A 53,945-nucleotide genomic window follows, 5' to 3' on the forward strand; every position below is an offset into this window, starting at 1 on the left:
TCTAAAATTACTTCTTGCCCTGAAAAATCTGAAAAAAGATCTTTTTTCTTGAGCTCTTCAAAAACCTGTTGGCAGATATCAGGATTCCCAGAAGCAAATGATTTTTCCAACAATAAATGTAGAACAGGTAAAGAAAAACTAGATAACTCTCTAGAAATATCATCACTCGAGTTGATCTTAACTAATGTTTTATAGTAAGCGATATCAGTGCAAGGGTTTGCAGGAAGAGCACAATAAAAGTCTTTTAATTCTTGTTCTGATTTTTGTTCTCGAAGTAAATTAATTGCAGCTGCATTTAAAAAGTCTTGAAAATCTTTATCTTGGGAAGAGTTTTCTGAGTAAGCTTTCTTTATTGTTTGTTTTTCTTCATCTGACAATTCAAAATAAGTTACTGCTTTTAAACATGCGATAGCTATTTTTGTTGTAGAGTTGAGATTACCCAGCATACCTAAAGTTCTTAACATAGCTTCTGCTTGATCTTTATTTCCCTCACCAAGCTTTTGAACAATATCTAACAATACAGGCTTAACAAGCTCTAAAGAAACTTCACTTTGGATTATGGTGGTGTACTTATCCCTCATTACTTTATCACCATATACGGCATCACCACTTCCTGTAGCTGATACACTTGTAGTAATATCGTTTGCAACGTTATCTTGTGTTCTTGTCATATATTGTCTCTGTTAAGTATTTATATTTGTCTTAGATAATCATGTTATCCGACGATTTTGTCCCCCATAACTTTATCGCCGTAGACGGCATCCCCACTACCGAAAGTTTGAACAACTACTTGAGGTGAATTTGCTTGGTTTAGCTGGTTCAATAAAGCTTTCATCTGGGAAGATGACTCAAGCTTTTGTATTACTTCATCTTGAGATTCACATTGGTTAATGTCTATTTTTGTTAATTCTTGACTTAGCGCTAACTCAATCGTTTCATCAATATTCGTTACTTTACTCACTGTTTCTCTTATGTTCTCAACCGTTGGAGTGGCTTTGAACTTGATAAAATCCCAAAGTAATCCACCTAGTATTGCACTGGTAATAAATTCCATAATAAATCCTTAAAAATATGTATATAAGCATACTAAATATGGGCTAAGTCGCTAATTTTCAAGCATACAAATTATATTAAATATAAATTAATATAATACTTGGTGTGTTTTTGTATTTTCGGGCCGAGTTGATATGTTGTGGCCAAGTGATTCAGCCTATTAATTTAGATTCAAATTGATCATTTTCCCTAAGGCGCTTTGTGCCCCAAAGCGAGATAGATTAGCAGCGTCCCTTTAAATTTCACAGCGGGCTAAATCTGCTGCGAAATCTCCCGTATATTTACGGCCTAGCTTTTCAAGTTCATCGATGCTCAGAATAATTGATTTAGGCTCTATACACCTGTCGCTGTTATGTTGATTCGATGTAGATGTCGATGTGGCTTCTAAATTTTGTTGTACCTTACAAAACTGCCCTAGTGAAAAATTGACCGCTCGTAAGTGATCACGAAAAACAGTAGCACTGCTATTGGTGTAGCAGTTAACAATGGATTCAATATCAGGGTTATCACTATTGTCGCTAAGTACATTGATTGTCTTGACCATAGAAGATTCACCATTTGAAAAGCCACCTAACTCACCTATCGATTGATAAATGACGTGCTGTGCGCTTGTGCTCTCGGCTTCATTCTTATCTTCTGAGAGAAAATAAACGCCCAAAACAAGCACAACGATAAAAGAGCCAAAAATAAGCACTGCACTGCCAAAAACTTTCATGGTTTTAATGTTTCTCAAGATATATTTACCTCTCTAATATGTGACTCTGGATTTTATGATATCGCTATTTAACTTCCTCTTTTTTACTCACATATACAAGCTTCTTTACCTAGAAAGCAGCAACCCGTGTGGTTAAAATTTAATAGCCGTTATGATGGTACTGCTATAGTGATTTGGGTCACGACTATAGAGGGAATCTACTTGTTTTATAAGATACTTTGTAGGCCGTTCCGACTTAAAAATCTACCTTGTAAACGCCCCAAAGTGGCGCAGTCATTCAGTCCTCCCATTTAAATAATAATGACCGATATTTACTAAGGCTAACAGGCCCTTTTACGCCTTAGAGAAGTAACCTATTTAGAAAATACTGCCCGTGTCACTTGTGCTAAAGGCAAACTGAGTGTCAATTTTGTACTAGTATTCTAGTAAGTAATTATCATTTACTTAGGTGCCTTTGTAATGAAACTATCGATTAAAAAAATGTTAATGTTATGTTTTGTTTTGCTTGGACTCAGTATCCCGCAAATTAGTTTGTCTCATCCTTTCGACAAAATTAAATGTTTAACGGAAAACTACCCTCCCTATAATTTTTTTCAAGATGGTCGCCTGCAGGGTATTGCAGTAGATTTATTAGATGTGATGCTGAAAAAAATCAAAGCAGATACCGATGTTCAGGAAATTGAAGTGATGCCCTGGGCCAGAGCGTATCATGATGTTTTATATAATTCAGATACCTGCATTTTCTCCACCACTCGCACTGAAAAACGGGAAAAACTGTTTAAATGGGTTGGACCTATTGCCTCGACAACCATTGCATTAATTGCAAAAAAGAACAGCAATATTTATATCAACTCTGCTCGAGACCTTTCTAACTATCGCATCGGTGTTGTAAGAGAAGACATTGGAGAACAACTTCTTCTCGCCGCGGGTATGCAGTTAAAAGACCTTAAGCGCCTTGGCGGAGTGCATGCCACCAGACGTTCAATCAACAAGCTCAATTTTGATAGGATAGATGCCTGGGCCTACGAGAAAAATGTCGCTTTATGGGAAATCAAAAAGAATGGTTTTAACAGTGATGACTATTTGGTGGTATATAAACTGTTTGACGGTAATCTCTACTATGCCTTTAATATTGAAACACCGGACGAACTGATTTTAGAACTGCAGACCGCATTCGACGAAATCAAAGAGGAGGGAATCCATCAAAAAATAATGGATAAGTACTTAAGATAAACGTTGTGCCTCTAAGTGAACGGGTAAACTAGAATCTTATGCTACATTTCTCATCGCAAAAAAAAAGAGCCATTGGCTCTTTTTTAGTTTTTACTGACAGCTAGCCTTCGGCTATTAACCAATATGCGTTAAACCGCCCATGTAGTGTTGTAACACAGTTGGAATTTCAATACGGCCATCTTCAAGCTGGTAGTTTTCAAGCACTGCCACTAATGTACGACCTACTGCTAAACCAGAGCCATTTAATGTATGGATAAGTTCAGGCTTCTTTTTACCTTCAGGACGAAAACGTGCTTGTAAACGGCGCGCTTGGAAATCACCGACGTTAGAACAAGACGAGATTTCACGGTACGTTTCTTGTGCGGGTACCCATACTTCTAAATCGTATGTTTTAGTTGCACTAAAGCCCATGTCACCGGTACATAAAACCACTTTACGGTAAGGTAGTTCTAGATTTTTTAATACTTGCTCTGCATGTTTTGTGATTTCTTCTAATGCTTCAAAGCTTTTTTCTGGATGAACAAACTGTACTAATTCAACTTTATCAAACTGATGCTGACGGATAAGACCACGTGTATCACGGCCGTAAGAGCCCGCTTCACTACGGAAACAAGGTGTGTGTGAAGTGATTTTAATCGGTAAATCAGCTTCATCATAAATCACATCACGACTCATGTTAGTCAATGGTACTTCAGCTGATGGAATCAGTGATAGACCTTGGCCTTCTTCTGTTGCAGGTTTAGTGTTGAACAAGTCATCACCAAATTTAGGCAACTGTGTTGTGCCGTACAAGCTTTCAGAGTTAACCAATAATGGTACGTACATCTCAGTGTAACCGTGTTCATTAGTATGTAGGTTCAACATGTATTGCGCTAATGAGCGGTGTAATTTTGCAATTTGTCCCTGCATCACAATAAAACGAGAGCCACTGATTTTAACTGCAGATTTAAAGTCTAATCCGCCCAGTGCTTCGCCTAAATCAACGTGATCTTTTACGTCAAAGTTAAATGTCTTTTTAGTACCCCACGTTGAAATTTCAACGTTTTCACTTTCATCTTTACCCAGTGGCGCAGATTCATGTGGCAAGTTTGGAATGGTGTAAGCAATTTCTTGAATTTGCGCTGCCAGTGCAGTGAACTCTTCTTTCGCAGCATCTAATTGAGCTGCAAATTCGTTCATTTGTGCGCGTAGTGGAGCAATATCTTCACCACGTTTTGCAGCCATGCCAATCTCTTTTGAGCGGCTATTACGCTCAGCTTGTAGGGATTCTGTTTGAATTTGTAATGATTTACGTTTCTCTTCAAGGGAGCTGACTAATTCAACATCCAGTTTGAAACCACGGTTCGCTAATAACTCAGCTGTTTTTTCAATATCATTACGTAAAAACTTTGCATCTAACATTTTATTTCCCTAACTCTTTAAAACTAATAGTGTGCCCATGTAGGCAGCCAAAATACAAACAACATTTAACGCGATAGTTATCGCTTTTAACAGTTCCCCCTGCTGTCATAACAACAGGTTATCCATCGAAAATGTTGAAAATGTGGTTAATGCTCCTAAACACCCAACGCCAATTAATGGCCACCAAGGTGATGAGGAAGTTGTTGCTTGTTGCATTCACTGAAAAATAGCAACCATAATCAGCAAGCCCAACATATTAAAGGCAAGTGTAACAAATGGAAAACCTTTTCCAAAGAAGCTTCTTGCGTATTGAGCAATTAAATAAGCTAAATTTAAGCAATTGTTTAGGATCAATATTAAGGGCGTTATAAAAACACAAACAATCATTAATATTGAAATACAACATCTTGATGCTTATAATGTTTTTGTGATCTATACCCATGCCACCTCAAAATGCTTTGTCAGGCACAAGCTCGATAACCAGAGCAAGGCACAATATGAGGTAACCTATCGAACGGTAGGATTAAAAAAGACGTTAATCCATTATTGTTATTCACTTTTCGATTGTTGTAACGCTGGGCTGCCATGGTTGAATAATAATCGAGCTTGCGCCCCGTAGGGCAATGAAAATTGTACCCATCTACGTTGTTATAAAATATCGACTTAGAATGACTAGGCTTCAATTTTATGCCTAGTATCTCGGTACAATTTTTCTTGCTGACTTTGCATCTTGAAGTAGCATGGGTATATATCACGGGTGATGGAGTTCCACCTTTAACCGCTCATTTTTTATGTGAGATGATGACCCCTGCTAGATAGGATAGCCCCGCACAGATTCTTAATCTCTTTTCATATCTGTACCTATCCTTACCCGTTAATTAATTTTTAGGTATAAGCAATTATGTCTCACCCATTAAAACTCAATCCAAAACATTTTTTACACATGTGCCGCTGGATAATCATCATTCTTCCTGTTGCAAGCTTGATTGGCGCATTAAATGCCTTCTTTTTATGGCTACTCTCTGAAGCGACCTCAACGCGTGAAGCAAACACATGGTTACTTTATCTTCTGCCTTTTGCAGGTTTACTCATTGTTTATCTATACGAAAAACTGGGTAAAAATTCAGCCGGTGGTAATAACCTGATTATGGATGAAATCCATGAACCGGGCGCAGGCATCCCTAAAAGAATGGGCCCGCTTGTGCTGATTACCACGGTGATCACGCATTTATTTGGTGGCTCAGCAGGTCGTGAAGGCACCGCTGTTCAAATCGGTGGCGCGACATCTCATTTCTTTGCCGGATTATTTAAATTATCCCCTTCCGATACACGCTTATTATTAATTTCTGGTGTGGCGGCAGGCTTTGGCGCCATCTTTGGTACGCCTTTAACCGGCGCTATTTTTGCATTGGAAGTGCTCGCGATTGGCCGTATTAAGTACGATGCTATACTGCCCGCTCTTTTTGCTGCCATTATTGCCGATACAGTGGCTACCGCGTTGGGTGCACACCATACTCATTTCCGAATTGATTTCTTAGAAACATTCCAAATACTGGATAACATTGTAAAAATTGACCCTTATTTATTATTGAAAGTGCTGGTTGCGGGTATTGGTTTTGGTCTTGCGGGTTATTTATTTGGTGAATTAACTCACTCATTAAAAGACTTCTTTAAAGTCACTTTAAAAAGCCCCTACTTGACCGTGTTTGTCGGCGGTATTCTTATCATTCTATTAACAAAATTAATTGGTAATTATGACTATACCGGCTTAGGTGTGTATTCGAGCCGTGAAGGGGGTGTGAGTATTGTCTCTGCTTTTCACGAGGGTGGTGCTGAATGGTATAGCTGGTTATTTAAGTTAGGTCTTACTGCGTTAACCTTGTCCGTTGGATTTAAAGGCGGTGAAGTCACACCTTTGTTTTTCATTGGCGCCACATTAGGAAACACACTCGCTTGGGTGTTAGGTGCGCCACCTGAACTCTTTGCTGCACTGGGTCTTATCGCTGTTTTTGCAGCAGCAACCAATACCCCTCTTGCCTGTACCATAATGGGCGTTGAGCTCTTTGGTTCAGAGTATTTACTCTATTTTGCCGTTGTTTGTTATACCGCTTATTTCTTTAGTGGCCATACGGGAATTTACTCATCGCAGCGTATTGCAGTACCTAAACTATTTGATAGCAAAGGCGAAATTCCTTTTGAGGGAAAAATAGGGGAACTCAGAGAAACACACTCGAGTCTATTTGCGTGCTTGATTAAGAAGATCAAAAAATAGGAAAGCTTGCAAAAGGAATTTTCTAGCGCGTTATTTGGAAGTGGGATTTTAATCCTGCAGGGTTTGTGGTGTTAGCAACCTATGGCAAGCCTAAAGGCTCACTTCCAAGGATATGTAATTGTAGGAAGCCGGACTTCAGTCCTGCAGGGTTTAGGCGTTAGCAACAGCTGATAACGAACAAAACCCTAGAAGATCGTAAACAATAAGAATTAATAACGCTTATTGGGACTTTGTGAATCAAGTTCACGAAGGTAGTCTAACTTAGCGCGTATTTGCTTCTCATAGCCTCTGTCAGAAGGCTGATAAAAGGTTTCATCTTGCAATTCAACCGGTAAATACACTTCACCAGCGGCAAACGCCCCTTCTTCATCATGCGCATAACGATAACCTTCATTATGACCGAGATCTTTCATTAACTGTGTCGGTGCATTACGCAGGTGCAATGGCACATCAAAGTCTGGGTAATCATTCACTAGTTGTTTTGCTTTTGCAAAGGCGACATATACGGCATTACTTTTTGGTGCACTGGCACAATAAACAATGGCTTGTGCGATAGCGCGCTCACCTTCGTAGGGGCCAACACGGCTAAAACAATCCCAGGCATTAATGGCAATTTGCATTGCACGCGGGTCGGCATTACCAATGTCTTCAGAGGCGATCGCTAATAAACGTCTTGCGACATAAAGTGGATCACAACCCCCTGCTAACATACGCGCAAACCAATACAAAGCGGCATCAACATTTGAGCCACGTATCGATTTATGAAAAGCGGATATTAAGTCGTAAAATAAGTCGCCTTTATTATCAAAGCTCACCCCTTCACGGCCCGCTATTTCCATCAGTAGTTCTAACGTGACTAAGCCTTCGATGGCCATGTCGTTCAACAATTCAAGATAGTTAAGCGCTTTACGTGCATCGCCTTGTACTAAAATCGCTAATTTTTGTTTTACTTCATTTTCAAAACGAATATTACTTGCGGCTAACCCATCACTCGCCTCACAGGCTTGGTCTATAACCGCTTCAATTTCACTGTCTGTTAGTTTTTTAAGCAGGTAAACACGTGCTCTTGAAAGCAATGCGTTATTAAGTTCAAAGGAAGGGTTTTCAGTGGTCGCGCCAACAAACAAAATCGTACCATCTTCAATAAAAGGTAAAAAAGCATCTTGCTGACTTTTATTAAAACGATGTACCTCATCAACAAACAATAAAGTGCGTAAACCGGAAGCTTGATTTTGTTTAGCGATTTCAATGGCAGCACGAATCTCTTTAATGCCAGACGTCACCGCGGATAAACGCTCAACATGCGCATTACAATAAGTCGCTATCAACTCGGCAAGTGTTGTTTTACCCGTACCCGGTGGTCCCCACAAAATCATTGAATGGGCAGCGCCCGCTTCTAGTGCTTTACGAAGCGGTTTACCTTCACCCACAATATGAGACTGGCCAATATATTGTGCAAAACCCTTGGGCCGCATACGCGCAGCCAAGGGTTGAAATTCATTATTTACTTCAAACAGATCACGCATTAACGTTGGTCATCCACTTCTACACCTGCGGGAATGTTAAATTTAAACATGGCATCATCAATCGGAGTCAGTACTTTTTTATGCGTTAATAAAAACTCGCTACGTTGTCCTTGCTCTTCAATCACAACAAATTTATTGATATTATTGTTGTTATCGAATTCAAATATAAAGCGGGTTGCTTGAACTTGCTTAGGATTAGTCACACTAAATATGTTGCCTTTTTTAGTGACTACGTAATCTGCCCATTGCGCTTTTGTTGCACCGGCAAGTAAAGCAAACGGCGTACCTGTAATCGCGTCTGCAAAATTAATCAGGGTAACTTGCTCTATAAATGGGCTGTAATACCAAATCGTTTTACCATCAGAAACAATTAAGTCCTCTTCTGGTGTAATCACTTGCCAGTGAAATTTCCCTGGACGCGAAATAGTCATTTCGCCTGTACTTTTGTTTAATAGCTTACCTTCAGCACTACTGACTTTCTGTGTGAATGTCGCGTTAATTTGCTCAAAAACGGCTAATTTATCTTTTAACTGTTGCGCGTCTGCTGACAGTGCGTTTGCAGAAAAAGAGAGTGTCAGTAAACATAATGAAACAAGAAACTTTTGCATGATTTTTAATCCTTAACGGGTGGTGGAGCAAGTACATCACGGCTGCTGTTTGCGCCTGACGGTGAGCTGATAACACCCTGTGCTTGTAATTGATCAACTAAACGAGCAGAACGGTTATAACCAATTCTGAATTTACGTTGAATACTAGAAATTGAGACTTTACGTGTCTCGGTAATAAATGCCACTACTTCATCAAACAGTGCATCAATCTCATTTTCACCTTCGACTTCTTCGCCAGGTAAAATACTATCAAGACTCATTTCGCCCTCTAAAATATCTTTAACATAATTGGGTGCGCCACGTTTTTTCCAATCTGCAACGACCTTATGAACTTCGTGATCATCTACAAATGCGCCGTGAACACGTGTTGGTACGCCCGTGCCCGGTGGTAAATACAACATATCACCGTGACCTAATAACGTTTCAGCACCTTGCATCCCCAGAATGGTACGCGAGTCAATTTTACTCGATACTTGAAATGCAATACGTGTTGGAATATTGGCTTTAATCAAACCTGTAATAACATCTACCGATGGACGCTGTGTGGCTAAAATAAGGTGAATACCGGCCGCACGGGCTTTTTGTGCAATACGTGTGATTAACTCTTCACACTTTTTACCCACAATCATCATCATGTCAGCAAACTCATCCACAACAACCACGATATTAGGTAGCTTCTCTAAATAAGGCGCCGTTTCATCCATGCTATCGCCCTCTTTCCAAACGGGATCAACCATTGGTTGTCCCGTTTCTTTACCCTCTTTTACTTTTGCATTGTAACCAGCCAGTGTTCTCACACCCACCGCTGATAATAATTTATAACGACGTTCCATCTCACCCACACACCAACGCAGCGCATTGGCTGCATCTTTCATGTCTGTCACGACTTCTGTTAATAGATGTGGAATCCCTTCATAAACACTTAATTCCAACATTTTAGGATCGATTAGAATCATGCGTACGTCTTCAGGCGCTGACTTATAAAGTAGGCTGACTAACATACAGTTAACCCCAACCGATTTACCTGAACCCGTTGTACCTGCAACTAATAAATGTGGCATTTTACCTAGATCAACAACCACCGGCTCACCTGAGATATCCGCCCCTAATACCATTGATAGTGGTGATTTTGCATCTCTGAACACTTGGCTACCCAGTACTTGTGAAGAAAATACGGTTTCACGATGTTTATTGGGTAATTCCAATGCAATCACCGCTTTACCGGGGATTTGATCCACAACACGCACACTCATTGCCGATAACGCACGTGCTAAATCTTTTTCAAGACTAGAAACCGTGCTTACTTTCATACCCGGTGATAACGCTAATTCAAAGCGTGTAATAACAGGTCCTGGTAATACGTTAACCACATCGGCTTTAATTTTAAATTCCAATAGTTTTGATTCAACTAAACGCGCAGCAATCTGTAAGTCTTCTTCTGAAACAGGATTTGCTCTTTTGTTGGGGCGATCCAATAAATCAATGCTTGGAAAAGGCGCTAAGTTTTTATCAATTTTACGTTTAATCGCTGGTCTTGCATGTGCCGGTAAATGCGAGAAGTCAGGTATTATTTCAGGAGCCTCATTTACCGTTTCAGCTGAAATGTGTGGCACGTCATCAAGTTCACTTTCGCTAAAGTTGATTTCAGGAGAAACATCATCGTTTTCCAATCCGGAAGCTGCAAACACAAAATCGTCAACGTCCGCTATATCATCATCACTAAATGGTGCGTGTTCATATTGTTCATCTATCTCTGGCGAGAGTATTGCTTCTTGGTTAACTTTTACTGGTTTTTCTGCTTTGGCTGCTTTTTTCGGTAAAGAGAAATTTAATTTTTTACGTGGTTTTTTGTCCACTTTCAGTGAGTCGTCTAATTCTTTTGCGATTAAGCGGTTTTCATTAAATGCTTGAACGTGCGCAGGTAGCAAGCCAATTTGTATGATGCCTTTAATCGTTAATGCGCCTAACCCATCCACTAAACGTAACCAAGAGAAACCAAATAACAATGTGATGCCAGAGATGAGCAGTGTTAATAACACTAAATTCACCGCAAGTAGGCTAAATAAACCGAGCATGCTTTGTGCAATCACGTCACCTATCAAACCACCCGACGGGTAATAGTGGAAATCGTTAAAGTTAAGTGATGCTAATCCCGAGAGGCTAAAGATAGTGAAAATGAAACCAATAATACGCAAGCTTAAATTAAGATAATCGAAGTCGAGGCTAAATTTAGGTTTCCAAAAAAGAATCCACGCTAAAGCAGAAACAATAAAGGGCACCACATAAGCTAATAACCCAAACACATAAAACAGCACATCTGCTGTCCAAGCCCCGACACGGCCTCCGGAATTTTGAATATCCGCAACCCATTGCTGTTGCGACCAACTTGGGTCTACAGGCGAAAATGAAAGCAGTGAAATAGCGACAAAAACAGCACTAAACAGGGTCATAATGACCCCCACTTCAAATAGTTTTTGAACACCAGAAAGGTGATTGATCATATTTTTTTTAAGCAAAGGAAACCTCAATAAGGAGAATTTTATTAATCTAGAAAATCGGCAGGTAATTGATGACGTAACCGTAACCATATTTTACCACTGGCAAAGGCAGAATCACGCACTATTTGCATTATTTGTTGTATTTCACCTTTCTCTAATACTGCCTTAATATCCGCATAAAAATTAAGTGCAATAGAGCGCGCTTCGCTATTAGAAAAATAGAAAATACCAACTTTACGATATAAGTCCTGCAATCCATTTAATATCAATACATAAATCATGTTATTCGATGACACGGCAACTTGATGATAAAAGCGGTAATCAAATTCGGCAAACTCTTCACTGCTAGCATCGATTGAGGGGGTATTCTCTAAAAAGGCTAATACGCTTTCATTATTGTTTTTAGCGGCCATACGTAAAATAATGGTACTGATATTGGTACGCACTGACATCAACTGGTCGATAAAGTCACTGCGTCTATTCACATCTAAACGTGTCAGCGTACTTAAAATATTCAGGCCCGAGGTTTCCCAGAAGTCATTTACTTTAGTCGATTTACCATGACGAATAGTTATCCAACCATCTTTTGATAAACGTTGTAATACTTCTCTTAACGTCGTGCGTGTCACGCCAATTTTATCGGCAAGAAAACGTTCAGCAGGCAGCTCTGAATTGATCGCTATGGAGCCATTCCAAATTGATTCGATCAAATATTGCTCAGCAACATCTGCCGGCCCTTTTGCTTTCATTATCATCTATCTGTTTATCCGCTTTTTATAATTTAACTATATTAATGATAACACAGTCAGGCCTACTCAGGCACAGTCAAAAAATATTATACCCGTTATGAATCATGGTACAAAGCTCAGTAAACGCAGAGCTTAACAATTCCTAAACAGACAACTAAAGCACAAACTCGTTCAATCGAAACGTCTTACAATTGTGATGGCTTGAAGTAGATCAATATCAACAGTGGGTTCATCGCGTAAAATATCCGATATACATTGAAGCACTTTGCATTTAAGTGATCGGGCTATTGCAAACGAATTTTCCTTGCTGGCTTGTATCTTGAAGGTCCATGGAAATAAAACAATGATTTATGTTTGAAATTAGGTATCAGTTAATGTTACAAAGAACAATCTTACCCATTCTAGGAATTAATTGTGTTATCTACTTTAAAAAGCCTCTCTTCACAACGGTGGCCATGGTTACTACTTGCCTTTAGTGCATTAGCCTTAGAACTATGTGCCCTATTCTTTCAACACGTTATGGAGCTTGAGCCCTGTGTGATGTGTGTTTATGAACGCATTACTATGCTCGGCATTATATTGGCAGGTTTCATTGGTGCAAGCGCACCGCAGAATGTGTTTGTACGTATTAGCGCTTTTATCCTTTGGGCTATCAGTGCGGTTTGGGGGCTTTTGTTAGCGTTAGAGCATACTGACTACCAAATGAATCCTTCACCTTTTGCAACCTGTGACTTTTTCCCTAATTTCCCCACTTGGGCGCCGCTACATGAATGGCTTCCGTGGTTATTTAACCCAACGGGTGATTGTGCGGATATTGTTTGGCAGTTTCTTGGTTATTCGATGCCACAGTGGTTAATTGTTAGTTTCACTATTTACACGGTTTTATTTGTTGTTGTTGCGGTCACTGCACTACTTCCAAAGAAAGCGTAAGTCTCAAATAACACAGACATAAAAAAAGGTAGCCATAATAGCTACCTTTTTTGTGTCTGTTGCAATATCATTTTAACACTTCTATTAAACACTAATATCGATGTGCTTGCCTTTACCGTCTGAACTTACAACCGGTGCTACGGAATCTAATAACTGTTTTGTTTGCTGTTCAACTTGTTCATTATTCGTTTTCAGTAAATGTGTATTTACTTTTTCAAGTGTGCTCACTTTAGCTTGATTGCTCATCACTGAACCTACAACGCTCATATCCATCATTATTCCCCTTTCTCTTCGCTATAAATATAGCGCTAAAGTTCAATTTCAGCGACTACACCTATTATCGGCAAGTAAAGTTTTATCTTTAATGAAAAGAGACTCACATTGATGAGTCACAATTTATAAATTATAAACCCTGCGTATATTGCGCCTGAGTTGAAAGCGTCACCATTTCATCTAATGTTACTTTTGATGCTTTATCGCCATTTATCAACTGCGTAAAGTGATTTAGTAGTTCAACTTTGTCTAGTTCTGTTTTTGAACCCGCACCGATATTGGTTAAGTCGATAAAGAACTCATCAAATAATGGCGAAAACTCTTCAACAACATCTAAATTTAAGAATTGTTCATCATTGTAGATACTTGGGTAACCACCCAGTTGTTTATCAACGGCAAAAGAGAAACCTTTCACATTAGTGATCGTGGTGGCCTTTTGACACTTGAGCATACAACCATCTTCAATCGTCGGTTTGTTACAACCTACGGTTTGTTGAAAGAAACACTGTCGACTAGTCATCATCAAGATTGGGTGATAAATGCTGTATACCAACTTAAAGTTTTTAGGACGTTTGATATTGCGCATCTGGTTACGGTTAATTTCATTAGAAATAAACGCACCTGAACAATTTAATTCTTCTTGTAGCGTTAATAACGCATAAGAGTTGGTGGTATTTAAGAAAGGACCCGCGATCCACTCAATGCCCAATTCAACGGCTTTAAGCGCAATACCCGTATTATTTGATACGATACATTTTGGTTTTACTACTTCTAATAATCGAATAGACTCGTTGTAATCTTTACCGATTAATACCGCAGGAAACCATGGAATTAAACGTGGATTCTCGAGGAAAATATCGATGTGTTTATTACAACGTTTTTTCCAGCTTTCAGGTAATTTAAAGTAGATATCAGCATCAGTATGTTGCGCTAATAGCATATCTTTAACATCACTAATGAGCAGCGATAACGTCGGTTTTTCAGAGACTTTATCAAAGCTTTCTAATGCAGGTAACTCAACAGGCGCAATCAGTTTAACGTGTCCATTAAGAATGAAAGCCACATCGTTCTTCATGATGGTTAATTCTTTAAATGGCACGCTTAATCCACTTTCTAACGCATCAAAGTTAATCTCTTCTAATAAGTAGTCGCTCTTTTTAAAGCTTCTAAAACGTTTTTCAATGGCAGCAGGCTCTATCGCCGCTTCGTCTGCATTTTTCAATAAACTCGTTGAACAAATGTGATGCACTTGACCTTCAAATTCAAGCGTCACTTGTAGCGGTTTATCTAAAGAACCTGAGAATGACATGGTTAAAACAGATTTTTCGATACTAATATGTTTAATTTTTTCAGCCACATCGGCGCTGATAGCATTCTTTTGTGAAGACAGTTCTGTTTGTACTTCTTGAATTTGTACCACTGAAATTGCATTTTTTGCATCGTTAGCATGCTGAAAACTGTTATCTCGCGGGTTATCGATAAACATATCTTTACTCAAATTCCCTTTCAAGAATGAGTTAGTAAAGTCACGATTAAAGACTTTATATAAATTACTGTCGTCATCGAGTAAATCACCCGTTTCAACGAATTTATTAATCTGCTGACGCCAACTGTTTACCACTGTATGTACATATTGTGCGCCTTTAATACGCCCTTCTACTTTCAGTGAATCAACACCTGCGTCCACCAGCTCAGGAAGATCAAAATACGCAGAGTTATCTTTTAAGTTTAAAGGGAATTTATTACCCGCATCAGTGATTTCATATTCATCACGGCAGGCTTGGCTACAACGTCCTCGATTACCCGAATTACCCACACTCACCGAGCTTGAGTAACACTGGCCTGAAAAGGCAATACATAATGCGCCATGTACAAACACTTCCGTTAATACATCGTGGTCATGTGCCACGGTTGAAAGCATTTTTATTTCTGGCAAATTCATTTCACGCGATAAATTCACACGTGTCGCACCGGCTTTGGCTAAGAATTTAATTTGCCCTTCATTATGTGACGTTAATTGTGTTGAAGCATGAATAAGTAGTGATGGGAAATGCTTTTTAACGAGGTTAAAGATACCCAAGTCTTGCACGATAATGCCATCTATAGAGGTATTAACTAGCTGGTTAAGTAATTTAACCACCCCTTTGATCTCATGTTCAAGAATCACGACATTGATAGTCAGGAAGACTTCACATTCGAATCGATGTGCTAGGCGTAAAACACCTTTAAGCTCTTCAAATGAGATATTAGTCGCGCGATTACGGGCGTTAAACATATCTAAACCACAATAAATCGCATTAGCGCCTGCAACAATTGCAGCTTTAATCGCATCTACATCACCACCAGGGGCTAATAACTCAATTTTTCTACTCATTATATTCCATTCACACCTATTCAAATTTGTGGCGATTCTACCTAGATCACCTATCTATTGCTAGCACAGTAAAAAACTTATCCACTACAGGTACAATGACGGTCTTTTCGTAAATCTCGAACCACCTCTAATGTGACAAAAATAAGAGGAAAATTTCACAAGCACTGCTGGCTATATTACTAATTTACGCTACTTTTTAAATATAAATCACAAAACAGTATTTTTTATAACGGAGCTCAACATGAAGTTTACTATCGCACAGCGTTTATACGCCGGCTTTGCAAGCATTATCATCATTATGTTTATTGTATCAGGCATAATTTGGTCACAAAATAAGACAATACAAGCTATTTCAAGTGAGGTAGAAAGCGATAATGTTCCTGGTCTTATTATGTATCTACAAGTGCTTGATGAACTTGGAGATATGCAATCAAATGTATTAGAGTATCTTGCGGGGGAAGAAGGGGGAGTAAAAAGCTTTAATGGAAACTACGATCAATTCAAAGGTTTATTTAAAGATCTTTATATCCTTGAATCAGCAAAAGAATCTGATCGCAATAAACTGGCGACCATAGAAAACTATGTTATCGAATATGCTCAACGTGCTGAAAAAGAAGTATTTAATCGCTACAACCCAGAAACAGAACGCTGGGCAAAAGCAAAAATAAAAATGCTTGAAATAGAGGGCGATAAATTAGAAGTCTTATTAAATCGTCTTATCGCAGAAGAATTTAATGATGCGCTACAATCCACCGATCTTGAAGAATCATTACGAGATGATTTACCTGGCGTGCGTTATTACTTAGAGTTAGTTGACGAAGCGGGTGATATGTTAGCCTCAATCACTCGTTTTGTTGCCGGTGATGTCAGTAAAATAGAAGCCTTTAAAAAAGATCAAGCCTCGTTTGAATCTTACCTTGCTAAATTAGTACCACTTGAACAAAAAGTAAATGAAGTTGAGAACTTACGTCAAATTGAAAAATTCAAAGATACCATTGTTCGCGAAGCCAACACTATTTTCAAAACGTTTGACCCTACCGGTCGACAAGCAGCATCAAAATCAGTTGATGATATGGAGCATGAACTGTTTGATAAAGTAGACAAAATCTTAGATGCTTCCGCACTAGAGGAAAGAATTGACGTAACAACCGCCTTAAAATTAGTATCTTCAAATCTTCACCAAATGTTAACACAACTTATCATCGCAACATTATTTGCAGCCGCAGTCGGTATTGTTATTGCTTACTTATTATCAAACTCTATTAACAAACGCCTTAGCATTGTATTAAACGTAGCAAATCGAATTAGTGAAGGCGACTTAAGCTCACCAGCACTTACCGAGATGGGCAACGATGAAATTGCAGAACTTGCTAACGCCATGAATAAAATGAGTGACTCATTAAATACCTTACTGACCGATATTAACGAAGTCGCAGGTTCTGTGGCGAGTTCTTCTGCTGATATACAACAATCAAGTCGCGAATTAACTGATGGTAGTAATGAGCAAGCACATAAATCATCAATGCTAGCGACCGCTATCGAAGAGATGTCTTCAACGGTCTCTGAAGTGGCGATGCAAAGTAACCATGCATCAGAAAGCGCAACAGAATCCGGTAAACAAGCACACTTAGGTGGCGATATTGTTCGTGATACCGTGAATGGAATTAATAAGCTTTCTGAGGTGGTTGGCGCTGCATCAGCGACAGTTGATAAGCTAGGTGATCGCAGTAATGAAATTGGTGCGGTTATTCAAGTTATTAACGGCATCGCAGAACAAACTAACCTACTTGCACTAAATGCAGCGATTGAAGCAGCGCGTGCTGGTGAACAAGGCCGAGGCTTTGCCGTTGTTGCCGATGAAGTACGCGCTTTAGCCGCACGTACTAGTGAAGCAACCAAAGAAGTAGCAAACTCTATTGGCGCAATTCAAGCAGATACACAAGCGGCGGTTGCTAGTATTCAAGAAGGCAGTAATCAAGCTATTATCAGTGTTGGGTTAGCAGAAAAAGCCGGTTTATCTTTAGAGACTATCGTCAGTAGTGCAACTAACTTAGATAGCATGATCGTTTCAATCGCATCTGCAACTGAAGAGCAATCAGCAACGACACAAGAAATGGCACGTGACGTATCGGTTATTCGAGATGCTTCAGAGAATGCTTTAAACCTAGCAACAAATACCTCAGAGAAAGCAAATAGAATGAGTGAGTTGGCTGGACAACTTGATGGGCTAGTGAATAAATTCAAACTCCGTTAATCGTTTATTAACAAGCTTTTCGCTGGTCATTAAAAAGCCCCAATAATCATTGATTATTGGGGCTTTTTTTATACGTTTCTTTTTACAAATGGCTTGCTCTAATAAACAACACCATTAATAAACTAAGTATTCCACGGGTTACTTGGATTATAAGGCGCTTCTTCACCTTTATCTTTATTCGCACGTTTGTCTTTAGGGCGATCATGACTGCTAGCAGAACCATCACGGTATGGATGTTTACCAGAATCACCGCGAGAATCACTACGGCCAAATGAACGTTCATCACGTTTCTGTTGACTGCGCTCTTGATGTGCAGAAGCGGCTTTTGCTTGTGAAAGCTCAATTGATTCAATGGTTAATTCCATTGGGTCACGTGGCACGATATGTAGCGAGAAACCACGTTCACGTGGCGCGACATCATATTCAGATTCACGTGGCTTAGGCATACGTTTAAAACGAGAAAGGTAGAAACTTTCTAGTTTAGTACGTGCCCATTCTGTTTTTTTCAAAAACTTTAGACTTCCTTCAATAGAAGGATTGACCTCAAAGCAGTGAAAACGCATAGAGGCATGCAAGATTTTCCAACCATAGTGATCTACCAACTCAGTGAGCAGTATTTCCATGCTTAGACCATGCAGGGGATTATTTTGTTGTTCTTCTACGCTTGGGTTCATTTCTTTTTTCCAAATTAAAAAAGCCTTAATGATTATTAAGGCTTATAAGGGCTATTTTAGCTGAATTTGAAACAGCTGTCAGCTTTTAGCTATCAGTTGTCAGCTAATGTCAAAACATAAAGTCAGCAGTCACCCTTTAGTTTTCAGTAAAAAATCAAGGTTACACGCTTGTATTTTTTGACCTAACTGATAGCTGACAGCTGATAACTAACAGCTTCTTTATCTTGACCGCTTCTTTTATGCCGGCGTGTAGTTCAACAAGTTTTGCTGCAAACTAACGCCTTGCAATTTAAGTTGATTAATACGTTGCAGATAAGCGGCACCTTTAAGTAAGTGCAATGCAACATCAACCGCTTTACGTTCAGTATAAGCTTCTAAGTAAGTTCCTTTCACCCAACTATTAAACGCGCCTAAACTTGGGCCTGCCCAAATTTGATAATCCATTTCACGGCCTTTCTCACCGGTATTTGACCAACGCGATGAAAGACCTAAGTACCAACGGAAAATCAATGCCATTTTACGTTTAGGGCTACTCTTAGCACGCGCCAGCATTTCGGGATCGCGCGCTTGGAAGAAATCGATTGTACCCGCCCAAACATCATCAAGATTTTGACGGAAAATTTGTTTCTCAATTTTTTCACGCTCAACAGTTGGAATATCTTCAATCGAATCATAGTTAACGTACAAGTCATAGAGTTTATTAGCACGCATCGCAAACATAGTACCGCGCTTAACAACTTGAAGCTTAACGCCCATTTCAAACATATCAGCGGCCGGTGCCATAGTTACATCAGCCATCTCAACACCCGCAAGTAACTTACGAGTATGATCAGAGGCACCAGCTTCAACACAGGCTTGATTAACACTGCCTAAAACAATGTACGCAGAACCCATATTAAATGCTGCTAGCGTTGCTTCAGGGGTTCCTATACCGCCACCAGCACCCACACGCAATGCAGGAGAGAAGTTATATTGCGCTTGAATTTCATCACGTAGGGCAATGATAGTAGGCAGTAATGTTAAAAAAGGACGATTATCAGTATGACCGCCAGAATCCGCTTCCGCAGTTATATCATCCGCCATAGGCACACGTTGTGAAAGCGCAGCTTGTAAAGCGGTGATCTTGCCTTGTGCTAATAACTTATCTAATAATTTTTGCGGTGCAGGTTCCATAAAGCGACGACCTACTTCCGTACGAGATACTTTAGCAATCACTTTGTTTTTGATATGAACAGAGCCGTCACTGTTTTCACTTAAACCCGCAACACGATACCAAACAATATGCTCAGTTAATCCCAGGTATGCAGACGCTTCAACCGTCTCAACACCTAATTTTAAGAAACGTTCAACTGCCCCACGCTCTAATGCTTCTTCAGCCGGTGCATGAATCAGGTTTACCGCATAAGGGCCATTAGGTAATGCCGCTTGAATACGTTTAATCGATTCTTCAATCACATCAGGCACTAAACCTGCCGCACCAAAAGAACATAATAAACCGGCTTTACCTAAAGCAATCACCAACTCAACCGATGCAATACCATTCGCCATCGCGCCACCGTGATACGCGTATTTAACGCCATGTTGTTTCTTGTATTCAACATCACCTAAGTCTTCAGGGTTAAGCGCTTGCGCAAAAGCAACAACAGCTTCACTGCTTGCAGCACAAGTTGCTTGGCTAACACCTAACAGATCGCCACTTTTGGCAACATAAATAGGTTTAGTCAGATCCATTAATGCACTTTTTACCGCGTCAGCAGTGGTATTGATATTAGCACTCGCGACTTTCCATGCCCAATCAATCGGTTGTTGGTTATTTAACGTTAATACACTCATTGTTATTTCCTAAATGATGAGGGGAGTTCTCATCTATTTCGTTGTTTATTAGAAGTTACAAGTTACGATCTTAAAGCTTCGAGTTACGAGCTACTAGCTTCGAAAATCAAGCAGACAGTTCGAAGCTTGAAGCTTCGTGTTATGAACTACTAGCTTCGAAAACCGAGTAGGCAGTTCGAAGCTCGAAGCTACCTACTCGCAGCTTAAATCTACTCACAGCTGAAATTCGTTTTACGCCTCTATAATACTCAGCACGATATCTTTCACTTCGTATATACGTAAGCCATCTTTAGAAAGATTTGCATCACCCACTAAGCGCACTTCGTTATCGGTTTTGATAATGTCTGTGATATGCACATCTAAGCTCATCTGTTTATTAAGTGGTGTAATTTGACCACGGTATTTCCACACAACATTAGTTAAAGGTGCTTCAAAGCGTGGATTTTTAAATTGCTTACCCAAATCATTGGTTAATGCATAAATTTGTAACAATTCAATAATCGCTTCCACACCTAATGAGCCCGGCATAACAGGATCTTGATGGAAGTGATAACGGAAGAACCAATCCGTTGCATCGATAGTACGCTCGCCATAGATGTAACCCATTGAAGCTTTACCGCCTCCTTCTACAATCGACACAGTATCAACAAAGTTAAGTTGTCCACCAGCCAATTTGTAATGGGCTTTAGTAATAGGTGCTTGGTACAGCGCTAGTGACTTATCAGTTAAATCAATATTCTGAATGTTCGATGTAGACGTATTGTTATCAACAAACCAGGCATTAGTGATTTTACCGTTATCAATACCTAATTGATTCGACAGAGCATCCCCACCAAAGTAACCAAATACTGCTTTACCCGTATAGAACTTTTCACCGTCAACTAATAAATCAAAGGTAAAGCTTTGTACGATCATGCCACCGGCCATGGTCGTACTTAACAATACAGATTCATTAACGATGGTTTTACCACGTAGGTCTACTTTTTTCAGTAACTCACCAGAGCCATCGAGATTACGGAAGAACAGATCTTTTTCAGGATAAACTAAGGTTGTACCCATATAACCTGAGATGAAGCCATTAGGTTGTAATGCGATTTCCATAATCAACGAATATGGCATCCAATTATCAACACTGTTTTTAGTGAAATACCATGCATCTGCTGGCACATAATACTCTGCAACACAGCTAGCTGGCTTTTTAAGGTCTAAACGCTCACCTTGAACATCAATCACACGTGTTACAACTTGTAGGTCACCACAAGGCGTTCTTGGCGGAATACGGCCTTCATAGACATCAAAAGCAGGACCAAAACAGTTAGATATATTACCTGTCGCAAATTCAAACATATGATAAGGCGTAAATGGCACGGTATCAGGCGTGCGATTTTGTCCTTCAACTACAGGCGCTTCAAAATGCTTGATCGGTGTAACACCTTTCTCTTTCGGTGCATCAAAATCAGATTCAACACGCATTAACGGTTTTTGAGCATTCTTAAATGGCTGAACACCCCTTTCGTCAGTAATCAGATCATTTTCAAGTGCATGAATCGCTTCAGGACTAATTTGACCAAGATGACTTTCTAATTCATTAAAAGAAGACTCAACTGAATCAGGTAATAACTGCACATTACTTGGTAACGTTACAGGATAAGCTGAGTTTTCATCTTGATCTTTAATTTCCATACACAGGTTTTTAAAATCAACAACCACTTTACCATCAAGGATAATATCAATATTCGCTTTGATAAACGGACGTGGAGACATGCCTAATTCAACCACTTCTAAACGATAGGTTAAGGTATTCGTTTGTGGAAGTACTTGTCCACGACAACGCACTGTTTGTGCTTCGCCACGCATAGGTTGGAAACGTGCATTATTCACAGTGCCATTCATACCTAACCACAGCATAAAGAACATAGCGACTTGGCCACAGCCTTCCGACATCAGTGAGCCAGCCATCACCTGATCACCTTGGAAGTGACATGGAAAATACCAATGGTTTGGATCTAAGTCTTTCTGACCTTCGATTAACCCTAACCCCCAATGACCACCTTGTGGCTCCACTTTCGTAATACGCTCAATCATTAAGAACTTCTCTGATGAGAATTTTAATGATGGGTTACGACCTTGTTGATCATATTCAGGACCAAAACAACCGGTGATATCACCTTCCACCAGCTTCATCATGTCCGCATAGTTATATTGCGTTTGAGTATTATTAATCAGCGGTTTGAAGTAAGACTTCTTAGCATTAATAAACGCTTCTTTGTCTTTATCGTTATGAATAACCCCTTTACCATCTGCAAGCTCTTCATCAGTGAAGAAACCCGCACAGCCATTACGCATGATTAATACTTTCTTATCCCCTACGTAACAATCGTAATGGAAAAAGAACAACAGTTGCTCACCATTGCGTGCATAAGAATCAATGTGAATCTCATAACGTAATGTTTCACCACCAAAGGCCATGTCTTCTAAGAAGGTTAATTGGCAATCCAATAAACGATAAATACGCTCACTTTTGTTTGAGAAATCAATACCAATATAAGAAATCAGCATTAAATCACATTGCCCAGATTCAACCGATACAGACCATGGAATATGACCATCAATCAAAAACGGCGCATCAACAGGAATATCGTACTCTGTTGCCATGTAAGATTTTTTGTATTCATTCACCGTGGCATCAAGGTCAGTCACACGGGTTACTAACAAATAATCGGTTGTTGGTAGACGTACACGACGTGGGTAGCTATCGATGATTTTATATTCTTCACCAAATACTTTACTAATATCACCTTCAGCAAATTCAACTAAATCAGCGGTATCGTAAATGACCTTTGCAGGTTGATTAAAACGCTCTTCAAGTTGAAGTGGTGGATATTGGTAACCCGCTGGGCCTTTAATCGCAAAACCCGATGCTGGTTGTTCAATATCAACAGCTGCAATCGTTTCAGTAAGCTCAGTCGAGCTTGTTTGTAATACAGGCGTTTGTCCTGACAGGGTTTGAGCTTGTAATTTAATCAAGGTAGATATCTGTTTTTCAGCCGCCTGACGCGCATGAATAAAGGCTTGATGCGTCTGTGCTTGCTGGAAAATTTCGCTACTTGTTTTACTGCTTACATTTTTTTGTTGTTTTTGTTTATTTGTTGGATTCATTTTAACTTTCTCTGGGGAAGTTACAGGATGAGTGTCTGTTATATAGTCTGGTGCAATTTCTGTTTGTTCTGCTCTAAAGAGAGCTGATGCTGATGTATTAGTCACGTTTAACAGTGATAAATCCACAGCATGATTAATATTGATGGCAGGCGAATTCATTAACTGTGTTTTCATCTCTGTAAACACTGGGTTCGCTTGATGGCTTAGTATTGATTGCTCAATATCAGCGCCACCTAATACAATCGGTTTCACCAATGAGAAAGGCTTTTTACCGCCCTTATCTTCTTTAGGCGCTGCTTGGTAAGCATTCGCCGTTGACGATAAAATAAGATGCGCACAGCTCATGTCTTTGCCTAAGCCATTCACCGCAACATTCTCGGTTTTCTGCTGATTGAGATGCAAAGCTGACTTAATCAAACTGACGATGCCCGAAGCATTAAACAAATGACCTACTTGACGTTTTACACTGTCAATCGGCGCGTTAGGGTAACGTATTGAAAGTGAAACTTGCTCAGCATGGTTATCGGCACTAAAACCACTGGCATAGGCTTCAACATGAGTAATGTCAGTCGCTTGAATGCCCGCTTGTAAACAGGCTTTTTCGCTGGCTTTATTAATCGCATTTGCATCACTACCAGAGACAAAACTAACAGCATCAATTTGTGCATAGCTATTTGCATAGCTATTTGCATAGCTATTTGCATAGCTATTTACTGAACTACTGACTGGTGTTGCAGTGGCTTGAGCGGATGATTTTAAAACAATAGCACCCGCGCCTTCTCCGACTAACCATTGCGTATTTTGTAATGGGTCGGCATGGCTTGTCGCGTTTTCAGACACTGCGCCATAACGTTGACGTAAACTGATATTCTCAAAAGAGCCCGCAAGATCAACAGCTGCAATCACCACCGCATCAACATCTGAAGTAGCAAACAAGTTTTGTGCTAACTCTACACAACGGTAAACCGAGTTTTCTTCACTAGAAACCGTAAAGGCAGGGCCTGAAAAATCCCATAACGCTGAAATACGTGACGCCATGATATTACCGATGAAACTGGTATATTGGTTTAACTGTGCAGGCGAGGCAATGCTCTCTTTACAGATATTAGTTAACTCGTCTTGCTGCTCAGAGGTTAAGTTAATACCCTGCTCATTTAAGCTTTCTTCGATTTGAGTGGTTAAATTAACACGCCCGCGATATTGATGAAGATCCAGCTCAAGTCCCATTGCCACTAACACAGCAACATTTTCCCCCTCTGTTAATCCCGCTTGTAAAACAGCATTATCAGCGACTTTCATCATCATCAATTGTTGTGGAATCAGGCAATCCTGTGGATTAGGTGGCACTTTGAAACGTAAGAAATCAATGTCAAACTGTTCAACATAGCCGCCTTTAGGTGCCTCATTAACGCCAACTGTATATTTAACCAGTTGTTGTGTGTTAATGCCTTTCCAGCGTTGTGCAGGTAATTCACGGAATGTATTTGTATTGCTGGTCATCAAGTGACTAAAGTCAGCTAAATTAGCACAATGGCCAACAATACAATCCATGCCAACAATCGACATAGCCGTCAATGGTTTAGGTGCTTCAAAGGTTTCTTGTTGCGCCGTATTACCCGCTTGTAAGACTAAGTGCGCATTACTACCACCAAAACCAAAGACACTCACGCCCGCAGTACGTGGCTTACCCGCTTCAATTGGCCAGTTAACAGTATCAATCGGCATCTGCTTACTGGTTAAATAACCCTGTTTGGTTTTAATCGCATTTTTCAAGCTGATGGTCGCAGGGATTTTAGCTTCGTTTAATGCATAAATAGCTTTAGTCACACCGGGCATACCGGCAGCCGTCAACAAATGACCAAGATTCGATTTCGCCGATCCCAGTAAAGGTTTGTTATTGTATTGGCTAAAAAACGTTTCCATTGAGGTCAGCTCAACTTTATCGCCTTTAGGGGTGCCCGTTGCATGACATTCAATGTAATCAACTTGGCTTGGACAAATCTGTGCATCTTGATAAGCACGTTCATAAGCGAGTACTTGCCCTTTGGTATTTGGGCTTAATACAAACTCACCTTTACCGTCATTCGACAGTGCGCCACCTTTGATAATCGCATGAATGGTATCGCCATCACGCAGTGCATCACTGTGGCGTTTAAGCACCATCATACCTGCGCCTTCAGCCGCAAATAGACCTTGTGAGTCGTTATCAAAAGGTGCGTGTTTATTATTCGCAGGGAACGCTTGGAAAATAGAAAAACCCATATTAACAAACATAGGATCAGCACCAGAGATAGCACCCGCCAACATCATGTCTGCTCGGCCAGTATGTAAATAATCACAAGCCAACTTCAAGCTATAACAAGAAGAAGCACAGGCCGCATCCAATGAAAAATGAGACGCGCCTAAACCGGATGCTTTTGCCAATAACGCTGAAGGATAACCCGCCACTAAGGCGTTATCTGCCAATACACTTTGCGCCGCTGTAAAGTTTTTAAGTTGAAAACGCGCATCGGTTAATTGTTGCAGCGCATTCTCAACCACATGATGATAGAAAGGCAGAAACAGATGGTTCGATGTTTTGGTTGGAAACGATAAATTACCAAGAATTAATCCACACTGTTCAAGCGCGTCACTGCCCCAATAACCCGCATTCTTTAACGCTTGCTCGGTGACATATAATCCCCACTTGTTGATATCATCAAGTTGATTAAGATAGTCGCTATTAATACCACGGCCCGTAAAGGCACTGGCATCAAAATCAAACCCACGAATGTAACCACCGTACATGCAGTAGAATTTATCCGTATCCCCTTTTTTGCCTAAATACTTGGCAGGATCAACGCCCATTTCTGTCGCTGTAATTTCAGTTCGATTATCTTGTTTATTTAATAATTGCGTCCAAAATTCTTCCGGTTGACTAGAACCAGGGAAGAGATTCGCAATACCAACAATGGCAATATTTTCCATAAAATTCTCTTTAATTAACTTGCACAAGCAATGAACCACTGAAAAAGGATTCAAGATTAATGTCGACGCCAAAACTGACTAGTTTGGCAGCTGCACGTGCATAGGTCAGTTGATCATCGGTGCCTTTGGCATTCACGGGCACACTTATGTGATTCTCATTGATGTGATTCTCATTGACGTGATTCTCATTGACTCGATTATTATCAATAGCATTTGTTTTTAATATCTTATCCGTCCAACTACACAGCGAACGCCCTGCACCCATTTCAATAAATACCTTCGAGCCTTTATCGGCGAGGGTATTAATCAAACGCGGGAAATCAACGGACTGGCAAAGACATTTAGCAATGCTTACCGCAATCGCTTTTTCAAGCTGTGGAATAGGCAGGTAACAAGAACTTGAAATCATCTTAGTTTGAATACGTTCGGTAACCGACATGCTATAAAGCGCCAGCATCTTGTCGTACTCTTGATAAGCCGGCTCACTGTGAATGGCGTTAGCCATGTTAAGTGGCATTGCACGTACACCAAGGCGTTTGATTACCTTTAAACAATCTTCAGGGAAACCACCAATGGTTAAACTATCGGGTGTATTTACGATAGTTACATAAACCCGTTCATCGGCTTTGATCGACGCATTAACCTGTTCAGCGCTACCTTTAATACTGTAGGTTTCCCAAATCTGCTCAAACTCACCGTCTTTAATATCGGGTAAATTCCACAGTTTGCGAATCGCACGTAGTTCACTAGAAAGCTGGTGGTTAAAGGTGTCTGAATTGGCTAAACGCGCGCTCATGAGTCCTGGCGTTTGCCAACAACCCAGGGCAGCAAACATACTCACTTCACCCATGCTATAACCACAGGCGAAATCTGCTTTTAGTTTAAACACTTGCTCAAAAATCTTAGTGAAGACACAGGCATAACCCACACCACATTCGGCAATGTTAGCAAGGCTATTACGTAATTCGAGATCTAACTGCTTCAGTTCTTTAAAACCAAGGGATACCACAGAGCGAGGATTTAAAAGCTCATCTTTTAAGGATGCGCCAATATTATCCGCGAGTGCAATCACACTGGGATATATTTCAGGAAACAGGTGGAAAAGATCACGCCCTAGGCCCACATAAGTCGCACCAATACCCGGATACAAAAAGGCTGTTTTTGCATCCTTCTCTGGCTGACTGGTAAAGTAACTGCCCTTAGGGGTTTTCCAGTCTGAGTTTTTCGCAAAGGCTGTTTTAACACCAATTAAACTCAGTTGAAGCTCTTTTTGTAGCTCTTCAATGGATTCGGCAATCAATACCACCTTATAAACACAATCAGCTCTATCTGCATAAAGCTTCTTAGCAAAGGTTTTAAGTTTTTTTCCAATGGTTAACTGTTCCATTACCTGAGTAAGTTTTATTAATAAATCAGCTTCATTCTCAGCACCAACAATAAACAATGATTGCTTTGAATTATGATTAAAACCATTTTGATGGACAGCATTACCCAAAGGTTCGCTTAACAACAAATGACTGTATGTATGAACAGTCATTAAGCTAAGCGCATTAATACGGGCTTTGCCTGAAATCGTTGGGAAAACAGGGGCTGCTTGATTAAACAGATAAAAAGGTGAATCTACCCATTGATCCAACAATGCTACTGATGGAGAGTCCCAGCCTTTAACCGCAGGGCGGTAGCGCTGTTGCAATGAAATAACACTGTGTATCAAACCCATTAATTCAGACAAAGCGCCGTTATCACCGAGCACACTTTTCTGACAACTGATGGCTGTTGTTAGTTTTTTACCACCATTAAAAGCGCTATAAGCTGTTATTAACGCTTTTTGTTCCAACTCATTTAACTGGTTGTTTATACAGGCACTGACTTCTAATGCATTAATTTCTTCACCAGAGAGTGATTCAGTTTTTAATGATTGAGCAATAATAGCTTCAATATCAGCATGTTCACCCGTAGTCATATTGGTGATAGTGCTATAACAAACGCTATTATTTTCTTGAACAAATGACTCACAGCTTAATAACAGACAGGCAGCCCCTTGCAGAGATGCATAACCATCAAAATGTTCATCAAAACTGATCGTTGATTGTGAAACGTTGTGAGTTTGTGTGCTTAATGACGCAGTGATAATTAATACCGCAATATGACCATTATTTTTAATGATCTGAGCGCTACGGTTCAATGCTTCATCAAGATGGGCGACGGTTTCATAACTAAAATGAGCTTGCGCTGCCCCCTCAATAACCTCATCAATAACTTCTTTGCTATTTTCACTGTTGTTAGCATTAATGACAATGACAGCGATCTGTTGAGCGGTTAAGTTATTAGACTCAACCACTCGATTTGCGCATTGCTTGTAAAGATCAGAAAAACTGGCATTTAATGGTGAACTCGCCGTTAAGCAGTCACCTCGATATAAGCTGGCTTCAACCTGATCGATATTAGCAAGATCGTTAAAAAGTGCGTTAAAACCGATCACCGCAAGCGGTGACTCGATAAGTTGTAATGGAGACTGTCCCACCATTATTTAACCACTTTTAAAAACAGATCATTGAGACTTTCACTGGCAGTGACTTGCGCGCCAATAACAGAAGCCAAGATCTGCTTCTGTTGGTTAATCATCTGTACATCCGCAATCACTTTTTTATTACGCTTATTGGTAGTTAGCGTTAATTGCACATAAAACGGCTGATCAACAGGCACTTCCTGATAAACAGTCCACTGTGCAGTGGCCGTTGGCAAACTGCCTAGACCTAGCTGTTGTCGAACCCAGACTAACAGTGCTTGATACACTAAATCGTTAGCAAACACGTTATTAGTGCTGACATCAAACTCGCCCTGCTTCTGTTTAACACTGCTATTAATCACACAGCTCAGTAATAAACCTTGCTCGTCACAACGGTTAATCGCTGTAATGCCTTGCAAGGTTTCACCGTGAAACAAAGTACCATTTTCATACAGAGCGTGTTGCTCTGTCGCTAATGTCGGTAACTCACCTTGATAAACAGGTGCAGACTCTTTGTTTTTAACTAACTCTAAAATCGCACTGTAATGGAAAGTAGTTTTGCCCGCCGTTTCACTTGAAATTTTCACTTCAACTTCTAGCTTCTCTTCACTATCAGACAATTCACTATCAGTTAGTAGAACAAGATCGATAACATAATCTTCTGCTTGCGAACCATCAAAGATAATACCTTTGAACAGTTTGTAATTTTTCAAACCAAGGTAGTGATAACCCGAGTACGCTGACTCAGCAGCTTCCACCATCCATGCAATGGCACAGACAGTTGGAAACACTTGATTATCACCAATTTGATGATCAGCAAAAAAGGCATTGTTAGTCGCTAAAAGGTTCTTAGTATAACGACTAACTAGTGGCTTTTTTACAGAAACTTCCTCAGCAGAAGACTCATCTTCACCACCCATGTCATTACCCACTAGGATTTGTGCGCAACGGTTTGTATCAGCCGCTAATTCGCTGACTAATAACTGTGCGCCTGCATCTAATGGAATAATATAAACACCACGGTCGTTAAACATACGTTTAAGCTCAGGTGTTACCATGCCGCCGTCCCACGGTCCCCAGTTGAAGCTCACTACTTGTGCTTCAGGGTTCAGTGCTTTAAATCGGAAAGCCGTTTTGTTTAAGATATCGTTGGCCATTGAATAATCAGATTGACCCGGGTTACCGTAAAAACCAGCAGCCGATGAGAACATCACTAAATGTTTGATTTTATCTGTTTCAACACAGGCTAGCATTGATAACAAACCATCGATTTTAGTGCTGTAAACCGCTTCTAGGTCGCTTAATGTTTTTTGTTCAATGAACTTGTCTGCTAATACACCTGCACCGTGAATAAGACCGGTGATATCGCCCCATAAATCAGTAATTGGAGACACCGCATTTAATACACTTTCTTTATCCGTTACATCTGCACTAACATATTGCGCAATACCACCAGCCGCTTGAATCGCATCCAGTGTTTTTGTGATCTCTCTGTTTGCAAGTACCGGTTTAATGAAGTTATTAACCGCAACAGGGGTTGGTTTTTCACCGCTTGCGATTAAGTGCTGCATAGCCGCTTTTTTAAGTGCCACTTCATCCGTTACACCGTTTGCCCAGCTTGGCTCACCGCTCTCATATTTTGAACGACCTAACAGGATAAACTTAGACTGATACGTTTGCGCTAAACGAATAACACAATGTGCCGTCACGCCTTTTGCACCACCACTCACTAGAAACAGAGAGTTTTCATCAATGCTATTACCAGATTGCAGCGCGTAACTATCGGTTTTTTCGCCAACCAATGTTAAACGGCCGTTATTGTTAAAACCAATTTCTACTGGTGAAACCTTGCTGTCGTTTAGTTCATCGAAAACGATGTTTGCTACTTTGTCAGCACCAAATTTTCTTGCAACGTCGATAACACGACAGAAAACGTTTGGCCATTCATGACTGATTGTTTTCACTAAACCCGCTAAGCCTGTTTGTACTAAATCGCTGTTATGTTCGTTGTTTTCAACACCAAAACAGCCACCTTGACGTGTTAACACCAAAAACGATGAACGGACATCAGTATTATTAGTTGTTGCATCATTCTTAGCAAGACCGGTTAATTTTGCTAATAAGAAAGCAAGTTGTAACCCTTGTTTACTTGCCTGTGGGAATTCAATACCTTCAATCGCTGTTTTAGCTTGCAAGTAAACCACGGCATGCCATGTTAGTTGTGTTGCTAAAATGGCTTGTAATTCTTTCTCATCGACTTGTCCTAGCTCAGCCTCTAATTCGATAATATTCACTGCTTTAGAAAATGATTTTGAACTAACGGTTGTTACCCATGATGGTTTTAATACCGTCACAGACCAACCTTGTTGGTTTAGTTTTTCAGCAAGACGTACTGCACTGCCTTCGCCGTCATCGACCAATAATAGGTTTTCGCCATTAATGCTTGGAGACATGCTAGTTACCGCATCAAGGTGTTTAACCACAACCGTGCTACTTGGTGATGGAGCAAAATCATTATTAATCGTTGTTGTCGTTACAATGGTTTCAATACCTTCAGGCTTTTTTACAGAAGTACCTGTTTCAGATTGAACAGCGCTGCCTGCTTTAGATTGCATATAGCTAACGATTTCACCAAGTGTACGTAACTCTGCTAAGTCTTCAGGGTTAAGCTCTGGTAAGTCAGTGATCTCATCTTGAACCGCACCTAGAATCTCAACACGTTTAATCGAGTCGATACCCAAGTCCGCTTCCATATCCATTGCAAGTTCTAACATCTCTGCAGGGTAACCGGTTTTATCGGCAACCACTGACATCATCACTGATTGAATTTTATCTAAATCAATCGCAACTGGAGCAGGTGTTGATTCTATTGAACCTGCTGGAGCAATTGCGCCTGCCTTAGATTGCATATAGCTAACGATTTCACCTAAAGTACGTAACTCTGCAAGATCTTCAGGATTAAGCTCTGGTAAATCTGTGATTTCATCTTGTACCGCACCGAGGATTTCAACACGTTTAATAGAGTCAATACCTAAGTCCGCTTCCATATCCATGCTTAATTCAAGCATCTCTGTTGGGTAACCGGTTTTATCTGCAACCACTGACATCATTACGTTTTGGATTTTATCCAAATCAATTGATACTGCGACTGGCGCTGATGCAACAGAAGCAGAAGAAACTGCACCCGCTTTAGATTGCATATAGTTAACGATTTCACCTAAAGTGCGTAACTCAGCTAGATCTTCAGGGTTAAGCTCTGGTAAATCAGTGATCTCATCTTGAACCGCACCTAAAATCTCAACACGTTTAATCGAGTCGATACCTAAATCCGCTTCCATATCCATGCTTAATTCAAGCATCTCTGTTGGGTAACCGGTTTTATCGGCAACCACTGACATCATCACATTTTGGATTTTTTCTAAATCAATCGAAACAGCCGCAACTGACGCTGATGCAATAGGAGTAGCTGCGCCCGCTTTAGATTGCATATAGTTTACGATTTCGCCAAGCGTACGCAGTTCAGCTAAATCTTCAGGATTAAGCTCAGGTAAGTCAGTGATTTCATCTTGTACCGCACCGAGGATTTCAACACGTTTAATAGAGTCAATACCTAAGTCCGCTTCCATATCCATGCTTAGTTCAAGCATCTCTGTTGGGTAACCGGTTTTATCAGCAACCACTGACATCATGACGTTTTGAATTTTGTCTAAATCAATTGAAGCAGTTGTTACAGAAGCTATTGGCGCAGCACTTACAGCAGTCGCTGAAACAGCAGAAGCTTTAGACTTCATATAGTCAACAATCTCACCTAATGTACGCAGTTCTGCTAGATCTTCAGGGTTAAGCTCTGGTAGGTCTGTAATTTCATCTTGTACAGCACCTAGAATCTCAACACGTTTAATAGAATCGATACCAAGGTCGGCCTCCATATCCATGCTTAATTCAAGCATTTCTGTTGGGTAACCGGTTTTATCGGCAACCACTGACATCATCACGTTTTGGATTTTATCTAAATCAATTGATGCAACTGGTGCAACACTAGTGGCTACAGGAGCAACGGCTGATGCTTTAGATTTCATATAGTCAACAATTTCACCCAATGTACGCAGTTCAGCTAAATCTTCTGGATTAAGCTCTGGTAAATCAGTGATTTCATCTTGTACTGAACCTAAGATCTCAACACGTTTAATAGAGTCGATACCAAGGTCGGCTTCCATATCCATGCTTAATTCAAGCATTTCTGTTGGGTAACCGGTTTTATCAGCAACGACTGACATCATGACGTTTTGGATTTTATCCAAATCAATTGATGTAGCGACTGGAGCCGACGCAACGGGTGCTACCGCTGATGCATTAGACTTCATATAGTCAACAATCTCACCTAATGTACGCAGTTCAGCTAAATCTTCTGGGTTAAGCTCTGGTAAATCGGTGATTTCGTCTTGTACTGAACCTAAAATTTCAACACGTTTAATAGAATCGATACCAAGGTCGGCTTCCATATCCATGCTTAGTTCAAGCATCTCTGTTGGGTAACCGGTTTTCTCTGCCACAACATCTAACATCACTGTTTGAATCTTATTCAGATCAAAGGCAGGCGCTGATTTAACGACAGGAGAAGGTTGACGAACAGGTGCTGGCGATAACGTCACTTGAGGTTTAGGTTGAGTCACCGTTTGTGCAACTTGTACAGGCGCAGAAACAGGTTTTGCAGCCGTAATAGGCACAATGTTGTTTGCTGCAGGCTGTGCTTTAGCCGTTAATGGCGCTGATACCGGTGACTTAGTTACAACAGATTGCTTAGATGCAGTTACGGTTGCTATAGGTGCGTCAGTTAGGTTAGCTAACATCTTACCCATATTTTCTGTTTGACTATTTAGGTACGTTTCATGCACACGTAAGGTTTCAGACTGGAAGTCATGATACAAACCTAATGTTTTATCTAAACTCTCAGGTAACTCAGTCGCGCCTGTTTGAGCGGCTAATACTTCTTGGAATGTTTTAGCGTATTCCTTAGGCCCTTGCATATAACTCTGATGTACTTCTAACAGCTGTGATTGATGATTAACGAAGTTTTCTACACTGCGCTCAATTGAGCTTGCTACATCAACGGCATTATTTTCTGTTGGGTTATTTGTCGTTGCTGGCGCGCCATTTTGTTGTACATAAACGATTTTTTCTACTTCAACAATTTTTTCAACCACTTTTTCAACAATGACTTCTTTGATAACTTCTTTAACAACCACTTTTGGCTCTGCAGAAGAGATTGTCCATCCATCATTTAAGGCATCAGAAAATGCTTTTTTAGTTTTAGGATTAACATAAGCAGCACCGGTTAGTTTCATCGCTAACGGTGATTTTTTCGGCGCTACAACCGGGCGTTGTTGTGCTGAATAGGGGTCGATATTTTCTAGTTGTAGACCTAACACTGCCATCTCAACAGCTGCTAAACGTAATTGCTGATCCGCAGATTTTTTAGGATTACTGTTAACCGCGATAGTCACTACATCATTTTTGTCTTTTAAGATGTTATCCACTAAACGAGTTAATACATTTTTAGGACCAAACTCGATAAATACACGACCACCTGCATCATATAAGTTATCAATCTCTTCATTAAAATGAACCGATTGTAAAATATGATTTTTAAGTGTCGCTTTAATTTCATCTGCATTATTTGAATGTGCTTTAGCCGTGCCGTTGGCAAATACAGGAATGCTTGGCGTGTTAAATTCAACACTATCAATCACATCTGCAAATGGTTTTTGTGCATGACCTACTAATTCAGTATGGAAAGCTGCAGAAACAGGCAGTTTAACAACCTTGTAGCCCTTCGCTTGAAGTTGCTCAACAGCAAGCTCAATTTGTACTGTTACACCGGCAATAACCACTTGGTTATTTGAGTTGTAGTTAGCAATTGAAACACCTTCAATTGCTTCTATATCAGCAGCAACTTTTTCTGGATCACCAACAACAGCAGCCATTGTACCTGCATCAAAGTGACTTCCTTCTAAATCAGAGCCTTCAGGAGCCGCCATTGCAGCACCACGACTACGTGCCAATAACATGTAATCTTGCTCAGAAAGTACACCCGCAGCCCATAGTGCAGTTAACTCACCAAAGCTATGACCGGCAGCAAAATCGACAATTAAACCCGCTTGCTTGAAGGTATTAAATAGACCAGCACTAAAAGTACCAATCGCAGGTTGTGCGTTTTGTGTTAAACGTAAGTTTTCATCTTGTGTTTTACGCTCAGCATCTGTAAATACAGGTAGCGGGAAAACAGTACTTGAAAGTTGTGACTGGCCAGCATCACTGAAACTTTTATCCATCTTAGCGCTGGTGGCTAACATAGTTGGGAAGTTACAGGTTAAATCACGTCCCATGTTCACATATTGCGAACCTTGACCCGAGAACAGCGCAACCACTTTACCTTGCGCTTCAATCGCAGATTCACGGTAATAAATACCCGTTGGTTTGCTCCACGATGTTTCATCATTCTCAAGCTGTTTTAATACTTGCGTGATTTTTTCAATGGCTTGAAGTGCATTTTTAGCAATAAAACCACAACGTGCTAGTTCACTACTTGGTGTTTTAAATGGGTTTTCAATAACTAGTGCATTAAAAGCAAAGGCTTGAAGATCAGTTTCAACTGAAAGCTTGTTTAACCAAGCTGTTAAGGTTGTTGTTAATGTCGCTTTATTCGTTGCACTAATCACTAGTGTTTGTGGCACTTCATTTAAACGGTAAGCAACATCATGTGTCGCTTTGTACTCTTCCATAACAAAATGGAAGTTTGTACCACCAAAACCAAATGAACTCACACCTGCACGGCGTTTAACACCATCGGCACGAGGCATCCAAGGACGTGTTTCGCTATTTACATATAGAGGTGAGTTTTCGATCTCTAAACTTGGGTTTGGTTTATCAACATTAATGGTTGCTGGTAATACTTTATGGTGCAAAGCCAATGCTGCTTTAATGATACCTGCAGTACCGGCAGCCGCTTTTGTATGACCGACTTGAGATTTAACCGAGCCTAACGCGATATGCTGTTTTTGATCGTTATTTTCACTGAACATAGTGTTTAAACCACTAAATTCAGCGGCATCACCCGCTTTAGTCCCAGTACCATGTGCTTCAATCAAACCACATGTTGATGGTTCAAAACCTGCATCTTGGTAAGCACGTTTTAATGCTTTCACTTGGCCCGATGGGCGCGGTGCATAAATCGATTTAAAACGACCATCTGAAGAACTACCAATACCTTTAATCAAGGCATAGATTTTATCGCCATCACGCTCAGCATCTTCAAGACGTTTCAATGCGATCATACCAACACCTTCACCGATCATCATTCCTTTTGAGTTTTCATCAAAAGGACGAATATCATCACCGTCAGTAAATGCCGGTGTTTTTGAAAATGACATGTACATGAATGGTGAGTTATCACAACAAACACCACCCGAGATCATCATTTCAGAACGATGTTCAAGCAAGTCAGAAACTGCCATTTTGATAGCAGCTAAAGAACCCGCACAAGCGGCATCAACCACACAGTTTGTGCCACCAAAATCAAAACGATTAGCAATACGGCCTGCAATAACGTTACCTAGCATGCCCGGGAACGAGTTTTCTTCCCATGGAATGTACGCTTTTTTGTATTTTTCGATAATAACATCGCGGTCTGAATCACTCACACCTGACGCTTTTAATACTTTATCTAAAATAGGGCCTTGAAGACGAGATGTTAATGGCGCGATCTGTTTCTGACCACCACCTACACCTAGCGTAATACCAATTTTATCACGGTCGTAAGCTGCTTCATCACTGATACCCGCATCGGCTAACACATCACGTGCAACGACTAACGACATCAATTGGGTAATATCGGTTAACTCTAAGATATTTGGCGGTAAACCAAATTCCATTGGATCAAAATCAATTTCTGGTAAAAATCCACCACGTTTACAATAGGTTTTATCTGCTGCTTTTTTATCACTTGAGTAATAATCATCAATCGCCCAACGATCTTCTGGGATATCTTTAATACCATTGACTGATTCAACAATGTTGTCCCAAAATTGTTCAAGGTTTTTCGTTTCTGCAAAAACAGACGCCATACCAACAATTGCGATTGGACTCGATTGTAATCGAGAATTTAGTTTTTTATCTTCTTCTGTTTCGATTACGTCGGGATTTTTTTCGTTAGACATGTTGTTATTACTCCAATTAAAATTTGCTTGCATTAACAGTTATTATTTCAGAATTATTTTTATCTTCTAATAACCGAAAACGGCTTAAAAATTCATTATAATTTTTCACTAAAACACGGCGTATATGGTACGGGGCTTTTTCTAATACGTAGCTGACGTAACGCTGTGCGGCTTGATAATCATCATCGTTATAAAGATCCACATAAATCCAATTACTGGTGAGATCGTGGGCCATTAACAGTGATGTTTTTTGTTCTGTTTGATGTGTTGCGGCTGTTGAACCTTGAGGGCTTGGGAAATCAGGCAGTGTGATCAGGTAAACCTGAACCACATCCAATGCACTTAATACTTGTGATTGATCTTCTGCTTCTCCCATCTGTTGACGCATTTGATTTAGGAAATCACTCATCGCTTGTGGTGATACCACCGAATTAATCACTTCACTTGAAAGACTCTCTTCAATCGCCACCTGCACATAACTTGCTTCAGAATCCGTATCATCAAATTCCTGCATATCGGCAAGGCGAGAAACACCATGGCGTTTTAAGCATCGCTGTAAACCAGCACGCGAGGTATTTGAATTAATAAACTCTTTACACACAGTAAGCAGTTCATCAAGGGAAAGCTTTAACCTCAAACGCAAATGCACCACAACATATTGTTGTGCCAATGTCAGCGTAGTATTGAGTTGTTTGGGCAGGTTTGAAACGTCATCTGTGCATTCTCGTTTGCGCCATTTACGTACTGTAGACTCAGAAACTTTCAATAAACGAGCAAGTACGGCGGTAGCGAGGTCAGATTCATGGATAAATGCACGAATTTCGGGTGTGGTTGTGGCATTTTTATGTTGTGTTTTGTCTTGCTTAGTGTCGAGCTTAGGCATTAGGTATCGGCTTTATTAAGTGATCAAATTAATTAAGTTTTTTATTTCACCTGCAATATACACAGGTATCACACCCTACACAATCACCCGATACTTTTATTTTTACTTTATCGATTTTATATTTTTATAATGTTTCTACTCAGCGCTTATAACAACAAGTAAAACTAAAAAGCAGAACAACGAATAGATCAATGACAGTTGATAAAAGAAATGCTTTTAAAGAAAGTACAATTCTTTACAGCAACTTATCTCTAAAGATTATTTTTTATTGGCTAGGTTTGGATCATTAATGAATTGAGAGTTATAACAACTGAAGAATTTAATATGTGCTCAACCAGGCTGGTGGACACGGATAATGGAAACGGATAATTTTGTGAAAGGAGAATAATGCATGACTTGCTGCGCTTTTTTTCCTAGGTAATACAAGATCACATATTTAGTGCGCTTAGTCTTATCGAGTCTATCCCTAAAAAAAGAGCAAAAAAAATGGCAAACCCAAAAGGTTCACCATTTTCTAAATTCATTTAACGCTAAGCGTTAAATCATTGCAGCTTAAAGAGCTACGATGTTTTCAGCGTTTGGTCCTTTTTGACCTTGGCTTACTGTGAATTCAACTTTTTGGCCTTCAGCTAAAGTTTTGAAACCTTCGCTTGCGATTGCAGAGAAATGTGCAAATACATCTGGACCAGATTCTTGCTCGATGAAACCAAAACCTTTAGATTCGTTAAACCACTTAACTGTACCTTGAACTTTAGACATAATATTATTCCTGTAACTTTAATTTAAAATTGCCTTAATAGGCATGACTAGCGTAAAAACAGACTGAAACTTAAAAACTACATTACGTGGTATTATGAATAAAACTACGACATTAAGATTGTAAACAAAAGGCTTTCTTTCCTGCTGACGTGCATAATATAGAATTCAGACAGGATGTCAACAGGCGTTTAAAAAACACACAAAGAAATATTATTCATTCCCTACTATCAAACTCATTATAAATATAACCAGACAGGTCTAGTGTGGCTTAGGTGCAACTAATAAGTACCAAAGCCATTACCCATCAAGGTATGAAGGCATAGAAGGCACGAAGATAATAAGGTGAGTCTCCTCCCCCAGGGCAAGCGAATTATAAATACGATTAAACAATTTAAATAAATTCAAAAGAAATTAACCAAGAAGGCACGAAAAAAAAAGAAGGTTAAAAAGAAAATTAAATCTTGGCTATTTGTTTCTTCGTGTTCGTTTTTTATTGAAATAATAGTGGGGATAGGGAACAACGCGATAGCAATACGTATTTGGGAGCGCTAAAAGCATTTTCAATTATAATGTGCTGCCGTAGTTCCCCCCTCCTCTAGTATGCCTCCTCTGTTGTATTAACCTCACTAACATAAGGTTGTTATTGCTTAGTTATCTAAAATCAATGCCTTCTGATCACTTTAAAACTAACAATTAACAAAAATTAGGTCAATCCCGTAACTAATATAGGCCAAAGGTTAAGTTAAATGCCCAGACAGCCCAAATTAAAAACCTGCCTGCTAACGATACTGCTATGATACTGCCATTACACTACCGTGAATTTCTGGAGCTTTCTTGACACTGAATCAAATTAAACAAGCACTATACGCACTTTATTTAACCAATAAATTCGGTCTTAGGCTAAGAAAAGAACATACAGCGGCCGAAATGACTAAACAGCGCTTAGAATATGCTGAAATATTATTAGCACGCTTAAAGATTAATATTGAGGTTGAAGGTGCGGAGAAAGCTATTCAAGGGGGGCAATACCTGATCGTCTCGAATCATCGCAGTATTATTGACCCTTTAGTGGTTGAGATTGCTTTAAAAGATAAAGGCATTAACAGTTTATGGATAGCGAAAAAAGAACTTTATAATTCGTTTTTCTTTGGCATGTTTACCAGAAATGCTGGCACGGTATTACTAGACAGAGAATCAAGACAAATGAGCGCGTTTTTCACTGACATTAAAGGTAATGTGAGTAATGGTTACTCTATTAGTGTTTTCGCTGAAGGGACACGTAATAAGAGCGATCAAACATTAGCTGAATTTAAAGAAGGCTCTCAAATCATCGCAATGAAAAACAGATTGCCGATATTACCCATCTTTATTAAAACTAATGCTAATGAAGTATTACAAGATTCGTTGAAAAACATGAATAAAGACTTGAAAATAACCGTCGTTATTGGTGATGAGATTGGTTATAAAGATCGTTCGCAAACACTTCAAGAATTATATAAGTCGCGCTTTAATATTGCGTAGTTCACGCCCTACCTCGTTACGATAGTAAGATAATGTGGATTTGTAGGTGTAAAGGTAAGAAGGAAAGTAGGTATTTAACGCTTCTGTTGATGAGTAATAAACTCACAACAGAAGACGAATAACTATTATAGGCTTTTATTAACGTTCATTAACCCTCGTTAACTTCCATTAACAACCGCCTTAATAAATAGTTAGATGACTAAGCTAAATCACGGAAGCGAACTAATACGTCAACTTTAGTAGACATAGTAGAGCTCAGTGTTTGTTTTTCTTCTGTCGCTAAAATAACAATACCGTTATGTTTAGCAATATTTTTAAATAAGTTATTAAGATCAAAACCGTTATCACGTTCGTGTGAATGTTTTACATCGGTTTTTTTATCAAATAACAAATCCGATTTTTCTAGCAATAACATATTTCGACTAGTACGCACGTCGCCAAATAATTCAGTGACACTTGCCTCTGACGCTTTCTCACTAATCGCATTTGTATACTGTACTGTACTGTTTGCATTTGATGTAAAGTCTTGCACAACAGACGCTAGTTCACTCGCACTGCCACCATTTAACGTGATCAGAAAACGCGTTTTGTGTTTTGCAATAAGTGCCATATCTTCTAAAAATCGACGATAACTCTTACTCTGGTAATCTACTACTAGCATTTATATTCCTATTTTGACATTTCAAGCGTTGTTTTTATGGCGACAGTTTAACAGCTTATTCAGAAAAAGGTTCAGCTATTATTTGTTAAAATTTCCAACAAATTCCCTCCCATAAACAAACCCTATTAACCGCCATAAAAAACCAAATAACACCCCTACCACTTTTTGTCTAAATGATTAACTTACAGGTAACAAAGCAGCTTTAACACGCCTTAATATCGGTTTCTTACGTTGCGTTAATACATTACCTAATATGACGAATAATAAGCCTAATGTTGAATAGAGCGTCCAATGATAATCTTCATATACCGCCGAAGCACTTAACGCCACAATGGGCGTTAATACCAGAATATAAGCCGCGTTACTTGCTCCTAAACGATCAACTAAAATGAGATAACAGGTAAAACCAAGCACTGACGCAGGAATAGCGAGATACAATAAGCTGCCGATATATTGCGTCGAGAAGGTAAATTCAAAGCTTATCCCTCGGGCTAGGATGATCAATAACAAGGCAGCACAACCATAAGTCATTGCATAACAATTGGCGGTAAAAGGCTGAATGTTATTTTTGGTATTACGTATGCTCAACATATTACCGATAGAGAAACACCAAGTCCCCAGCAGCGCGAACAACAAACCATACAAAGTATTCTGCGACCAATCTGTTTTAAGCAAGTCGCCCGCAAATAGCAAACTAATACCCGCAAGACCTAGCACTGCTCCAAGCCAAAAATTAGCACTGGTTTTGGTTTGGTAAAACAACTTGCTATGAAAGGCATTAAAAATGGGCGCCGATGCCATAAAAACAGCCACTAAACCACTTGGGATATACAGTGTGGCACTATAAAAGGCGAGAAAATTACAACAAAACAAACACACGCCTTGTAACATGATAAAAGGTTGGTCTTGGCGCTTTACCGGTTGTAGTTTGCGCCACAGTTTACCGACAACAAACATGATGATCGCGGCAATAGCAAAACGATAAAAGATAGAGACTTCCATTGGCACATCACCGTGTTGCCACTTGATGGATATCCATGATAATCCCCAGATAAATACCATTGAAACATAGAGTAATGCAGTCATAAGTGTTCCTTCATAAATTGATTAAGGAACATAATGGCGATTTTATCCTCGTTGAAATATCACGATCTCGGTAAAACTAACACAATATTGCGCTTTAATGTCTACATTGGCTATGCGGTGCATTGAGCTATCTGACTTTAATGGTAATATTTTCTGATGCCTTTAATAAAATCAGTCATCGACCCAAAGTCAGAGAACGCCTTAACGCCAATAAAAACACGCGCCACCAGTTTTGAGCACTCTGCGAGCAAAATCTGTTTACGACAAACGTCATTAACAGAGTCATTGTCATGGGCGCATTATCAAAATGAACATGACCGCTTATATTATGCGAATAAACAGCAACATACCTTGAGCTTGTATCTATCAGGCGGTTATGAAACGCATCGTACAGATGTGAGTGCAGGATTTGGCGCGCCGGGTAAATTTTGTTTAATGCCTAAAGATTCAGAAAGCCATTGGCAACTGGGTCAAACACAGCAATTCATGCACCTATACTTCACCGATGATTATCTCAAGCAGCTCGCGTTAAAAGTCTTTGATATTGATCCACGTATGTTGCAACTGCCAGAATTAACCTTTACTAACGATGTCGCAACCGAAGCATTATTTCGTCATTGCATGGCAACCAGTGATTGGGCCAATGATCACCTTGCAATGGAACAAGTGACCAACACTATTTTAGTGTCGATGTTACAGAATATGGGGATCACTCGCACCACAGCCCCAATCAAGGGGGGATTATCACCTAAAGTGGCCACATTAGTCTGTGATTTTATGCAGGCAAACTTTCACCGACAGATTTATCTTGCTGAATTAGCCACTCTTGCACAATTGAGTGAGTATCATTTTTGCAGAATGTTTAAACAAAGCCATGCACAAACACCACAAGCGTATTTATTAGCCATCAGAATAGAACAAGTGAAGTTACGCTTATGCGCTAAATTAGAAAGTGTATCGGAGATTGCGTTGCAGTGTGGTTTTGCGAATCAAAGCCACATGGGCCGTTATTTCAAAAAGTTAGTGGGTATCTCGCCAAGCCAATACCGAAGCTTATCGAGAAATTAACTTACTGCCCCTGAAAAAAAACTAGTGGGATTGTTATAAACAAGGCCTATTAACCACCTAACCACCACGTTTGAATAAATTTAGACAAAAAAAATGGCAAACCCGTAAAGGTTTACCATTTTTTCAAAATCTATTTAACGCTAGCGTTAAATCATTGCAGCTTAAAGAGCTACGATGTTTTCAGCGTTTGGTCCTTTTTGACCTTGGCTTACTGTGAATTCTACTTTTTGGCCTTCAGCTAAAGTTTTGAAACCTTCGCTTGCGATTGCAGAGAAATGTGCGAATACATCTGGACCAGATTCTTGCTCGATGAAACCAAAACCTTTAGATTCGTTGAACCACTTAACTGTACCTTGAACTTTAGACATAATATTATCCTATGATATTTAATTTATTGTTGAATTGCCTTTAACAGGCTTAAATAGCGTAAAAAACAGACTGAAACTTAAAAACTTACAGAGCGTGGTATTATAACTAAAACTACGATATTAAGATTGTAAACAAAAGGCTTTCTTTGTTGCTGAAGAGCACTATATAGAATCAAAAAAAAAAGTCAACACTGTTCAAAAAACAAACATAAAACATTTTACTCAGGGAACTCAATTATCCTCCCCCTCCTCTGTCACCCTTATACCTCTATTCACACTTATAATCAGGACGTACCCTTTCAAGCCAGTTCAAGCCAGTTCAAGCCAGTTCAAACGACATCATTAAACTAATTTTTTTTTGACCTGATTTCATTTGATATTTGATATTTGATTGCGATGTTTAACTGAGTAGCCGGCTTATTCCAATAACAATGATCAATCATGCATTATTAATCGTGTTCTTTTCACTCGTTAGCCCTGCGACTATTGCTATTGCCTGGTTTTTTCCTCGATGGGTGATGACAGTCATTCAATACTGCACGCTCAACACCTTATAAGTTTTCGGACCCACTCAAAAAAGACATCACTTTGTGATTCAGAAAAATTAGAAATATGACTATTAAACTAATAGACGGCTACTAAGCGACTTCGTTCCGGAGAGAACAAGATAACGATCTTCAGCTTTTCTTTGTGCCTTTATGGTTGATTGCTTTTGAACTTATTTAAGTGGTACTAAATTCGTCTGCTTATATTTAAGCAGAGATTAATAAAACAATAAGGTTTTATGGTCGCACTAGTGGCAAGAGAAATGAGACCTCTGTTTTATCCCCCCCCTAAAAGGGAATATCTAACACAGTGCGTTTAAAAACAGGAAAAGAAAGGTAAATAGGTTGGAAAACGCAGTTTAGTGCCTTAAATGGCTTAAATGGCTTAAATTCCAACGAGCAGAGCAGTGATAGAGTATCTTTACATTTCTCTGCTTTGCTAGTGATAATAATATAACGGCTGTTTTTTGTACCCTAATTAGAACGGTTTTAATACTGAGCTGTTGCTTATTTATTCAATTAAAACAAAGTTATAATTTCCTTCTTTATTTTTAAGAAGCTAGCTTGACAGCCATCTTTAAATCTATATAGTGCCCCTCAGCAGGAAAGAAAGCCTTTTGTTTACATTCTTCATTTCGTTGTTTTATTAATAATACACGTACTGTAGTTTTTAAGTACCAGTCTGTTTTTACGCTATTCAAGCCTATTAAAGGCATTCAAAAATTAAAGTTACAGGATATTATTATGTCTAAAGTTCAAGGTACAGTTAAGTGGTTCAACGAATCTAAAGGTTTTGGTTTCATCGAGCAAGAGTCTGGTCCAGATGTATTCGCACATTTCTCTGCAATTGCAAGCGAAGGTTTCAAAACTTTAGCTGAAGGCCAAAAAGTAGAATTCACAGTAAGCCAAGGTCAAAAAGGACCAAACGCTGAAAACATCGTAGCTCTTTAAGCTGCAATGATTTAGCGCTCGCGCTAAATGAATCTTGAAAAAATGGTAAACCTTTACGGGTTTGCCATTTTTTTTGCCTATTTTTTAGTGTTCACTTAAAGATAGATAATGTTATGGGCAGAATGCAGCAGATAAGCCAGGAAATGAGGTTTAATCAAGGTAGTAAAGACAGACAACAAATGAGCAGAGAAACAAAGAAAACACCGCATGAGGGTATTCTCTTTGAGATATTAATGGGTTAACCTATTTAATAAAAAGCGAGTTTCATATGAACGCCAATGTAATTAAGATCCCCTAACAAATCATCTCGCTTGGCCATATGACCATTAATACCAATGCCCACATATTCTGTAATATATTGGGTAAACGAAAGTTCGGCGGCCGTGATGCTGCGATCAGCAATTTCTGTGTGGTTAATACCCAAAGTCATATCAAAGCTATCACCAATCCCCTGATTAATAGCAATACCAACACGATAACCAAGATCACTCTGCTCCACGTCATTATTTAGCACGCCATCATTCCAGTTATAGAGTAAGTGCCCGTCGACTTCGATATCCGTTGTTTTAAAGAGAGGATAACGCCAGCCCACACCAATATTAGCTAAGTTATCTTGATATGAGATCTCTGTACCGTCATTTGCTTCATCTAAAAGATCTGCTTGATAACCCAATTTAAAAATAAATGAGTCATTGAGTAACGTTTGCCCACTAACGCGTGCAACCATCATATCGTTATCAAGCTCTTCAAAAGATTTATTACCCACTTCTAAATTAATGAAGCTGTAATTAACAGGCGTATTAGCTGCACGATAATCACCGTACTCAATACCATCATCTGCCATTGCAAATGGGCTAACTAAAAACGGAAGTAGGTATGCTTTTTTTATTATTTTCATGGGTTTTATGCCTAATGTTATTATCTACTGAAGATATCATAGCAACAAACGCTTTATTTTAATCGAGAGATTGGTAGAAATAGGTATTAGTTCAACTAATGTATCTATTTAACAACAAACGGAAAGTAGTAAATTTATTCTTTTTGAGAAGAGAGTTTTAAATGAAAGTAGGAGCAATATAAAAAAATACTACGCTAACAGGGTTAGCATAGTATTATTTGAGCGTTAACGATTATCTATTTTTACGACTTCTACGTCTACGTGCTTCTTTTTTAGCGATTTTTTCTTCAGCTTGTTTAGCCATCAGTTTAACCACTTCTACTTTTTCAACGGCAGCCATTTCTGGTGTTTCAACACTGATAGGACCTAATGCGCCTGCGCGTAACTCGTTGAGTAAAATAGTCGACACTTTATAGATATCAAAATGACCACCCGCACGTAAACAGCCTCGACGTAATGCAATCGCTTCCATTAGCTCATGGTCAGTATCAGGCACCGTTTCAAGTTCATAACGTGCTTTTAGACGATCAGGATAATGTTTAATTAAATAGTCAGCTGCATAATAAGCAATGTCTTCATATTCAATCGCAGTATCTTTTATCGCACCCGTTAATGCTAAACGGTAAGCAGAGTCTTGATTTTCAATTTTTGGCCACAAAAACCCAGGTGTATCAGAAAGCATGATGCCACAAGGTAAACGTATACGTTGTTGGTTCTTTGTTACCGCGGGCTCATTACCTGTTTTAGCAATAATACGATCCGCTAAAATGTTGATAATAGTCGATTTACCGACATTAGGAATACCCATGATCATCGCGCGAATTTGCTTATCTTGGCTTAAACGATTCGGTAACATCTTTTCACAAAGTTTCGTGATTTGATGTACTTGCTCTGGTTTATTAGTGGTAATAGCCAGCGCTTTAATGCCCTCTTCCTGTTCCATGTATTCAACCCACATGTCTGTGATTTCAGGATCAGCAAGGTCAGATTTATTTAATACTTTAATACAGGGTGTTTTTTCACGAATCGAAGCGATCAGCGGATTTTCGCTGCTGTAAGGAATACGTGCATCAACGACTTCGATAATAATATCAACCTGGGGTAATACTTCTTTAATCTCTTTATGCGCTTTGTGCATATGCCCGGGGAACCACTGAATACTAGTGCTGCTCATTTGATTTTATTACCTTTTATATTTGGCTGTTAGCTCGCTTATTTAGACTCTGGTCGACTAAATAAGCGAGCTCGAATAATTTATAACTACATATGTGCGCCATTTTAACTGATGATAGACGAGATAAGTATTTAATTTATCGATACTTCGCTTGTTCAAAAGCGAAGTGCCCTATTACATCAGGTTAAATAGCAACTAATACCATAAAATTTTCAATTTAATACCTTTTTTATTCGAGGCATAATAATTGTGAGCATTGATGTAGCGTTATTATCAGTGCGTAACAACACGCTTCTTCTACTGAACAAAAACGCTTCTTCTCTAAGCAACTTCAGGCAGTCCGCGAGTAAGTAACGTCTCGTCACTTAACTCATTTTCAACGTTACAAATTACTGCTATCGCATCAACTAACTGTTTGGTTAACTTAGGTAATTCATTGCGATAAAAGAAACTTTTGTAGCCATTAGCAGCAACGGGCAATGCGCTCGCAAAAAAAAAAATAGTTACAATAAAGTGCGTTATTAAAAATGCGATGCCTGTGTTTCTTAGTTAAAGACAGTGAACTTAATAGAGTAAATATTGTACTTTACGATCTGACCAATACCGTATTACTTTCTAATTCAGCTTGATAACGGGCAAATAAATCAGCTAATGACTCCCCCTGTTCAGTGATGTTTTTACTGGCAAGAAAATCTGAATTATAGAGTTTTTCATTAGAGCGTTCAGCAAGATCGCAATGAAAAGTTACGATGGTTTTACCCTTACCCATTTTTGCAGCTGCATATAATGCTCCGGCAACATTTAGCGCCGAACTACTGCCTAATGTAATACCATCAAGCTCCCTAATATGACGAGAAATCGTCACAAGATCTTGATCAGGTAAAGTGATTGCTTTGTTTATTTTTGCCTGACGAAAATTAGCAACACTACGCATAATGCCAATACCTTCAGTAAAAGAACTGCCCGTCGAAGTGTATTGCCCTGCTTTGAGATAAGCATAAATCCCTGAACCATCAGGATCAACTAACCAAGTTTGCAGCTGATTATTTTTTTCCGATAAATAACGAGAATTACCAGCGATAGTGCCACCAGTGCCAGCAACAGAAACCAATGCGTCAATTTTACCCGAGGTTTGTTGCCAAATTTCTGGCCCCGTATTTTCATAATGTGCTTTACAATTACTGGTGTTTTCAAACTGATCTGCCCACCAATAGCTATCATTAGATTCACCTAAGCGTTTTGCCGTATGGTAGAAATGTTCGGGATTGGCAAATGGGCAGGCATTAACCAACTTTAATTGTGCATCGTACAACCTAATCATTTTTTCTTTTTCGATGGCTTGCCCCTTGGGCATCACCACTAACATTTTATAACCTAGCGCCTTAGCCACCAGAGCGAGTCCAATGCCAGTATTACCCGCCGTACCTTCCACTATGGTCATACCCGGTTTGAGCTTACCACTACTAATTGCATCTTGGACTAGCTGCAGTGCGGCTCTGTCTTTAATTGAGCCTCCTGGGTTTTGTTGCTCACATTTTAATAAAATGTCACAACCGGTTAACTCTGAAAGGCTATTAATACGCAATAGGTCGGTATTACCTATAAGCGCGGTGAGGTTATTTGATATCGCAGGTGCCGTCATGGAGTCCATCCTTTAAAAAGAAATAGCGATTAAAGATTAGGTATTGTCCATTTGAAGTCAAGGCCTGTATCTTGCCTAGGGCATCGAATTTTAAATAATGCTAATGAATACTTGAGAAAATACTCCTTTAGAAGTGACTAAAGGGGTATTTGTTAGTGAGCGTGTTTTCTCTGTTTCTCACCAGGTTTACCTTTCTGCTCATCAGCCAGCCAGATTCATTGCTTGGCCTGCTTTATTATGAATAAAGCATTGTCATCTCCTTTGTTCTCTCATCGACTGATAATTTCAGCTCATATTATTAATATTAGAGGGCGTTTTAAAGGGCCATAACCGCGATCAATATTAATCGTAAATAAAATAACCTCTTAACTGAGAATACCTCTACAAGCTTCTAAAAACGTAATACACAGGCAGTTAAACCACTCAGAATTAAAATGAATATGAATCAAAACAAACAGTCTAAAAAAGAATAAAAACAGTCACGAACAGTGATAGTGCTCGGCGGATTAAGGTGCTAGAATTCTTGAAGCTTAAAAGGAGAAACAACGAATGGCTAAACAGAAAAAGAGACTAAAAGTCTCAAATGAAAATGCACCACAAGTACCAAAACAAGCCGACCTTGCACGTGGCACGATCAATCATTCTGCATTAGGTGCGCTGGTAACCAGTAAGATTTTTTGCATGAGAGTCGTCAAAGCTAAAAAAGGTAAAGGTTCATTCAACCGCAAAGCAAAACACTCAGGAAAAGAGTGTTATCAAATAGCAGCTTAATCCAACAGCGATTATTTGATAACATTCTCTTTCACCCCCTTTATAACTAATACCTACAACACTTCTCGTTTTCGAAAATCTAAAACCATCCAGCATTTCAGCCCACTAGCATTCAATGTAAAGATTTAATCTTTTACTTTACTCGCAATAAATACAGTCATTTAAAATTCATTAAAAACAATCAATTAATCATAAACTTTATGTTGATTAATTTTAGTAACTGTCTAATATACATACGATGTTAAGTCATCCAGTGACCTAACTATTATTTACACATCATACTTTCGATTTTACTGCTGAGAAATAAAGGAGCCACCATGAAAATTTTTAATACCACAAACATGTTGCGCTCATGTATTTCAATTAATCTTTTTATTGTTTCCCATATTGGAAAACATCAGCGATAAATTCGTATCTAAATTTACTTTGGGTCACGGATAAAAAGTGACTTAATAAGTAAAGCATTCTCTCTATCAAGTAACACTTTTTATCTAAGACCTTCTTTTTAAAATTAAAAGGAGCGACGTTATGCGTCAAACACTATTCCTCATACTTGCAACTACTTTGATCAAAGCTGATATTAAAAATGAGCTACGCAAAAAACGTAAACAGCAACGCCCACAACGATTAGAACACCTGTATCTCAATGATTATTTAATGCGCGATATAGGGCTTCAGCCCGGTGGTTTTGCGATTGGAGAGAAATTTTCGCCTAGCGTAAAAGCAAAAAGATCAGTGCGTTACCTCAGATACTTACACCAGTTGAAGATCAACACGTAATATTAGCGCGCTACCAACAGTGATGGTAGCGCGCTTAATCTTGCCCCTGCTTTGCTTATTATTGATTGAAATATTCAACCGTCATAAGCAAAGTTCAAAAACAATCAGAAAATAAGGTGTTTATTGTGCGGCACTGGCCAACGCAAGTTTAATTGCGAAAGCGACAAACCCCACACCCACACCTCCGCCGGAAACCGCACTCATTTTCTTACGTTTTCTAAAGGTTTCAGCCAATGTTGTGCCCGCGTAAATAAGTAAGCTCAGGTAAAGTAAACTGAGCACTTGAATCGTTAACGCTAATATCAAAAAAGGGATCACCGGTTGTGGATAAGCCGGGTCAACAAACTGAGCAAAGAATGAAAGAAAAAACAGAATCGCTTTAGGGTTTAATAAACTAACTAATAATGCTTTTCTGAACGCTTTCCCACCCGTCGTCGCTTTATTCTCAACGGCCTTTTCAAGGCTCTGTTCATCTACTTGGCGCCACGACTTAATCGCTCCCGCAATTAAATGATAACCGATATAAATCAGATAAGCTGCGCCCGCATATTTGATAACCATAAAAATAGCTGGGTAGGCTGTAAGAATAGTCACCGCCCCTAACGCCGTTGCCAAAATAAGCAGAGAATCACCAAGTAATACCCCAGCCACCGCAGTCCAACCAATACGTTTACCTTGGTTTGCAGAAAGCGCCAATACATAAAGTGAATTGGGCCCAGGCAATAAAATAATAAGTAATGCACCGATTAAATAAGTGACATAATTCAGCACACCAAAGCTTTCCATCGTTAACATAGTTATCCTTACTTGCAATTAATAGCTAATGCGATAGTTGAATATACCGTTTAAATGATGATTAGAAAGCTAATATTTCCATCTAAGCTAACGTGCTTTGTTAGCCCCCCATTCATAGGGCAGATTAAAGCGTAACTCATTAAAAATAAGAGGTGTTTTAGAGATAAGCCCTGCCAGGCAGAAAAGGTTAAACGTATTCATTGACACAATTTTTTCAACAGTTGATAGAATACGCTCAAAATATTCTAAACAAGAGAAACAATGGCAAATTTTAATACTCACCTCAATGTAGCCACCGTTACAACAGGACTTGGCGCCGCCGTGCTTTTATCCGCAGGACACATCAATCTCAACAGCGCACTGTGGTTATGGTTTTTAGGCACCATTGGCGGGTTATTACCGGACGTAGATTCCGATAACTCAACATCACTTGATGCCATCTTTAACCTCTTTGCCTTAAGCGCAGTGCTGATTGTCGTCCGCTATATTACCGCAGAGGGTTTTACACAAATCAGTTTTATTGAACTCATTGTGATTCCCCTGCTTGTCTACGCGGCCATGAGATATTTGATAAGGCCTATCTTTGAAAAAATCACAGTACACCGGGGTAGCTGCCATTCACTCTTTTTTCTACTTTTGATGGCACTGCTCACCATGCAGGTAATTTGGAGACTAACGCCTCAAACGCCAGACCAATCTTCACTTATTGCCTGGCTTTCTGGTGGTTTTCTTTTTATGGGTGGTGTTGTGCACTTATTACTTGATGAGTTATACAGCGTAGATTTAAGCAATGTCAGAATTAAACGTTCGTTTGGTAGTGCGATGAAACTTGCTGAGTTTAAAAATAAAACCCTAACTCTGTTAAGCGTAATAGCCATTATCGCATTAGCCTATACCGCCCCTTCCCCGAGTGAAACCATCGACACATTAACTAATTGGTCTAACTTCAAACTTAGGCCTTAGACTGCTTGGTCTAACACAGTGGCTTCGAGCAGTTATTTTTTGAATTTAAAAACGTAGCATAAAATAAAAAAGGGCAAAACCTAATAAGGTAATGCCCTTCTCTTTAGTTGTTCATAGTGCTCAATGAACCATCTCTTTAAACGTTATTAATCTCAGTCTCACTGCTAGGCCAGCTTTCCATTGGGAAGGGTTGGACTTCGCTATTGTAAGTTAAAAATAACACCACCAGATATTGATAAACACTCAAGCTTTTACCAAACACCACTAAATTTTCATTAACCTTTCCGGTAAATAACACCAATAAAAACTGTAATAATACCACCGTCATCGTGACAAATTTAGCGATGCCCATCAAAAAGACAAACAGCAGCATAAACAAGCCACGTACCCAAACGCTACGGTCTTTATAACACGGCTTTTTTTCTTCGTTGATGGTTGTTTCTTTTTCACTTTGATTTTCGTTTTCGTTTTGCATCATCGTTTCCTTTTGTGAATAAAATTTACCTGTTTATAAGCAAACCTATTAGGCGCTCAAATACTGGTCCCATGCTGTGTGATACATCTGTTTAGATTCTGTTCTTAGTTTATTAATCGACGCCTGTTCTATTTCACTTAACGGGCGATTCTCTGTTAACTGCATACGTTCAATATGTTGAATCTGTTCATAGTTATCGTGCTCTTCTCCATTTTTAATCACAGAGAAAGCTTCAAGATGTATTTGTACTTCAGCAACAATTTGGCTATCGGGTAAACGTACCAGTAAATTCAAGTCTCTGTAACCTGAAGCTCTCGGCGTTTTAAAACGATTTTTAATGCGTAGTATCTGTGTTTTTTGCTCAATTAATTCAAAGGCATTCATTAATGCAGGCACATCTTTTGCGACAATTGAAGTGCGCGCCAAATCCGTGATTTGATCACTATTACCCGCCAATTTACGATTGATTTTATCCAATGCGCGCGGTTGAGATTTTACACCGGAAGAAAAACTATGGGTGCCCGTTGCTAAGGTAATACCTTCGGTTATTATTTCTAATTCACTTTGCCCCACCAGTGCATTTTGATAAAGCAGATTAAATTCACTATAAGGCTGTTTAATATCATTCGATTGAAACGCCTGAACAGCATAAAGACCAGCAAGATCTTTACTGTGGTTATGTCTGCGGTTCGGCTGGCTAAAGGGTAAAAGCTTAGTGGCATCGATATGCCCCGGTAGCTTTAACGGGGCGGCATTCGCCTGTGAAGAGACTGCTAATAATACAAAAAAGGCGCGGAGTAACTTGTTCATTAATTCACCCTATCTAAACTGTGTCAGAGTATTCTAACTACACTATTAGATATAAAGACTTAATATGTCTAATTCAAGGTTAGAAAAGTAAAGATATGTAAACATCTGTAAATACTCCCATATAAAGCTAAATCCTGTGACGCTTATCTCGAAATTGTGTTTGAAAAACACACAGATAATCAATGAAATTTGTAACTATTCAGCACCTCAAAAAAATTTAGATGCTTTATACACTACAGACAGTAGCGGTTCAGGACTAAGCCATTTATGCCTAATTCAAGGCGGGAAAGCATAGTTTAGTCGTTTAAATACTTCGTGCAGATGTTCAAATTCATTCCCGATGAATTTGTGAGAATTTCCTAACACGGTTATCGTGAGATAACTGAAGCTTTAATGTGAATGAATCTTAAATGGCAACGACCTGAGTCGTTACTAAAATTTAATCAATCTCGCTGGAAATACCCGCTTATGTGTTGCATCTAACACCGTTAAACAGCAAAATTACATTTATCTCCGAGTGACAATAAACAACGATAGAGGCAAAAATATGC

Annotated in this window: 37 protein-coding genes and 1 riboswitch; of the genes, 10 read left to right on the top strand and 27 right to left on the bottom strand. The window is 39.4% G+C overall.

Translation table 11 applies throughout. The features are described from left to right. From CXF74_RS10370 to CXF74_RS10380, 3 genes are all read right to left on the bottom strand, one after another. A partial coding sequence (locus CXF74_RS10370) for a hypothetical protein (RefSeq protein ID WP_157822375.1) occupies positions 1-671 on the bottom strand: 671 nt, incomplete at its 3' end. 44 nt (positions 672-715) lie between these two features. Further along, a complete protein-coding gene (locus tag CXF74_RS10375) occupies positions 716-1,054 on the bottom strand; it encodes a hypothetical protein (protein WP_101082379.1) in 339 nt (112 codons plus the stop codon). A 234-nt stretch (positions 1,055-1,288) separates the two neighbouring features. Next, positions 1,289-1,786 (bottom strand): hypothetical protein, encoded by a 498-nt coding sequence (locus CXF74_RS10380; protein WP_157822376.1) that lies wholly within the window; start codon positions 1,784-1,786, stop codon positions 1,289-1,291. Between the two features lie 441 nt (positions 1,787-2,227). On the opposite strand from CXF74_RS10380, the gene CXF74_RS10385 reads away from it, so the two are divergent. Further along, the gene (locus CXF74_RS10385) at positions 2,228-3,001 is read left to right on the top strand and encodes a substrate-binding periplasmic protein (RefSeq protein ID WP_101082381.1); all 774 of its coding nucleotides are present in this window, start codon (positions 2,228-2,230) and stop codon (positions 2,999-3,001) included. Positions 3,002-3,115: 114 nt separating this feature from the next. Here CXF74_RS10385 and serS read toward each other — a convergent pair whose 3' ends face one another. Next, entirely contained in the window at positions 3,116-4,402 is a 1,287-nt protein-coding gene (serS, locus tag CXF74_RS10390) for a serine--tRNA ligase (RefSeq protein ID WP_101082382.1), read from the bottom strand. Between the two features lie 747 nt (positions 4,403-5,149). Continuing rightward, positions 5,150-5,220: riboswitch (Fluoride riboswitch) on the top strand. A gap of 83 nt (positions 5,221-5,303) precedes the next feature. Between serS and CXF74_RS10400 the strand changes: the two genes are divergently transcribed. Beyond that, positions 5,304-6,674: a voltage-gated chloride channel family protein gene (locus tag CXF74_RS10400; RefSeq protein WP_101082383.1), complete on the top strand. Its 1,371-nt coding sequence runs from the start codon at positions 5,304-5,306 to the stop codon at positions 6,672-6,674. A gap of 209 nt (positions 6,675-6,883) precedes the next feature. Here the strand turns inward: CXF74_RS10400 and CXF74_RS10405 are convergent, their stop codons facing one another. From CXF74_RS10405 to fadR, 4 genes are read right to left on the bottom strand one after another with little or no spacing between them, the layout of a single operon-like run. After that, the gene (locus CXF74_RS10405) at positions 6,884-8,200 is read right to left on the bottom strand and encodes a replication-associated recombination protein A (RefSeq protein ID WP_101082384.1); all 1,317 of its coding nucleotides are present in this window, start codon (positions 8,198-8,200) and stop codon (positions 6,884-6,886) included. Continuing rightward, positions 8,200-8,808, bottom strand: a complete 609-nt coding sequence (lolA, locus tag CXF74_RS10410) for an outer membrane lipoprotein chaperone LolA (RefSeq protein WP_101082385.1) — start codon at positions 8,806-8,808, stop codon at positions 8,200-8,202. The genes CXF74_RS10405 and lolA overlap by 1 nt, the downstream gene beginning before the upstream one ends. 5 nt (positions 8,809-8,813) lie before the next feature. Continuing rightward, positions 8,814-11,309 (bottom strand): DNA translocase FtsK, encoded by a 2,496-nt coding sequence (locus CXF74_RS10415; protein ID WP_101082410.1) that lies wholly within the window; start codon positions 11,307-11,309, stop codon positions 8,814-8,816. 41 nt (positions 11,310-11,350) lie between these two features. Next, positions 11,351-12,061, bottom strand: coding sequence for a fatty acid metabolism transcriptional regulator FadR (fadR, locus tag CXF74_RS10420; protein ID WP_101082386.1), 711 nt, complete (start codon positions 12,059-12,061; stop codon positions 11,351-11,353). A gap of 408 nt (positions 12,062-12,469) precedes the next feature. On the opposite strand from fadR, the gene dsbB reads away from it, so the two are divergent. Beyond that, the gene (gene dsbB, locus CXF74_RS10425) at positions 12,470-12,985 is read left to right on the top strand and encodes a disulfide bond formation protein DsbB (RefSeq protein ID WP_101082387.1); all 516 of its coding nucleotides are present in this window, start codon (positions 12,470-12,472) and stop codon (positions 12,983-12,985) included. A gap of 84 nt (positions 12,986-13,069) precedes the next feature. Here the strand turns inward: dsbB and CXF74_RS10430 are convergent, their stop codons facing one another. Together CXF74_RS10430 and CXF74_RS10435 are read right to left on the bottom strand one after the other, a co-directional pair. Further along, the gene (locus CXF74_RS10430; RefSeq protein ID WP_232772496.1) at positions 13,070-13,261 is read right to left on the bottom strand and encodes a hypothetical protein; all 192 of its coding nucleotides are present in this window, start codon (positions 13,259-13,261) and stop codon (positions 13,070-13,072) included. Between the two features lie 127 nt (positions 13,262-13,388). After that, the gene (locus tag CXF74_RS10435) at positions 13,389-15,632 is read right to left on the bottom strand and encodes a peptidase U32 family protein (protein WP_101082389.1); all 2,244 of its coding nucleotides are present in this window, start codon (positions 15,630-15,632) and stop codon (positions 13,389-13,391) included. 241 nt (positions 15,633-15,873) lie between these two features. On the opposite strand from CXF74_RS10435, the gene CXF74_RS10440 reads away from it, so the two are divergent. After that, positions 15,874-17,886, top strand: a complete 2,013-nt coding sequence (locus tag CXF74_RS10440) for a methyl-accepting chemotaxis protein (RefSeq protein WP_101082390.1) — start codon at positions 15,874-15,876, stop codon at positions 17,884-17,886. 122 nt (positions 17,887-18,008) lie between these two features. Here the strand turns inward: CXF74_RS10440 and CXF74_RS10445 are convergent, their stop codons facing one another. The 7 genes from CXF74_RS10445 to CXF74_RS10475 all read right to left on the bottom strand — a co-directional run bounded on the left by CXF74_RS10445 (position 18,009) and on the right by CXF74_RS10475 (position 38,886). Next, positions 18,009-18,560, bottom strand: a complete 552-nt coding sequence (locus CXF74_RS10445; RefSeq protein ID WP_101082391.1) for a VF530 family DNA-binding protein — start codon at positions 18,558-18,560, stop codon at positions 18,009-18,011. Between the two features lie 237 nt (positions 18,561-18,797). Then, on the bottom strand, positions 18,798-20,393 hold the full coding sequence (locus CXF74_RS10450) for a PfaD family polyunsaturated fatty acid/polyketide biosynthesis protein (protein WP_101082392.1): 1,596 nt from the start codon (positions 20,391-20,393) through the stop codon (positions 18,798-18,800). Positions 20,394-20,624: 231 nt separating this feature from the next. Next, positions 20,625-26,519: a hotdog fold thioesterase gene (locus CXF74_RS10455; RefSeq protein ID WP_101082393.1), complete on the bottom strand. Its 5,895-nt coding sequence runs from the start codon at positions 26,517-26,519 to the stop codon at positions 20,625-20,627. Between the two features lie 10 nt (positions 26,520-26,529). Beyond that, positions 26,530-29,046: a PfaB family protein gene (locus tag CXF74_RS10460; protein WP_101082394.1), complete on the bottom strand. Its 2,517-nt coding sequence runs from the start codon at positions 29,044-29,046 to the stop codon at positions 26,530-26,532. Further along, positions 29,046-37,244, bottom strand: coding sequence for a type I polyketide synthase (locus CXF74_RS10465; protein ID WP_232772497.1), 8,199 nt, complete (start codon positions 37,242-37,244; stop codon positions 29,046-29,048). Before CXF74_RS10465 ends, CXF74_RS10460 begins: the two co-directional genes overlap by 1 nt. Positions 37,245-37,260: 16 nt before the next feature. Then, the gene (locus CXF74_RS10470; RefSeq protein ID WP_101082396.1) at positions 37,261-38,127 is read right to left on the bottom strand and encodes a transcriptional regulator; all 867 of its coding nucleotides are present in this window, start codon (positions 38,125-38,127) and stop codon (positions 37,261-37,263) included. Between the two features lie 552 nt (positions 38,128-38,679). After that, positions 38,680-38,886 (bottom strand): cold-shock protein, encoded by a 207-nt coding sequence (locus tag CXF74_RS10475; protein WP_101082397.1) that lies wholly within the window; start codon positions 38,884-38,886, stop codon positions 38,680-38,682. Between the two features lie 834 nt (positions 38,887-39,720). On the opposite strand from CXF74_RS10475, the gene CXF74_RS10480 reads away from it, so the two are divergent. Then, entirely contained in the window at positions 39,721-40,407 is a 687-nt protein-coding gene (locus CXF74_RS10480; protein WP_101082398.1) for a lysophospholipid acyltransferase family protein, read from the top strand. A 199-nt stretch (positions 40,408-40,606) separates the two neighbouring features. On the opposite strand, the gene CXF74_RS10485 is transcribed toward CXF74_RS10480, so the two are convergent. Together CXF74_RS10485 and CXF74_RS10490 are read right to left on the bottom strand one after the other, a co-directional pair. Further along, positions 40,607-41,068, bottom strand: coding sequence for a hypothetical protein (locus CXF74_RS10485; protein WP_101082399.1), 462 nt, complete (start codon positions 41,066-41,068; stop codon positions 40,607-40,609). Between the two features lie 177 nt (positions 41,069-41,245). Beyond that, positions 41,246-42,154, bottom strand: coding sequence for a DMT family transporter (locus CXF74_RS10490; protein ID WP_101082400.1), 909 nt, complete (start codon positions 42,152-42,154; stop codon positions 41,246-41,248). 156 nt (positions 42,155-42,310) lie between these two features. Between CXF74_RS10490 and CXF74_RS10495 the strand changes: the two genes are divergently transcribed. Next, positions 42,311-43,222: a helix-turn-helix domain-containing protein gene (locus CXF74_RS10495; RefSeq protein WP_101082401.1), complete on the top strand. Its 912-nt coding sequence runs from the start codon at positions 42,311-42,313 to the stop codon at positions 43,220-43,222. 161 nt (positions 43,223-43,383) lie between these two features. Here the strand turns inward: CXF74_RS10495 and CXF74_RS10500 are convergent, their stop codons facing one another. Further along, positions 43,384-43,590, bottom strand: coding sequence for a cold-shock protein (locus tag CXF74_RS10500; protein WP_101082397.1), 207 nt, complete (start codon positions 43,588-43,590; stop codon positions 43,384-43,386). Between the two features lie 1,289 nt (positions 43,591-44,879). On the opposite strand from CXF74_RS10500, the gene CXF74_RS10505 reads away from it, so the two are divergent. Further along, positions 44,880-45,086, top strand: a complete 207-nt coding sequence (locus CXF74_RS10505; RefSeq protein WP_101082397.1) for a cold-shock protein — start codon at positions 44,880-44,882, stop codon at positions 45,084-45,086. A 247-nt stretch (positions 45,087-45,333) separates the two neighbouring features. Here CXF74_RS10505 and CXF74_RS10510 read toward each other — a convergent pair whose 3' ends face one another. From CXF74_RS10510 to CXF74_RS10520, 4 genes are all read right to left on the bottom strand, one after another. After that, positions 45,334-45,984: a hypothetical protein gene (locus CXF74_RS10510; protein WP_101082402.1), complete on the bottom strand. Its 651-nt coding sequence runs from the start codon at positions 45,982-45,984 to the stop codon at positions 45,334-45,336. A 232-nt stretch (positions 45,985-46,216) separates the two neighbouring features. Then, positions 46,217-47,158 (bottom strand): ribosome biogenesis GTPase YlqF, encoded by a 942-nt coding sequence (gene ylqF, locus CXF74_RS10515; RefSeq protein ID WP_101082403.1) that lies wholly within the window; start codon positions 47,156-47,158, stop codon positions 46,217-46,219. A 321-nt stretch (positions 47,159-47,479) separates the two neighbouring features. After that, positions 47,480-47,638, bottom strand: coding sequence for a hypothetical protein (locus CXF74_RS21940; protein ID WP_157822377.1), 159 nt, complete (start codon positions 47,636-47,638; stop codon positions 47,480-47,482). A 106-nt stretch (positions 47,639-47,744) separates the two neighbouring features. Beyond that, positions 47,745-48,800, bottom strand: coding sequence for a cysteine synthase A (locus tag CXF74_RS10520; RefSeq protein WP_101082404.1), 1,056 nt, complete (start codon positions 48,798-48,800; stop codon positions 47,745-47,747). A 549-nt stretch (positions 48,801-49,349) separates the two neighbouring features. On the opposite strand from CXF74_RS10520, the gene CXF74_RS10525 reads away from it, so the two are divergent. Both CXF74_RS10525 and CXF74_RS10530 read left to right on the top strand, forming a co-directional pair. After that, a complete protein-coding gene (locus tag CXF74_RS10525) occupies positions 49,350-49,571 on the top strand; it encodes an alternative ribosome-rescue factor A (protein ID WP_101082405.1) in 222 nt (73 codons plus the stop codon). A 528-nt stretch (positions 49,572-50,099) separates the two neighbouring features. Continuing rightward, the gene (locus tag CXF74_RS10530) at positions 50,100-50,351 is read left to right on the top strand and encodes a DUF1127 domain-containing protein (protein WP_101082406.1); all 252 of its coding nucleotides are present in this window, start codon (positions 50,100-50,102) and stop codon (positions 50,349-50,351) included. 120 nt (positions 50,352-50,471) lie between these two features. Here CXF74_RS10530 and leuE read toward each other — a convergent pair whose 3' ends face one another. Continuing rightward, positions 50,472-51,146: a leucine efflux protein LeuE gene (gene leuE / locus CXF74_RS10535; protein WP_198552830.1), complete on the bottom strand. Its 675-nt coding sequence runs from the start codon at positions 51,144-51,146 to the stop codon at positions 50,472-50,474. 261 nt (positions 51,147-51,407) lie between these two features. Here leuE and CXF74_RS10540 point away from each other — a divergent pair, with 261 nt between their 5' ends. After that, on the top strand, positions 51,408-52,109 hold the full coding sequence (locus CXF74_RS10540) for a metal-dependent hydrolase (RefSeq protein WP_101082407.1): 702 nt from the start codon (positions 51,408-51,410) through the stop codon (positions 52,107-52,109). Between the two features lie 136 nt (positions 52,110-52,245). Here the strand turns inward: CXF74_RS10540 and CXF74_RS10545 are convergent, their stop codons facing one another. Both CXF74_RS10545 and CXF74_RS10550 read right to left on the bottom strand, forming a co-directional pair. Further along, positions 52,246-52,584: a DUF4389 domain-containing protein gene (locus CXF74_RS10545; RefSeq protein ID WP_101082408.1), complete on the bottom strand. Its 339-nt coding sequence runs from the start codon at positions 52,582-52,584 to the stop codon at positions 52,246-52,248. Positions 52,585-52,632: 48 nt separating this feature from the next. Beyond that, positions 52,633-53,394, bottom strand: coding sequence for a RelA/SpoT domain-containing protein (locus CXF74_RS10550; RefSeq protein ID WP_101082409.1), 762 nt, complete (start codon positions 53,392-53,394; stop codon positions 52,633-52,635). Positions 53,395-53,945 lie beyond the last annotated feature (551 nt).

The organism is Psychromonas sp. Urea-02u-13, assembly GCF_002835995.1.
Taxonomy (GTDB): Bacteria; Pseudomonadota; Gammaproteobacteria; order Enterobacterales; family Psychromonadaceae; genus Psychromonas.

Bases quoted from the DNA above. Each gene is read 5' to 3' on its own strand.
- CXF74_RS10430 (WP_232772496.1), bottom strand. From the start codon at position 13,261: ATGATGGATATGAGCGTTGTAGGTTCAGTGATGAGCAATCAAGCTAAA.
- CXF74_RS10470 (WP_101082396.1), bottom strand. From the start codon at position 38,127: ATGCCTAAGCTCGACACTAAGCAAGACAAAACACAACATAAAAATGCC.
- CXF74_RS10445 (WP_101082391.1), bottom strand. From the start codon at position 18,560: ATGAACCCAAGCGTAGAAGAACAACAAAATAATCCCCTGCATGGTCTA.
- CXF74_RS10550 (WP_101082409.1), bottom strand. From the start codon at position 53,394: ATGAACAAGTTACTCCGCGCCTTTTTTGTATTATTAGCAGTCTCTTCA.
- CXF74_RS10540 (WP_101082407.1), top strand. From the start codon at position 51,408: ATGGCAAATTTTAATACTCACCTCAATGTAGCCACCGTTACAACAGGA.
- CXF74_RS10525 (WP_101082405.1), top strand. From the start codon at position 49,350: ATGGCTAAACAGAAAAAGAGACTAAAAGTCTCAAATGAAAATGCACCA.
- serS (WP_101082382.1), bottom strand. From the start codon at position 4,402: ATGTTAGATGCAAAGTTTTTACGTAATGATATTGAAAAAACAGCTGAG.
- CXF74_RS10385 (WP_101082381.1), top strand. From the start codon at position 2,228: ATGAAACTATCGATTAAAAAAATGTTAATGTTATGTTTTGTTTTGCTT.
- CXF74_RS10405 (WP_101082384.1), bottom strand. From the start codon at position 8,200: ATGCGTGATCTGTTTGAAGTAAATAATGAATTTCAACCCTTGGCTGCG.
- CXF74_RS10435 (WP_101082389.1), bottom strand. From the start codon at position 15,632: ATGAGTAGAAAAATTGAGTTATTAGCCCCTGGTGGTGATGTAGATGCG.
- CXF74_RS10485 (WP_101082399.1), bottom strand. From the start codon at position 41,068: ATGCTAGTAGTAGATTACCAGAGTAAGAGTTATCGTCGATTTTTAGAA.
- CXF74_RS10475 (WP_101082397.1), bottom strand. From the start codon at position 38,886: ATGTCTAAAGTTCAAGGTACAGTTAAGTGGTTTAACGAATCTAAAGGT.
- CXF74_RS10415 (WP_101082410.1), bottom strand. From the start codon at position 11,309: ATGATCAATCACCTTTCTGGTGTTCAAAAACTATTTGAAGTGGGGGTC.
- ylqF (WP_101082403.1), bottom strand. From the start codon at position 47,158: ATGAGCAGCACTAGTATTCAGTGGTTCCCCGGGCATATGCACAAAGCG.
- CXF74_RS10495 (WP_101082401.1), top strand. From the start codon at position 42,311: ATGCCTTTAATAAAATCAGTCATCGACCCAAAGTCAGAGAACGCCTTA.
- CXF74_RS10490 (WP_101082400.1), bottom strand. From the start codon at position 42,154: ATGACTGCATTACTCTATGTTTCAATGGTATTTATCTGGGGATTATCA.
- CXF74_RS10450 (WP_101082392.1), bottom strand. From the start codon at position 20,393: ATGAGTGTATTAACGTTAAATAACCAACAACCGATTGATTGGGCATGG.
- CXF74_RS10510 (WP_101082402.1), bottom strand. From the start codon at position 45,984: ATGAAAATAATAAAAAAAGCATACCTACTTCCGTTTTTAGTTAGCCCA.
- lolA (WP_101082385.1), bottom strand. From the start codon at position 8,808: ATGCAAAAGTTTCTTGTTTCATTATGTTTACTGACACTCTCTTTTTCT.
- CXF74_RS10400 (WP_101082383.1), top strand. From the start codon at position 5,304: ATGTCTCACCCATTAAAACTCAATCCAAAACATTTTTTACACATGTGC.
- CXF74_RS10440 (WP_101082390.1), top strand. From the start codon at position 15,874: ATGAAGTTTACTATCGCACAGCGTTTATACGCCGGCTTTGCAAGCATT.
- CXF74_RS10460 (WP_101082394.1), bottom strand. From the start codon at position 29,046: ATGGTGGGACAGTCTCCATTACAACTTATCGAGTCACCGCTTGCGGTG.
- CXF74_RS10465 (WP_232772497.1), bottom strand. From the start codon at position 37,244: ATGTCTAACGAAAAAAATCCCGACGTAATCGAAACAGAAGAAGATAAA.
- CXF74_RS10545 (WP_101082408.1), bottom strand. From the start codon at position 52,584: ATGCAAAACGAAAACGAAAATCAAAGTGAAAAAGAAACAACCATCAAC.
- fadR (WP_101082386.1), bottom strand. From the start codon at position 12,061: ATGATAATGAAAGCAAAAGGGCCGGCAGATGTTGCTGAGCAATATTTG.
- CXF74_RS10500 (WP_101082397.1), bottom strand. From the start codon at position 43,590: ATGTCTAAAGTTCAAGGTACAGTTAAGTGGTTCAACGAATCTAAAGGT.
- CXF74_RS10375 (WP_101082379.1), bottom strand. From the start codon at position 1,054: ATGGAATTTATTACCAGTGCAATACTAGGTGGATTACTTTGGGATTTT.
- CXF74_RS10530 (WP_101082406.1), top strand. From the start codon at position 50,100: ATGCGTCAAACACTATTCCTCATACTTGCAACTACTTTGATCAAAGCT.
- CXF74_RS10505 (WP_101082397.1), top strand. From the start codon at position 44,880: ATGTCTAAAGTTCAAGGTACAGTTAAGTGGTTCAACGAATCTAAAGGT.
- CXF74_RS10520 (WP_101082404.1), bottom strand. From the start codon at position 48,800: ATGACGGCACCTGCGATATCAAATAACCTCACCGCGCTTATAGGTAAT.
- leuE (WP_198552830.1), bottom strand. From the start codon at position 51,146: ATGTTAACGATGGAAAGCTTTGGTGTGCTGAATTATGTCACTTATTTA.
- CXF74_RS10455 (WP_101082393.1), bottom strand. From the start codon at position 26,519: ATGGAAAATATTGCCATTGTTGGTATTGCGAATCTCTTCCCTGGTTCT.